Here is a 53,607-nt window from a genome sequence, read left to right as displayed (position 1 = left end):
GCTATTCTTTGGTGATTTGTGGTGTGTGGTCTGGGGTTATGGTGGCATGCGGACACACTTTTCTTTACTTAACCCGCCAAGAGGGCGCAGGGGCGGCGGCAGGAGGGCAGCGACTAGCCGCCGAAAATTGCCAGCGCGTCGGCAGCGAACGCTTCAATGATTGCGGAGTTGTCAACATCTCCCGCGCGGTTGATGTAGGCGGCCTCCGTAGTCGAGGCGGAGGCATGGCCCAGTTGCAAGGTGGCCAGCGCCGCGTTGCCCGTTGCAGCCATGGCGGTCGCTACCGTGTGACGGAGGTCGTGATAGGAAATCACCGCAGGCAGCAGCTCCCGGTCGGCCTGCGCCACATCGTCGCCGGCGAGGTGCGGCAAGCCTGCCCATGTTAGAGCCCGGCCAGAGTTTTGCCAGGGTGGGGGTATGTGCCGGATGGGTCGTCACGCATAGGCAGTACCCGCGTCGTCGGTGCCCCTGTCGTGCGTTGGCCGTGGAACAAGCTCGTAGGCTTATCGGCCAAGCGCTCGGCAATCCTTGAGTCTATTGGCCCGAGAAGCTGGTCTGGCAAAAACATGTAGGTGTGTGACGATCAGCTATAACTTTCCTCCTTGTAAGCAGGAAACCCGCTCGCCTCTCATGACAGCAATGTACTTGGATAACCACATCGCTACTTGACCGTAGATTGATGTAGCGATACGATTTGAACATGTTCAGTGAACAAGTTCAATCAAGTCGTGCTACTCAAAAGGAGGCGACGCGCAATAAAGTCTTGGATACCGCCTATGCCCTTTTTGTGTCAGTCGGGTACGCGGATACAAATGTGCGTGCCATCGCGCAGAAAGCTAACGTCAGCGTTGGAACCGTTATGAACGTCGGGAGCAAGCAGTCGCTGTTGATTCAGACCATCGGACATCGAATCACCGTCATGCACGATGAGCTCCGTGGACAATCAGACAACCTTCTCGACGTTCTCGCTCCTTTCCTGAAAATGTTTACTGGGCAGGAAGAATTATCGAAAGCGTATGGCGCTGCCCTAATCACACAGGGAGACAACGGAGAGATTCTCAACGAGCTTCGAACTCTCTTGGTAGATGAAATCGTGTTGCGCCTAGGCAATATGCTCCCTAAAGATGACGCTAAAGAGTTCGCGACAATCCTTTACAACATTTATCTTGGGTTGCTTCTTGGCTGGGCTGCCGGTGCATACGACACCGACGAACTATCCATTCACGCGAACAGTTCCATCTCCCGTCTTAAAATCGCGTACGGAGTAAAATAATGATTCTCGAATCTTCGCCTGCTTGGCCCTCCATCATTCTTGCAGCCATTTTGTTCGGAGACGCGGTACTCTCGCTCAAACCCGTAGCATTCATCGAGGCCTGCCTCAGAGGAGTACGACTTCCTACAGAGTGGTGGTGGGCTCTTATCGTTATCAAGTGCCTAGCAGCAAGTGGACTCATTATTGGGCTCTGGATACCAGGCATTGGAATAGCGACGATGGTTGGAGTCATTGCCTACTTCTGCACCGCAGCAATCGCACATATCCGAGCCAAGTTTCTAGGTAGCGAGTTTTGGGTCAATTGCTTAGGGATGCTCGCTATTTCACTAGGCGCTCTCATTGCGACACTATTGATAGCCTGAAACGACCAATTTACCAATTGTGTTCGCCCATTGAGGGGCGCCGTTGCCCGCGCCGGGCGGCTTGCCGCGGGTGCCTGGGACCCGCTAGCCGCCTACCGCCTCGCCGGCCTGTCGAAGGGTATGAGCGTCTGCCTCGGTGCAGAAGGCATGACAAAGCCCTAGCTGATGGGTCGGGGTTGTGGGATTTGCAGAGTGGCGGGCTGCTGCGGGACTGGTAGATAGGCGTCCAGCTCTTCGACGGGTATCTGCGGTACTGCATCCGAGATACCAGTGGCGAGCGCTGCGCGACTGGGCCCGCGCCGGGATGTCACACCCGACGACGTGGGGTGGCAGGAGCAGTAACCGGAATTGAGGGGTTGGGGGCAATCCCAGTCCATTTTTATGCGTGGGGGGGGTAGGGGTGCGACGGGCAGGGGTTGCTGGGGCAAGGGGTGTGTGGCCCCTAGTCGACACCGTGTAGCCACCGCCGGTTAAGTCTTGTACTCAGGCTGTGGCGTATGTCCAGCTGCGGGTCTACTTCGGAAAACTCCGCACTTCCCCAAAGACTTTCCTCAAAAACTAGTAGGGGAGGTGTCCCTGTGTGGCGCGAGAAACGGCTTTGACAGGCATAAATGGCATTATAGGTCAAACCTTTACAGGGTACCCTAACGGTAGGTTACGGGTTCGAGTCCCGTTTCCGGCTCCAAAACTCCAGGTCAGGAAGTTTTCCGGCCTGGGGTTCTTTGGTTTAAAGGGGAAAATGTAGGGGTTAAGTAGCGTGAGGGGTGAAATCGTCTAACAGAACGTCCGCATCCCCTCTGTCCCGTAAGTCGGCTTAGAAGCTGGAAGAACCGCCTGAACCGGAAAACCCTGAGCTAAACCCGCTGTTGACGCCACCGCTACTGGAAGAGCTGTCGCGGGCAGTGGTGGCATCGCTATCCCAGGTGCTCACGACATAGAAGGGCACGTAGCCGTGGTAGCCAGAGCCAGCGAAGAAATCAGAGTCGTAGATGCGCGTGCGCTCGGGGCGCTCGTCGGCCTCATTGCGCTTCTGCAGCTGGGACTGCACGTGCTCCGACAAGAGCGCGGAGCGATCCAAGAGTTCTAGGTAGCGCTCCATGAACTGCGGATGGTGTGGTTCCTTGGATAATTCAGTGGCGGCATCTTCCAACTCCTTCGCGTGGCGCTCAAGCGCCGAGTCGATGCTTGCGGCCAAGTAGCCTGCCTGTGCCAGATCCTTCTCCAGCTCGTAGAGTTCATAGCGGCGAGCATCCGCATCAGCGTTCTCAATGCGGTGCAGCTTTTCAATATTGGCCTCAGCGGTTTCCACGCGCTCGCACAGTTGGCGCGCGTTGGCGATGAGCTCGGAGTGTGAGCGGAATTGCTCATCTGGCGCATCCGCCGGAATCGACATGAGGAAACCAACCTGGCTATCGATTGCTAGGAAGTCATCGCGCAAACCCTCCCAGTCCTGGCGCAGGCGCTCATCCACCAGCCCTGATTGGAGCGAGTGCGCTCGAATATCAATCTCCCTTAGCCGTTGCGCCACATCGGTGTAGGTCTGCGACACGTAGTCCCAGTCCTCGCGTGCCTGCTGTGTCTTCTTCTGCCGGCTGCGGCGTACACCGCCGGCGAGGCCGACACCAGCGCCGCCAACGCTCAGGCCCGCCACCCCGAGGCCAACGGCCGCCGCCATCCGGTCCTCTTTTGCGCCCTCGTACTGAGTATCCGCAGCACGGTCTACGTCGATTGCAGCCGCTGCGCCAGCAAAGAGGCCAGCAGGAATGTTGTCATCCCGCACGCCCGGCTTAATTGCTTCGATGGACTGTTTCAGATGGCTGTCATTCTTGCGTAGCTTCATTTGAGCAGCCACGTCCTCACCCGCGAAGACGAAGGCTTGGCGCGGATCAAGGCCCACGCCGACGAAGACCTGGCCATCAGCAAACTTATCCTTGCCGATGAGCTCCTGGTGGTTATCGCGCAGGTACTCCTCTACGGAGTCATTAACGTTTTCCTTGTTCTCGGCAAAGACCATGTAGTGCAGCCCTTGGACCACGTCAGGGGCGGCGATCCGGGAGACATCGCGAAGCATGCGCTGTTCTTCCTCCGGGGTGAGCACATCGTCTGAGTCCATGATGTCAGCCTGCACCTCACGCTGCGCGGGCTGCATGACGTAGTCAGAGCGCTCGGGCGAATCAAAGACCGCCAAGCAGGTGCCCGCACCGACACCTCCGAGAAGCAGGCCGCCCACTGCTGCTGCGCCGATGATGGCACCGATGGAGGTCACTTTGGGGCCGCGGTTGGATGCAAAAGGTTTAATATCGCGAGAGTCGGTCACGGTGATTCTCCTATTCGCGAGCGATCGGCCCCGCCAATTTTATCCGGTTTAAGGAGGTCGGGCGGGGAACAAAGGGTGCGTTTGAAGACTGATTAAAGGGCAAATGCCTGTCGGGGGCTGGGGCGGGGGAATTTTCTTTCACTTATGCGCACGTTGTCGGAAGTCCCGGTCAACATATGGATGAGCTATTCACTTATGGCCACGCTGCTGCGTATCGATAGGTGAATATTGCATCGATAGGACAGCGCAACGCCGCCAGCAGGACAGCGCAACGCCGACAGCAGGACAGCGCAACGCCGACAGCCGGAAAATCACAGGCCACGGAGCTTTCACATCTGCAACTCTAGCCCCACGCTTCACAGGGGTTACATGCGCATGTAAAGTGGACTTTGTTCTTAAGTCATAAGCGTCGATAGGGCTGGTCTCGGGGAAGGGCCTGCGCTATGGGCGCTTTTGGCATTTTTCTGCAAAACCTTCCAGAAAACCCCACAAGCTGGGGTGATTTCTCCGAGAAAAATATTCTACGATAGAGCCATGTCAGAGGTGCTCTTTGTCAGTAGTTCAAACATGGGACTCTCACGCGTACTAGAAGGGCTGCTGCGGCAAGCTGCCCCAGGCCTGACAGTGTTGTCAGCAGGTATCAGCATCGATGATGATGACCGCGGTCTGGATGAAGACGCGCGGCGTGCGCTCTGTGAGGTGGGGGCACGGTGCGATGGCGATCCTCATCAACTCACGCCGTCTCTCGCAGACAGTGCGGATGTGGTCATTGTTGTGGGGAAAATCGACGTTTCGGACTACATCGCGCCAGATGTAGAGACTGAGCGCTGGGAATATGATGACCCAGCTGACCGCGGGATTTATGGTTATTCCCGCTACGCGGAATTGCGGGATTTCTTCACTCTGCGCGTCAATACGCTGGCGGAACGGTTTGCTGCCTAAATAGTCGCTGAAATAGTCGCTGTCTTAATAAAAGGTGGGGCGCGGGAACCGTCGTAAAGCATGTGCTGAAGCTGACACACTTTTGTTTTCTGACAATAATGCCCGCGTTCGCCCGGTCAACACCTAATGTAAGTAGTTATGTCTATTGGTCCATCGCTGCGACGCACCCTGTACAAACTTGCTGAGAAAGAGATGTCCCCGGCTAAGGCAAAGTTCTTGCTGAACATTTGGCCGCCGCTGTTTGGCACCGGCATCCGTATCACTGAGATTGCGGATGACTGGTCTGAGGGGCGATTGGAGCTGCGCCTAAACGCTCTGACTGCGAATATGCATGGCGCGGCATTTGGCGGTGCACTGTTTTCGATGACGGATGTGCTGTTTGGCACGCTGGTTATGCAGCGTCTGGATGTCAAGAAGTACGAGGCGTGGACGCGAACTGGGTCGTTTGAATTTATCCGGCCGGGTAAGAATGGTGCGTACCTTGAGGTAGAGGTGCCGGATGAGATGGTCGAAAAGCTTAAGGCCGAAACTGAAGGTGGCTATTCGACGGTCGTTCCATACACCTCTGTAATCCGAAACCGCGATGGCTCCCTGGTCGGTATTGGTCAGCAGGAGCTCTACGTGCGCCGTCGTGGTCGTAAGAAGCCGCCGGCCAATCCGAACCAGCAGGATTGTGTTGCCGGTGAGAACCTCATCTCTGCTGCTCGCACTCTTGCACGGCTGGGGATGCGCGGGGTGGAAAACCGTGATGTGCTCGTCCAGCAGGAACGCACCGCACGACGCTGCATTTCACCAGAGTCGCGTGCAGTCGCATGGCTCCACGGGGTCCTCGAGTACGGCGATGTCACTGTCGACGACTACCGCGCCGCAGGGCTTCCCGACGTCGTCATCGAGGCCCTCACCTCCGATAACCCCTCGCCAGCCGCGCAGCAGCTGCTTGCGGATGTCGTCACCGCGCGCGAGTCGCTGACCAAGTTCTAGGTCGAAGCTCTACGCCAATAGCCGAGTGATCAGTTCGATCACTTCGGGGTCTGTTTGCTGCTTCCAATGCGCAACAGACCTGCCCTCCAGCTCGGTTTCGAGCAAAACAGCTCGACTGTCCGGCAGGAAGCTCTGCGCGGTATCGGACCACGGAATGACCAGGTTGTCATGGTGGCTGATGACATTAATCCAGTCAGGTGTGGCTGCCTTGCGCCTTCGGAGGTGTGGGGCAGTGTTGGCTGCAGGAAGTTCATATTGTCCTGCCGCTACCGCAATTTGATCGGCTAAAGCCTGTCCCATTAGCCAGCGGGCAGGAGCCCCATTCCACCAGCCCAAAATGCGGGAGATCTCAGTCAGATTTACACCGCCGACAGAGCCCGACACACTGATGACACGTCGAAACGAAAAACGCTCGCATTCATGGTTTGCAAGACGCGTAAACAGCAGGAAAGCCAGTAGCCCACCCTGCGAGTGAGCCACAATATCGACCGTGTCCGAGTTCGTTTCAGTGCAGACTCCGTTGATATAGGCCTCGACTTCGGCGACAGAATCTACGAGGGCAGCAGTGCCACGGTCTCCGTAGGCCGGTACATAGACTCGGCGGCCGCGGGCACGGAGTCCGTCGGCAAGCGGTGCCCACGCGCCGGGACTATCGAGCGTGCCATGAAGTGCGATAACCGGAACGGGGTCTCTGAGGTCCCCCGACGCTGGACTTGGATTTGGCAGGGACGGATGTGCGGCTGTCGGTGGGAAAATCCGCGTTAGGAGCGGTCTATTCCGCATGCTCGATTGGGTCAAAATCCTCGCCTACCAGCTTGAATAGTGCCTCGCGAGTAAGCGCGCGGGGGCGCCAATCGTGCGCCATCTGCTCATGCAAAACGATGGCTTGAGGGAACGTGTCCTGCACATAGAGATTGGTGACCATGCCTGTGTCACCATCATCCAAGAAACAGGACTGTGGAGGGGAAATGAGCTGGTCATACTTGGTGGCAATGCAGGTGTAAGTAACACCGGGACCGAGGATATCGTGGGAATTGGAGTTCAAAACCATCTTTGAACCCGTGAGCTGTTCCAAACCGGAAACGCCCCAATAGCTCTGCACAAAGTTGCTCATCAGCGACTTTGTGCCGGGGATCTTAGTGATACTGGAAGCGATGCCGCCCAGATTGGTGCCGTGATTGGGCGCGGCAAGGCAGACAACATGCTTGATGTACTTGGAAATGCGCAGAGAAAGCAGGGTGGCAATTAAGCCGCCTTGCGAGTGCCCCACGATAACGGCGTGCTTTGCGTCAGTGGCGTGCAGGACAGCCTTGATGTAAGGCACGAGCATGTCGATGGACTGATTGATGGGGTCTGTTGCACGGTGCCCAAAATCTGGCGCGAAGACAGCCCAGCCATCCTCCCGTAACTGACCGCCGAGGGTCTCCCAAATGCCCTTGACCTGGCCTGTTCCATGCAGGAGGATGACCGGCCACGGCCGGGATTTGGACACTTTGGCTCCCCAGTTATCTTCGAAAACACCGCGCAGCGGACGGAAGATGGCATAGGGGAGCGATGCTGATCCTTCAGCTGCAGCCGGTTGTTGCGCCTCCGGTTCCTGCGCTTCAGGGGCAGGGACTACCGGAAGTTGTTCTTCCCGAAAATCCTCGTTTGAAGCGGCGATTAGCGCACCAACTTTCCGTCTTCGTCAGTCCCGAGGGCCTTCCGTAGCTTGGCGGCGGCCTCATCCATGGACTCTGCGGAAGGATTGCGATCTACCGACTGTAGGTTGTACCCGGACATATCGTGGGCAGGGAAGATATGAATGTGCGTGTGCGGAACCTCGAAGCCGGCGATGAGGTAGCCAGCACGCGGAGCGTCAAAAGCGGAGACAACAGCCTGACCAACCTTCTGGGCAACCTCATTGAGGTGGGCCCATAGCTCAGGCGAGGCGTCCGTCCACTTGTCCACCTCTTCAACAGGGACGACCAGCGTATGACCAGGCGCAATTGGCTCGATGGTCAAAAATGCGACGACCTTGTCATCGCGGTAGACAAAACGACCGGGGAGTTCACCGTTGATGATTTTGGTAAATACTGTGCTCATGTGCCAAGGGTAACCCGAATAGCGGATTGAGGGGTTGGGTGCGATGAGAGTTATCCGGGCTGATTAGTAAGATGATTGCTATGCGCATCCTCGTAATTGGCTCCGGTGCCCGTGAGCACGCCCTGTTGTACGCAATGAGTAAGGACCCGCAGGCTACTGATCTTCACGTAGCCCCTGGTAATGCGGGTATGAGTGAAATTGCAACCATGCATCCACTGGTCGTGGATGACCCCGCTGGCGCTGTTGCGCTGGCCAAGGAAATTGGGGCCGATTTGGTTGTTATTGGCCCTGAGGTTCCGCTGGTCGCGGGTGTGGCAGACGCGCTGCGCGACGCTGGTTTCGCAGTCTTCGGACCGAACGCTGACGCAGCTCGGATTGAGGGGTCCAAGGCTTTCGCTAAGGACGTCATGAAGGCAGCTGGGGTAAAGACCGCCTCGGCAGAGGCCATCCAGCCGGAGGCCTCCGACGAAGACATCGAGGCCGCCATTGACCGCTTTGGCCCGAACTGGGTCGTGAAGGATGACGGTCTGGCTGCTGGCAAGGGAGTCGTGGTCACTAAGGACCGCGCTGAAGCTCTCGAACACGCAAAGGCTGTTCTGGCCGCCGGTAACCCGGTGCTGCTGGAGTCCTTCCTGGACGGCCCGGAAGTTTCCCTGTTCTGCCTGGTCGACGGCGAAATCGTCGTCCCGCTGTTGCCGGCTCAGGACCACAAGCGCGTCGGTAATAACGACGAGGGGCCGAACACCGGTGGCATGGGTGCTTACAGCCCGCTGTCCTGGCTGCCGGAAGGCGCAACTGAGCGCATTGTCACCGAGGTCTGCGAGCCGGTCGCTCGTGAGATGGCCGCTCGCGGTTGCCCGTTCCAGGGTCTGCTGTACGCAGGTCTGGCCTGGGGCGAGGACGGCCCGGCTGTCATTGAGTTCAACTGCCGTTTCGGTGACCCGGAGACCCAGGCCGTGCTGGCGCTGCTGGAGTCCCCGGTGGCGCAGCTGCTCAACGCCGCTGCTACCGGAACATTGGCGGACTTCGGTCCGCTGTCTTGGCGTGATGGTTACGCTCTGACTGTTGTGCTGGCCGCTGAAGGCTACCCGGTGTCGACGCGCACGGGTGATGTCATTGAAGGTGCAGAGCCTGGCCGTGAGGCAGATGGCATTCTCCACGCAGGTACTGCCCGCAATGCTGCGGGTGAGCTGGTCTCCGCTGGTGGCCGTGTGCTCAACGTCATCGGCGTTGGTGACACGCTGGAAGAGGCCCGCGACAAGGCGTACGAGACCATCAAGACCATTAAGCTCGAGGGCTCGCACTACCGCACCGACATTGCACTACCTGCAGTTGAGGGCCGTATTTCCATCTAAATAATGCTTGAGGTGGTCCGGCTGCACTCGGATGCCTCACTGGTGCACCCACCCGGGATGAACTGGATTTCCCGGGTGGCCTCGGCGGCTGCAAAGATGAAGGTATGCACGCCGAATCTCCGCAGTCGCCAAAGTCGTCGCAGTCACCGCAGCCGTTAAACTCCTCGCAGTCACCGCAGGCATCCCAGCCCCAGCGCGACCTAGCATCCCGCCGTTGTGAGGTCGCACCCTTCCATGTGATGGATGTTCTCGCGCTCGCACAGGAGCGTCAGCGCACTCACGGTGACGCTCTATTCCTCTGCGTGGGACAGCCCGCGACCGCGGCCCCGGCTGCCGCGATTGCCCGTGCGCGTGCTGATTTAGAAAATCAGGTTCTGGGCTACACAGCGGCCGTCGGCACGCCTGAGCTGCGTGCAACCATCGCCGCCTGGCATCGTGAAAACTACGGCACGGCCACGGAAGCCGCTGATGTTGTCATCACTACCGGTTCTTCCGGCGGTTTCGTAGCGCTCTTCCTCGCAGCCCTCGATGTTGGCGACGACATCGTGCTCGCGCGCCCGGGCTATCCCGCATACCGCAATACGCTGCAGGCGCTCGGCGCCAACATTGTCGAGATTGACTGTGGTCCTGAGACTCGTTTCCAACTCACCGCCCAACACCTGGAGGCACTTCCGCGCGTGCCCAAGGCCGTGATTGTCACCAGCCCGGACAACCCCACTGGCACCATTATCGATGCCGACGAGCTGCGTGCCATTGCGAAGTGGTGTGAGCAGCACGATTGCCTGCTCATTTCCGACGAGATTTATCACGGCATTACTTATGGCCGACAGTGTGCGTCTGCACGCGAGTTCTCCGACGCGGCGGTCGTGGTCGGCAGTGTCAGTAAGTACTTCTCGATGACCGGCTGGCGCGTTGGCTGGCTAATCGTTCCCAAGTGGCTGCGTGCGCCGCTTGATCGCCTCGAAGCCAACCTCACTGTCTGTCCACCGGCAATTTCGCAGGCAGCGGCGGTGGAAGCGTTCAGCCCCGAGTCCATTGCCGAGCTCAATTCGCACGTGACGCGTTACGCACGCAACCGCGACGTTTTGCTCGAGGGGCTGCCCCGCGTCGGTCTCGGTAATATCGCCCCACCCGACGGCGGTTTCTATATCTACGCCAATATCGCAGGGCTTTACGACGACCCGAACTCCGTCGACTCCATGACTTGGGCTCGGGAACTGTTGGCCGCAACGGGCGTGGCCGTTGCCCCTGGAATCGACTTCGACACAGAGAACGGCCATCAGTGGGTTCGCCTCTGCTTCGCCGGTGAGACGTCCGAGATGGAAGAGGCTGTTCGGCGTATTGGGGTGTTCACTGATCGTCGTTAAAACGGCTTTTAGTGGCGCTCGCGGTGTGATTTACCTCACCCTTTTAGGGGTGTTTTTCAGTCGGGCGAGATAGGGTGCTCGACGGGCGAATCGCTGCTTTAAACCCTCTACCGACGGTCGCTGGTAGAGCCGATGTTGGGGGCATTCCTGGAAGGGGCCGTTGGGGCTCTGTTTTCTTGATCGCCGGTTTGCTGTAAAGGCGGAAAAACTGCCTCAGATTGAGGGTTCTGTGGCTGCGGTCACATCAAGTGAGGCTGGGGTTGGGTCGATAGTGGGGTGGGGTGGCCTTCGCGGCAGCATCTTTGACAGCCGGCAGCTCTGTCGGTGGTCTATTTCCGCTGGCAGGGGCCCCTTTTTCTTTAATTGTCGATGGGGTTGACCTCTGAGGAACTGGCGGCTATCCCTGCGTGGGGTGACGATTGAGCGCGGTGTGTAACCCACATTCAATGTTGGCTGCAAGCGCTTTTAGTGGGGATAGTTTATGTCTGACCAAAAGAGACTTCCGCGCCCTGTTTTTGGTTGTGTAAAAGCGTGATTTTTGAAGCCGTTATCAACGGCAGTAAAGCGAGGTATGGGGCGGCGTCGAGGGGCGCTGTTTGTGGCTCAGTGCCTGAGCTAAAAAGCGTCCAAAAGTTAACAAAAGGTTAACTAAAAATAAAGTTTAGCGCTTGCCAGGTCTTGTGTTGTCGTCTACGGTTGCAAGTCATAAGTTCCAAACGATTCGATGAAACGACGTTTCAACTGCGGAATCGCAAAGAATCGGTTGGAGAAGTCCAACAATAAAGATCAAAGAGATCTTAAGAGAGGTGACCTCTGATGAACGCATTCAACGAGATTATGGATACTGTGTCCCCGATTTTCCAGGACGGCAAGGAATCCAAGCAGGATGCGCTGGCATCGCTGCTTGCCGAAGCCATCGTGGAGGCGAACCCGAAGCAGGGCATCGCCGCCGACGATCGCCGTGCTGCCTAACAAGAATTAGCTTTGGTCCGATTCCTGCTAGGCAGCTAGTGGGGAAGCAATCCCTACTGGTTATTCCTACTGGTTCAGGAACTCCCGGACCTGCTCCATATCCTTATCACCGCGACCCGACAGGTTCACGAGCAACAGCAAAGGCTCATCGCCTTCGTGAACCGGCAGCCCGAGCTCGCTAACAGCGGCAGGGTCGGTTTCACGGAGTCGCGCAATCTTAATGGCCTGCGCCAGCGCATGCGAGGATTCCATCGCCGGAATAATGCCCTCCATGCGGCTGAGCAGCTGGAACGCTTCCAGCGCCTCCTCGTCGGTAATTCCGACATAGCTGGCGCGGCCATTCTCCTTCAGCATGCCGTGCTCCGGGCCAACAGACGGGTAATCCAAGCCCGCCGAGATGGAGTGCGATGGCAACACCTCGCCGTCGTCGGAAAGCATGACAAATGAGCGCATGCCGTGAAGGACACCAGTCTTGCCCGCATTGATGGGCGCGCCGTGACGGTCGGTGTCGAGACCCTCACCTGCGGGTTCGACGCCAATGAGGGCGACATCGGAGTCGTCGATGTAGTTAGCAAATGCGCCGATGGCGTTGGAGCCGCCACCGACGGCTGCGATGACAGCGTCGGGAAGCTTGCCGTAACGCTCGGCCATCTGACTGCGTGACTCCTCCGAGATGACCTGCTGGAATTCACGCACGATAGTGGGGAATGGGTGCGGTCCGGCGGCTGTGCCCAGCAGGTAGAAAGTGGAGTCGAGAGTCTTGCTCCACTCGACCAGTGCCTCGTCAATAGCATCCTTCAAACCGGCCTCGCCGGTGGTGACGGGAACGACCTTCGCGCCCATGAGCTCCATGCGCTCGACATTGGGGTGCTGGCGGGCGACATCGTGCGCGCCCATGTAAATCTCGCACTCAAGTCCCAGCAGCGCTGCGGCCATCGCGGTGGCCGTGCCGTGCTGGCCTGCGCCCGTCTCAGCAATGAGACGGGTTTTTCCCATGCGCTTTGCCAGCAGCGCCTGGCCGACCACGTTGTTGCCCTTGTGCGCGCCGCCGTGGTTCAAGTCCTCGCGCTTGAGCACAATCGTCGTGTTCGGCGTGGATAGACGTCGGCATTCGAACAGCGGGGTTGCGCGGCCGAGGAAATCGCGACGCAGTTCTTCCAGCTCGTGCTGGAACTCCGGATCGCTCATCGCCTCGATGTAAGCCGCTTCCAGCTCATCGAGTGCTGGCAGCAGGAACTCCGGCACTTCCTGTCCACCGAAGCGACCGAAAAATGCAGGCAAGAGGGTTTCGCGCACCTCGCCCGCGCCGTTAACGCTTGCCGACGGCACCCTGGTTGCAGTCGGTGCTGCAGCCTTGGCGATGGCATCCGCGCTGGGGTTGTAATCAGTCATTGAAGAGAGCCTTTCGTTGCTGTTGTTTATTTCAGCGGGCCCTGGTTCTCTTCGCCGAACCGATAAAAGAAAAGAGCCCGCCAGATTTATCTTCTTGCGAGCTCGTACTTGACGGGTTTGCCGTCGACATTAATGAGATGACGTGACGTTGCTCGCGGACTTAGGCGAGCCACCACCACTGTGCGCCGCACGGCGCGGGTGTGTTCATCAGGGGTGTCATCATGAATCTGACCATAACTCAAGGTTTCCGTAGTAGCCAAAGCGGGGTGGGGTGTGGGGGCGGGGATGGGGCACGAAATGTGTACGGGATATCGCAACTGTGCCTGGGGTGTAGGGCAGTTCCCCTCTAGGTCGGGCATATGCAGAGGCGGAATATCAGCATTCCCCTCGACATCGCTGGCCACGAGGACTAACGTTCCGATGGTGATTACGCTGTCGCGGCAGACCACTAAATCACGTCGGGGAGTTCGTCCCACGACGTTGGTGGTGTGGTGTTATGTCGCCCTCATAACCGTTGGCACGGTTTTGTTAATGCTGCCGATCTCGGCGGCCAATAGCCATCCCACGGGGCATTGTGCCCCGAGCCCTGGGGATATGTGCCTGCCCACCGCGCTATCTGATGCTCTGTTCACAGCCACCTCGGCAACAAGCCTGACCGGACTGATCACTGTAGATACGGCTACCCATTGGTCAACCTTCGGCAAGGTTGTCATCATGCTGTTGATTCAGCTGGGTGGCCTTGGGTTCATGACCTTGGCTTCACTTTTTGGCCTCTTCGTTGCGGGAAGACTCGGCCTTAACCGCCGTGCTGGTGCCCGCGTCGAAGGCCGCGGTATGGACATGGGCGAGATCTCATGGGTTGTCCGTGCTGCCGTTAGCTTCACGCTGTTGGTGGAGTTTGTTGTGGCAGTGGCACTTATGCTGCGGTTCCACCTAGGTTATGGGTACGGCTGGGGGAGAGCTGCGTGGGAGGGCTTGTTCCATGCCATCTCAAGCTTCAACAATGCCGGTTTTGCTCTGTATACGGACAACGTCATTGGGTTCCGCAGTGATGCCTGGATACTTTTGCCGTTGGCCTTCTCTCTTATCGTTGGTGGTCTGGGTTTTTCTGTTCTGCTCGAGGCCTGGCGACACCTGAAAGCGTGGCTTAGTGTCCGCACGCGAGGGCAGTTGCCTAAACGCTGGTCTCTGACTACTCGCTTCACTATCAAAGGCACCATCCTGCTGATTGCTTTGGGCACAATCATGGTGGCATTTGGTGAGCGGTCCAATGCCATGTCTGGATTCACTACAGGGGAGAAGATACTCAACTCATTCTTCGCTAGTGTGAGCCCGCGTACCGCGGGGTTCAACGCGCTCGATTACGCGGACTTCCACCCATCGACACTGCTGGGCACTGACTTCCTCATGTTCATTGGCGGCGGCACCGGTGGTACTGCAGGTGGCGTGAAAATCACGACGTCGGCAGTCATTCTCGCCGCCGTTCTCGCGGAGATTCGCGGTGACACCTCCGTGTCCGTGGCTCGGCGGCGCCTCAATCCAAAGGTGCTGCGTCAGGCCCTCGTCGTTCTTGCATTCGGTATTGGCCAGGTTTTTCTGGCAGTGATCGCCGTCAGTTTCCTAGCGCCACAGTTTTCTACTGATCAAATCCTTTTTGAAGTAGTCAGCGCCTTCGCCACGGTAGGCCTATCCACAGGCATAACCGCTAATCTGCCGGTGGCAGCACAGGCAATCTTCATCGTGCTGATGTTCACCGGACGTGTTGGCCCGATCGCCTTGGCGACGGCCTTGGCCGCCCGCCCACGCCAGCGCATCTACGAATATCCGGAAGAAAGGCCCTTCATTGGCTAACTCGAAATTCAACCCGTTTGCTGGTTTTGCAGAGCACTTCGCCAACCAAGTCAGCTCTTCTCCTGTTGTCATTCTCGGCATGGGGCGTTTCGGACAGGCGCTCGGCGAGGAGCTGGTCGCTGGCGGTATCGAGGTTCTCTGCGTAGACCACCGCGAAAAGGTGGTCCAGGAGCTGTCCTCGACCTTCGACCACGTGGTTACCGCCGACACCACCATGCCGGAAGTACTGAAGCAGCTCGGTGTCGATGAAGCCGAACGCGTGGTCATTGCAATCGGCAGTGATATCGAAGCGTCGTTACTGACCGCGTCCGCGCTGGTGGACATGGATGTACCGCTGATTTGGGCGAAAGCTGATAACCAGGCTCACGCCAAGATTCTGGGCCAGATCGGTGTGCACCATGTCATTCGCCCGGAGGCCGACACTGGCCGTCGTATTGCGCACCTAATCGGCGGCAAGGTCCAGGACTTCCTGGAGTTCGATCGCGACTACGCAGTCGGTAAGGTCGCGCCGCCGATCCATTGCCTGGATAAGACCGTGGCGGAGATTAACCAGAGCGCACCGATTACGGTTGTCGCCGTGCAAAAGCGCGGTCAGCGCTTCCGCCCCGCGCTTGCCGACGACCGCATTACCGCAGGTGACCTATTGATTGTCTCGGGCGCCATTCGGCAGTTGGAGACATTCGCCGGGGAGTAGGCGCTGATTGCTACTTGTCGCCGTGGCTGTCGATTCCGTCGACGCCTGTGACCGTGGTCAGCAAAAACACGGAATCTGTTAGAGCTTTCACGCCATGCTTGACGTGGGTGAGCACTTTGAGATTGCCCTCTGAAATCGTGGTTTCATCGGCACCGGTGATTTCAACTTCGCCAACAAGAACAAGCATCGAGGCTGCGGGCGGCGAGTTATGGGCGGAAAGCTCAGTTCCTTCAGTCAACGCGATGAGAGTCTGGCGCAGCGGACCGTCGTGGACAACAATTTCCGCAGCACGGCCATTACTGTTGCTTTTGGCCTGAGCGAGAAGTTCGTCCTTGTGGGAAAGAATCCTCATGGTCCTAGCTCCTTGGTGAAACCACAGCGCGCAGAGCACGCGCTGCCTCTTCCGGATTCTCCGCCTCGGTCAGTGCGCGAACCACCACAATGCGCTCCGCGCCAGCGGCGATAACTTCGCCGGCGGTCTCGGCATTGATACCGCCGATTGCCCACCATGGCTTGACCGGGTCACTTGCGCCGCGGTCGTGCGGGCGCACAATATCGGCCACGGAATCCTGGTGGGACTCCGCAGAACCCTGTGCACGCGCCCTCCGCACGAGTGCCGCAGCTTCACGGACCATCTCGACTCCGACGGGCTGACGGTCGGGCTTTGTCGGGGTGGCATACACCGGACCGATCACCGCGTAATCGATGCCATCGTCGGCAAGCGAGGCGGCGAACATGTCCAGATTTCGGTTGGAGCGGCCGATGAGAACCTCGGGGCCAACGATCTGGCGGGCCTGCTCGGTGGTGAGGTCTTCCTGACCCACATGCAGGATGTCTGCGCCGGTCAGTGCGGCAATGTCGGCGCGGTCATTGACGGCGAAGAGCTTGCCGTGTTCAGCGGCGACCTCGGCGAGGGTCTCCACAGCGGCAATCTCGTCGCGGGTGTCGACTTTCTTGTCGCGCAGCTGGATGATGTCAGTGCCGCCTTCGTAACAGGCGTGCAGGAATTCGCGCAGATCACCGCGGGATGCGCGCGAGTCGGTGCAGAGGTACAGGCGGGCGTCGGCAAGCAGGGCGCGTCGTGTTGTGCGAGTGGCGGCTGATGAGGCGTTCATGTCCCCATGTTAGGCGAGGTTGGGGATGCGGTGTCGTGGCGGTGAGTCCGAAGTCATATGATGGGGGAGTACCACGTTCCGCGGGAGCCGTACTCGGTATCGATGAGATGCCGCTGGCTGAGAGGGCGAGTAACGCCGACCGCTTTTACCTGATGCGGGTTATGCCGCCGGAGGGAGGAATGGCAGTGAATGCTGCCGCTATGGGTGCCGCCTCGACAAGTGAGGGCGGCACAGGGAATACGTCGTCAAGCGTTGTTATCGCAGGCGCGGGCATTATCGGCTTGGCGACGGCATGGAGACTACTCCGCCAGGGATTCGATGTGACCGTCCTCGATGCCGAGCCCGTTTCCGGCGCAACCTTCGCCGCGGCTGGCATGCTGGCGCCGGTTGCCGAAGTCGTGTGGGATCAGCCGACGCTGTATCCGCTGATGGTGGAATCGGGCAAGCTCTACCGCGACTTTGCCCAGGCCATCGCCGAGGAATCGGGCCACGATGTTGGCTATATCGAGAATTCCACGTTTGTTTGTGCGGGCGATGCCGCTGACCGGCAGACACTCAGCGAGCTCGTTGAGCTGCAGCATGACATGGGCATGGAGATCAACCGCATCACCGCCACCGAGGCGCGCCGGGCAGAACCGGCACTGGGGCCGGGCTGTGTTGGTGCGGTGGATATTCCGGGAGATCACCAGGTCAATCCGCGTCTGCTCGCCGAAGCGTTGCTGACCATTCTGGGAGACCGCGTCATCCGCACCCGCGCGGAAGAGGTTATTTACGCTTCCGATGCCGACCCCCGCCAAGCCATTGGGCTGCGCGGCACGGACGGAAATGACTACCTCGCCGATGAGGTCGTTCTGGCTGCGGGGCTGAACACCGCCGATATGGCCGGTCTGCCGGAGAATCTGAATCTGCCGCTGCGCCCGGTCTATGGAGATGTGCTGCGTCTGCGTGTACCGGAGCGCCTGCAGCCACTGGTCACTCGCACTATTCGCGGTGTGGTTCAGGGGCGTCCGGTTTATATCGTCCCGCGTGCCGACGGCACCGTCGTGCTCGGCGCAACCTCGCGTGAAGATGACCTGACCGGCGTCTCCGCCGAAGGAGTCCACCAGCTACTCCGCGACGCATACCGCCTGGTGCCCGGCATTCTCGACTGCGAAATCTACGAGATGACCGCCCGCGCCCGGCCTGGTTCCCCAGACGATGTCCCCATGATTGGTCGCGTGGCTCCAGGACTGACCGTGTCCACCGGCTACTTCCGTCACGGCATTCTGCTTACGGCCATCGGCTCCAAGCTCACGGCCGATGTCGTCGCAGGTCGGGAAACTGACAACGACCCGGCGCTTCTTTCCGCCGTCAATCCATTCCGCTTCAGCGATTAGAGGAGGCTCGCTTATGTCCACCACAACACTCAATGGCGAAGGCTACACACCGGCTGCGGGGGAGATGGTCGCAGACCTCGTCGCTAAGCACACGGGGCACGCGCTTAACGACGACGGCACTGTCGCGGACGGCACCCGCCTGGGAATCGCGGTAGCCGTGGATGGTGCGGTAATCCCGCGAGCCAAGTGGGCGAGCACGCCCGTGGCAGGCGCCATCGACATCGTGACAGCAGTTCAGGGAGGCTAGAGATGACCGAGAATTCCGCACAAGCAAACATGTCCGCGCAGGAAAATGAAACCGGGACGGCGAGCGAAGTTACACGTGAACCGCTGCGCATTGGCGGACTGGAGTTGAACTCCCGTCTGATTATGGGAACTGGCGGTGCGACCAGCATGGATACGCTGGAGCGGGCGCTGGTGGCTTCGGGCACTGAGCTGACTACGGTGGCGATGCGCCGCTTTACGCCCGGTACGAAGCAGAACGTTTTTGAGATTTTGCAGCGCAACAATATTGCGGCGCTGCCGAATACTGCGGGGTGCTATACCGCTCGTGACGCGGTGCTGACTGCGCAGTTGGCCCGCGAGGCGCTGGAAACCAACCTGCTGAAGCTCGAGGTCATCGCCGACGAGGACACGCTGCTGCCGGACCCGGTCGAGCTGGTCGCGGCAGCGGAGCAGCTGGTGGCTGACGACTTTGTCGTCTTCGCTTACACCAACGACGATCCGGCGCTGGCCAAGCGGCTGGAGGATTTGGGCTGTGCGGCGGTCATGCCGGCGGGTTCGCCTATTGGTACTGGCCTGGGAATTCTTAACCCACACAACATCGAGCTGATTGTGGACCGCGCGAATGTGCCCATCATCCTGGATGCGGGCATCGGTACCGCGTCTGAGGCAGCTCAGGCGATGGAGCTTGGCTGCGATGCAGTGCTGTTGGCATCCGCAGTGACCCGTGCACATGATCCGGTGGGCATGGCCACAGCGATGCGCTTCGGCGTTGAGGCAGGACTGACTGCTCGCGAGTCGGGTCGCATCCCACGGCGTCGACTGGCCCAGGCGAGCTCGTCGTTTGAGGGAATCATCACTGAGCGCGTCAGCGGCGCACGCGAGCAGGATTCTCTGTAATGGCTGAGCAGGGTGTCAATCTTTCGGACCGCGACCTGCGCCGGTACGCGCGGCACCTAACACTGCCGGGCTTTGGTGCCGAGGGGCAGCGAACTTTGCGAGCCTCCCGCGTCCTCGTCATCGGAGCTGGTGGCTTGGGATCGCCTGCGCTGTTATACCTGGCCGGGGCAGGGGTCGGGCGCATCACCATCATTGACGATGACGTGGTCGACGAGTCCAATCTTCAGCGCCAGGTCATTCACCGTGAGTCCGACATTGGTCGCCCGAAGGCCGAATCTGCCGCGGATGCCGTGCGGCGCCTTGACTCCGAGGCATCGGTGACCGCAATCGTCGGCAGGTTAAGCGTCGACAATGCTGAGGAGCTCTTCGCCACTCACGATGTAGTGCTCGACGGCGCGGACAACTTCGCCACGCGCTACCTGTCCTCCGATGCCGCGGAGCTGACCGGAACGCCACTGGTCTGGGCCACAATCCTGCAGTTCGCAGGACAACTGTCCGTCTTCTGGCCTGGCCACGGCCCCATGCTTCGCGATCTTTACCCCGACATCCCCGATCCCGGCTCCGTGCCGTCGTGCGCCGCAGGCGGTGTCCTCGGCGCAATGGTCGGACAGATCGGCTCCATGATGGTCGTCGAAGCTATCAAGGTGCTCACTGGTGTCGGCAAGGTCGCCGTCGGCAAACTCGTGCTTATCGACGCCCTGGAGGCAACCACCCGCACACTGTCCTTTGCAGCCGACCCGGAGCGCGAACCCGTTTCCGACTTGACCGAAATTGCGCAGGTGTGCGCAGCTTCGTGGACCGAGGATGAGGAGGCCCCGGCGCAGAGCATGCGCAGCATTGGCCCCAACACGGCGCACGAGCTTCTTGCCGAGGGTGTGCCTCTCATCGATGTACGCGAGCCTGAAGAACACGCGGAGGCTGCCATTGCCGGATCTGTGCTTGTGCCACTCGGCAACATTCGCAGCCGTGGGTGGGCTGCGATTCGCGAAGCGTGGGCTGAGCGGAACCTCCAGTCGAACTACCCACGAGTTCTGATTCACTGCCACTCGGGTGCCCGCTCGCAACAGGCAATTGAGCTGTTGGCCAGCGAGATTGAGGCTGATGGCGCCATACCGGAGCTCATCAATCTGGACGGGGGCATTGTGGCCTGGCAGGCTGCGGGGCAGGAGACCGTCGTAAAGCGTGGCGGAACGCACTAATTAGTGGCTACCGCCACGCGCTGTTGAACAGTGTGCCTACGCCTGCGGCTTCAGCGTTGTCGACCACAACTCGGTGCCACGAGTGGTGAGCAGACGGACGGTCATCTCGCGTGAGTCGCCGTCGATATCGACTTCGCCGAAGTGCTGGAAGTCCTGTGTGGGGTCGGCGTTGGCATTGTCTTTACCCGGTGCGTGGACGTACTCCACCTTCGGCCCGAAGGTCGAATCCATTTCGTTGGGGCCGAATGCGCCCGCGTGGAGAGGACCGGAGACGAATTCCCAGAAGGGTGCGAAGTCGGTGAACTGTGCGCGCTCTGGGCTGTAGTGGTGAGCCGCGGTGTAGTGCACATCGGCGGTGAGCCAGACGACATTTGAAACATCTTTAATGGCGCTGAGCAGGCGGGCGATTTCACGTTCACGTCCTGCAGGTGCACCGGCGGCACCATTGGATACGCTTTCTTGGTCACCATCGTCGCCGTCGGGGACGATGATTCCAAGCGGTAGGTCATTAGCAACAATCTTCCACGTCGCGCGGGAGTCCTTGAGGGAGTCGATTAACCAGTTGGTCTGCTTTTCGCCAAGGATTGGTTCTTCGGTTGTCGAGCGCGGATTATTGGAAGTGTTTTCTCCCTTGTAACTGCGCATATCCAGAATGAATATGTCTAGCAACGGGCCGTAGGAAACCTTGCGGTAGACGCGCCCATCTACAGCCATTTGCTGATCAATTGGCTGCCACTCATGGAAGGCCTGGTAGGCGCGCTTGGCCAGAGTGTTGACATCGCGCTCGGTATAGCGATCGTCGTCTAGGACTTCGTTGGGGTACCAGTTGTTGACTGTTTCGTGGTCATCCCACTGAACCAGCTGCGGAACCTGCGCATTGAAGGCCAAGTAGTTCTTGTCCATGAGGTTGTAGGAGTACTGGCCACGATACTCTTCGAGGGTTTCAGCAACCTTGGATTTGGCCGGAGTGACATGGTTGCGCCACACAGTGCCGTCGGAAAGCGTGACGGATTCATCCAGCGGACCGTCGGCATAGCAGGTGTCGCCTGAGTGAATGAATAGGTCTGGATTGCGCTCCATCATGGTGGAAAAGCCGGTGTAGCCACCGATTTCGTCGTTAATTCCCCAACCCTGACCTGCGACATCGCCGGACCAGTGCAGGCGGATGTTGGATGCGCGGTTTGGGGCAGTACGGAAGGTGCCGATAACGGGATCAGAGCAGATTCCAGTATCTGCCTCTTCGAGCGTGACGCGATAGAAGATTTCCTGCCCCGGTTCGAGACCGACGACACGTAGACGTCCGGTGCCGTCAGTGTCTGGAGTTAACAGAGAGTTACTGCGGAATACCTTGGCATTCTGGAAGCTCTCAGTTGCAGCAGTTTCAACCACCATGTGGGCGGGGCGGTCTGAGCGAGCCCAAATTAATGCGCCGTCGCCGCGGATATCGCCACTTGCAACGCCGTGGGTGAGCTGTGGCCGAGAACGCAGTAACCCTGGGGAGGCCAGTGACGGCGAACCCGGTGTAGCTGAAGCCGCAGCTCTAGAGGCATGAGCGAGCGTGACTGAAGTGGCAAGTGCGGTGGATGCGCCTAAACGTAGAGCGCTGCGACGGGAAAGCTGCATGGAGTCGAACGATAGGTTTTCCACTTTGACGTTCAGTTAAACCAGCGTGAACTCGAAGGAAAAAGTCGCAATTACAGAACAAAGGCTTAGTTATTGAGAATGACTGGGCTTCCTTTTGTAACGTAGATAACCGACTTGGGAGGAATGTGTCTTCCGAGCTGTCTTTTCTGAGACAAACAATCTAGAAGTGAAAGGCGCTGACCCCGATAATGGGATCTACACAAACGCCACAAGTAAAAACGCAAGAAAAGAAGTCGGGCGGTTTTCTTAAGAACCTGCCGACCGACCCGTTGATCTTCACGACGGCGATGGGTTTCATTGTCCTCTTTGTGGCAGTGACCATAGCGCTGGGGGATACCGCTCGGGATGCCTACTCGGCCGCTTCCGATTGGGTTACGTCTAACATGGGCTGGCTGTTCATCGGTGGTGTCTCGGCAAGCTTTATCTTCCTCATCGGCTTGTTTGTGTCCCGCTACGGACGCATCCAGCTTGGCGATGATGACGAAGAGCCCGAATACACCATCGCCGAGTGGTTCGGCATGCTCTTCGCCGGTGGTACTGGCTCCATGCTGATGTTCTGGGGCGTGGCTGAACCGCTCAACCACGCTTACAACCCGCCGTTCGGTCAAGAGCCGATGAGCCGCGAAGCTCAGAACACTGCGATGGCATTTACCATCTACCACCTGGGTATTCACATGTGGGTCATCATGGCGCTGCCGGGGCTCGCGCTGGGGTACTTCATTTACAAGCGTCACCTGCCGCCGCGCGTCTCCTCCATCTTCGCGCCGCTGCTCGGTACCCGCATCTACTCATGGCCGGGCAAGCTTATCGACGCCGTCGCCATCATCGGTACCGTCGTCGGTATCGCGGTATCGGTGGGCATGGGTGCGCTGCAGATTAACTCCGGTGCTGCACGTGTAATCGGTACCCCGGAAAGCTCGATGGTGCAGCTCATTCTGATTGCCATCATTATTGTGATTGCCTCGATTTCCGTGGCCCGCGGTCTGGACAAAGGTATTAAGGTGTTGTCCAATGCGAACATTTGGGCCGCCATGGCATTGATGGTCTTCGTGCTGCTCATGGGCCCGACATTGACGCTGCTGCGCCAGACCGTCGATACGACAGGTGTCTACTTGGATGCGCTGCCTCGCATCATGTTCTGGACTGACTCCTACGACGTCAACCCGAATTGGAAACAGGGCGCCTGGACGGTCTTCTACTGGGCCTGGACAATCTGCTGGTCGCCATTTGTGGGCATGTTCGTCGCCCGTATTTCCCGCGGCCGTACTGTGCGTCAGTTCATTGCCGGTGTGATTGCACTGCCGACAATCGTGTCAATCATGTGGTTCTCTATCTTCGGCCGCGCTGGCTTCGAACTGGAAAATGAGCAGCCGGGCATTCTGACGGAACCAGTCGTCGAAGGAGGGGATCCCTCGCCGGCTCTATTTATCCTGCTGGAGCAGTACCCACTGGCAACCCTTGTCAGTGTGTTTGCGCTCTTTGTGATTATGATCTTCTTCGTCACCTCCATTGACTCCGCTTCGATGGTGATGGACATGATGTCTACCGGTGAGGAAAACAAGGCTCCGACCTTCTACCGCGTGCTGTGGGGCGTCATGATTGGTGCTGTGGCAGCTTCTCTGCTGCTGATTTCTGGTGAAACCGCACTGGAAGCGCTGCAGTCTGCCGTGATTGTTATCGGTGTACCGTTCTTCTTCCTCCACTTTGTGATGATGTACTCCTTGGTCAAAGGCATGAGTGATGACCACATGGCAGTGCGCAAGCCGGTTACCCGCCAGTGGGAGAAGACCGATACTCCAGAGAAGTTGGAGAAGCACGAAGCCGCACCCGCGCCGGGCTACGACGAAGAGGGCAATGAGCTGCCGCGCTTTGAGTACACCCACGATGAAGAGGGACGTCTGGTTATTCAGTCCGATGTGGTCGTTGAAGGCGAGTTTGAGTCTGGCGAAAAGTCGGAATCAGAGAGCCCAGAGGAGTCGGGGACGAAGTCTGAGTCGTAGTAGAGCACGGTCGCAGTAGTGCCCGGCACTTGTGGCCACGCTATTCACCTATCGTTGCGCTGTAGCGTGGCCATCAGTGAGTAGCTCATCGATAGGAGCGAAGGCAAAGGCCGTAGCCAAACAAAAACGCCGCCCGGCGGAAACCATAAGCAGTTTCCGTGGGCGGCGTCGCTGTGTTCGTCGTAAAGCAAGTGTGGCGTTAAGCCGTGATTAGCTTTACTCGTAGGTGCCTCGGAGGTCCTTGTAGTCCTCATCGTGCCAATCCACGTTGGCCTGGTCCTTGGTGGTGACACCGACATCAGGCTGATGCGGGACCTTCGCAATGATGTTGCGGCGGGCGCGGCCGGCGCGGAGCTGGCTTTCGATGCGCTCAGCAAGGTTGGCAAGGCCGAAGTTGATGGCAATGAGAATGATTGCTACGACGACCAGCGATGGAATCATGGCGCCGTAGTACTCGCCAAGCTGGCGGCCAGAGCGGACAACCTCGACGTAGCCAATCATGTAACCCAGCGCGGAGTCCTTCAGCGCAATGACCATCTGCGAGATAATCGCCGGCAGCATGGCGGCGACTGCCTGCGGCAGCAAAATAGTGACCATCGTCTGGCGGTGGGAGAGACCCAGCGCAATCGCAGCCTCACGCTGGCCCTTCGGCAGCGACTCGATGCCGGAACGCAGTGTCTCGCCAATGACGGAGCCGTTGTACATGGTCAGGCCAAACACAACGGCGGCAAAGCCGAGGTAGTTCGACGGAAACAGCTGCCAAAGCGCGAACACCGAGTAGGCAAACAGCATGAGCACCAGCACCGGAATGGCGCGGAAGAACTCGACAATCACCGAGCACAGCCAGCGCACCGGTGCGACCGGGCTCAGCCTGCCGACGCCCAGGAGAGCGCCAATAACCAGTGCCAACACAATAGAGACCACAGCCGCGATAATGGTGCTGACCAAGCCGGGCAGAATGTACGTGGTCCAAGTGGTGGATTCGAGGAAGAACGACCACTTATTCGCCTCGAACTGGCCCTTGTCGGCCAGTTTCATTCCGACCCCGGCGAGGATCGCAACGGTGATTGCAGCCACGATCCAGGTGAGGGTTCGGTTGAAGCGCTGAGCCTTGGGGCCCGGCGCGTCGTAAAGAACTGTTGCGCGAGTAGCCATTAGCGCTTCACCGCCCATCGCTTGCCAGCCCAGCCGAAGAACAGGCCGGTCGGCAGAGTCAGAATAATAAAGCCGACAGCGATGATGCCGAAGATAATCAGGATATCGCTGGCGTAGTTTTCGGTCATGGTCTTCATCAGCAGCGACGCTTCAGCCACACCGATTACCGAGGCAATCGTGGTGTTCTTGGTCAGCGCGATCAGGGTGTTGCCGAGCGGCACGATAGCGCCACGGAACGCCTGCGGGAAGATGATGTAGCGGAAGCTTTGGCCGAAGCTAAGCCCCAGGGAGCGGGCGGCTTCGGCCTGCCCGAACGGCACAGTATTAATACCGGCGCGCAGGGACTCCGCAACGAAGCACGAGGTGTAGGCAACGAAGGCCAACACCGCGAGACGGAAGTTCTGCTTGACAATGAAGGAGTCATTCTCCGCAGCCAGCAGCAGCCCCAAGTTGTAGTAGAGACCCATCGAGGCCAGCAGCACAATCAACGTCAGCGGGGTATTGCGGACAATGTTGATGTACCAGGTCGACAGGGTACGCAGGATTCCCACGGGGCTCACACGCATAGCGGTGAGAAGCGTGCCAAAAATCAGGGAACCAATTGCCGAGGCAACCGTCAGCTTGATGGTCACCCAGAAAGCCGGAAGCAGTTCCGGTCCCATTTCACTCCATAGTTCTGGATTCATTGTTTGCTCGCACCCCTTCCTACTTCTTCTCTACGAACGACAGATCGCCGATTGCCGGCTTGTCGTCGAGCTCGAACTTGTCGCCCAAATGCTTCTTCAGGATCTTCTGAAGCTCACCGGTGTCGTACAGCGACTCCAGCGCCTCATTGATGGCCTCACGGCTGGCATCATCACCCTTGGGCAGGCCGATGCCGTAGTACTCATTGGTCCAGTAGGAACCATCGGGGTTGCGCAGCTCGACCACGCGGAAGTCGTCGCCGAAGCGCTCCTTGTAGCGCTGGGCGAAGCCCGCGAGAATAGTCGCATCGGTGGTCAGAGCATCGACGACACCCTGCTTCACACCTTCCGCGCACGCGGCGTAGGTATCGAACTCCTGCAGCTGCACCTCCGGTAGAGCGTCCTTGACTTTCTGCGCTGGGGTGGAGCCGGATACAGAACACAGGCGAGTGCCCGGGGCGACGTCGTCAAGCCCCTGGATGCCCTCGGAACCGCGCACCAACAGTGCCTGGTGCGTGACCAGGTACGGGCCGGCGAAGTCGACGGCAGCCAGGCGGCCAGCGTTGATGGAGTAGGTGGCGGCGATCATGTTGACCTCGCCGTTGTTAATCAGCGTCTCGCGCTGAGCGGACGGGGTCTCGCGCCACTCCATCTCGGGCACATCCCAACCGTTCTTGTTGGCGATGTACTCAATGACGTAGCGGGAAACATCGTTGTCGACGCCCGCGAACTCACGGTCCGGAGTGCGCTCACCGAGACCCGGCTGGTCAAACTTCGTACCCAGCGTCACGTGCCCGGCTTCGATATCGGCCAGCAGGTTTCGGGGTCCGCCGCTACCGCAGGCCGCGAGGCTCATTGTCGTGGCAACAGCTACGACAGCCGCCGCAACTCGCTTGCCGACGACACCTCGGCGGCCCTGGTTGCGACTGCGTCCCCGGCCTCCTCGTAATAGTGAAAGCTTCATGGTGACCAGCCCCGCCTAGTGTCCGACGATCTTGGCCAAGAAGTCCTTGGCACGATCGCTCTGCGGGTTGGTGAAGAAGGTCTCCGGGTCGGTGTCTTCGACAATCGCACCGTCGGCCATGAACAGGATGCGGTCGGCCACGCGGCGGGCGAAGCTCATCTCGTGGGTGACACAGACCATGGTCATGCCGCCCTTGGCCAGGTCGGTCATGACATCGAGGACCTCGTTAATCATTTCCGGGTCGAGCGCGGAGGTGGGCTCGTCGAAAAGCATGACCTTCGGGTCCATGGCCAGGGCGCGTGCGATGGCGACGCGCTGCTGCTGACCGCCGGAGAGCTGTGCCGGGTACTTGTCAGCCTGTTCCGCAATGCCGACACGGGCGAGTAGCCTGTCCGCACGCTCGCGGGCCTCGGCTTTGGAGATTTTGCGGACCTTCAGTGGGGCCAACGTGACATTGTCGCGAATGGTCATGTGGCTGAAGAGGTTGAACTGCTGGAAGACCATGCCGACCTCAGCACGCAGACGGGTGAGTTCCTTACCCTCTTCTGGGAGAAGTTTGCCGTTGATGCGGATCTCGCCGCTGTCGATGGTCTCGAGGCGGTTGATGGTTCGGCACAGTGTGGACTTACCAGAGCCGGAGGGGCCGAGGACAACTACGACCTGACCAGCTGGGATTTCCAGATTGATGTCGCGCAAAGCGTGGTAATCGCCGTAGTGCTTATTCACCCCGGCAATCGAAATCATGCTCTGTGGTGTGGATGATTCAGTCATGTGAAAAAGTATAGGTGACTCACGACACATCACTGCTATCGGTGTTCCTTGTCCGATATTCACCTGTAAAAAGTGACTGCACACCAATTAGTTCTAAAGATCCACGCGATGGCGCCTCGCAACAGGCTTGCGGCCATGCACGAACCAGTAGAAGACGGCCGCGAGAACCACCACGACCGCCAGGCCTGCGTACATCTTGTCGAAGCCCATAGTGGCGGCTACCGAACCAAGCACGATTGGGCCGAGGCCGATGCCCGCGTCGACAAGCAAGAGCAGCGTCGAGATGCCCGTGCCCAACTTGTGCGCCGGCGCCAGGTGCACAGAGATGGTCTGGCAGGCCGGCATCAGCGTGCCGTAGCCCAGGCCGCAGAGCGCACCGGCGGCGATAACGTGCCAGTCAGCGGTTGCGAAAGCCAGAACAAGCAGTGAGATGGTGAAGCACACCAGGCCGATGGCGATAACGGGGTTGTCGCCGCGGCGATCTTGTAGGCGTCCCAGTGAGAAACGTGCCACCATCATCGCCACCGCATAGGCGATGAAGAAGAAGCTGGCGCCTCTAGCCAGGCCGCTCAGCTGCGAGTATCGGTTCAGGAATGTAATCACGCCCGCATACGCCAGGCCGATGAGCAGCATGAACAGGCCAATCGGCACCACTCTCGGCGTCATGATGTCATCGAAGGAAAATGTGCGCTTCGTCTCGCTTGCCGACGAGTCTTCGGTGGCCTCGTCCTTGGTTGCCGCAGTGGTGGGCTCGTTGTGTTGTGGCAGAAAGAGTGCCAGCACCAGTCCGACAATGGACAGGCCGAGGGCTGTGGCAAAGAGGACGCCGTAGCCGACCGAACCAATAAGGGCAAGGCCGAGAGCTGGGCCAATCGCTGTGGCCAGGGTGGTGCCGAGCGAAATGTAGCCAGTTCCCTCTGCGCGCCGCGAAGCCGGAATAGCGGTTTGGGCGGCGGCCATCACGGCGGTGGAAGCGAATGCGTAGGTCAGGCCGTGGATGATGCGGATTGCAATCAGGATCGGCAGGGATGCGGCCCACAGGTAGGCGGCACAGGCTGCCACGATGACAGCGAGCGAGCCAAGCATGATTCTGCGACCACCGAAGGTGTCCACCAAGTAGCCGGAAAAGAGACGAGCGATGGTGGCGCCGACCACGAAAGAACTGGCGGCGAAGCCACCGGCGGCATCGGAGGCGGAGAAGCGCTGGACGGCGTAGAGCGCCATGACCGTGATTGAAAGGTAGAACACCAGGTACATGCTGAAGTTAATCAGCCAGCTGATGATGAACGCGGGGGAGAAGAGCTTGTCCTGCCCGTGCTGCTCGTCCTGCTCGTTCTGTTTGTGCCTGTTCTGTGTGGTCGTATGCGTTGTCATGCTGAAGATACGGTCTCTTTTCTCGTTTGAAAACGATCGTGGAATTAGTGCTTTGGCGAAACTGCTTTCCGGCATTTGTATCATGCAAAAATGCAGTTAGGGCTCGAATTATAACAATTGGTTTGTATGATGCAAATGTGCTTTTTCGGCCTTAACCGCATCCGTGGCGCGCTAGAATAGGGGCTGTTCAGCAAACAGATACATCCCGCAGGCCCATTAAAGGGCCGACATAAAGGCGACAAGAGGATTGACTGCCACCGTGCGAAACGACGACCTGGCCGCGCTCGTTTACGAGAACATGCTGCTATCCCGGGTGAGCTCCAGCGGCTACCGACCACATCGTAAGGACATCCTGTTGGATCGCTCCGCCGCAGCACTGCTGGCTAGGCTGGAAGCACAGCCGGATATGACAGTCGCCGAGCTCTCCGATGCACTAGGGCTGGACATTTCTACAGTGCATCGCCAGCTGGCCGCCGCCATGCGGCAGGGGTATATCGCGAAGAGGTCCGCGCCGTCGTCAAGCGCGAAGGTGCATAGCGCGACCGACAAGGGGCTAGAGCTGCTGCACCGGGAGATTGAGGCGCGTAAGAATACCGTCGATGACATTACGCATGGCTGGGAAGACTCGGAGCTCGCGGAGTTCGTGCGATTGATGCGCAAATTCAACGAGGGCGTGGAAGAAATGCGTGGTCATCCATGGCCTAGATAACCGCGGATGCAGTGGTCATGGAATACTTGAGGGCGTGGCTGAGAAAAAGAAGATCGCAAACGTCCTTGCTAACCGATACGCCTCTGCGACTCTGGCTGAGTTGTGGAGCCCTGAGTACAAGATCATCCTCGAGCGCAAGCTCTGGATTGCCGTTCTGAAGGCTCAGGTCGCTCGCGGAATTGAGGTGCCGGAGGGCACTATCGAGGCGTATGAGAAGGTCATCGACCAGGTTGACCTCGACTCCATTGCCGCCCGTGAGCGTATTACTCGCCACGATGTGAAGGCTCGCATTGAAGAGTTCTGCGACCTGGCTGGCACCGAGCACATTCACAAGGGTATGACCTCGCGTGACCTGACCGAAAACGTTGAGCAGCTGCAGGTTCTGCAGTCGCTGAAGGTCGTGCGCGACAAGGCCGTTGCCGTTGCCGCCCGCACTGCGGAAAAGGCCTCCGAGTACCAGTCGCTGGTGATGGCAGGTCGCTCCCACAACGTCGCCGCACAGGCAACAACCCTGGGTAAGCGCTTCGCCTCTGCTGCGGACGAGATGCTGCTGGGCATCGAGCGCGTAGAAGACCTGATTTCCCGCTACCCACTGCGTGGCATCAAGGGCCCGATGGGTACCGCCCAGGACATGCTGGATCTGCTTGACGGTGATGAGTCCGCACTGGCCTCCCTCGAAAACGAAATCGCTGAAGGCCTCGGCTTCGACCGCGTCTTTGACTCCGTTGGTCAGGTCTACCCGCGCACCCTCGACTTCGACGCTCTGTCCGCACTGGTCGAGCTGGGCGCAGGCCCGGCGTCGCTGGCCACCACCATCCGCCTGATGGCCGGTAATGAGACCGTCACCGAGGGCTTCAAGGAAGGCCAGGTCGGCTCTTCCGCCATGCCGCACAAGATGAACGCCCGCTCCTGTGAGCGCGTCCACGGTTTCCAGGTCATCCTGCGTGGTTACATGACCATGCTCTCCGAATACGCCGGTACTCAGTGGAACGAAGGCGACGTTTCCTGCTCCGTGGTTCGCCGCGTTGCACTGCCGGATGCTTTCTTCGCCATGGACGGCATGTTCGAAACCTTCCTCACCGTCCTGTCCGAGTTCGGTGCATTCCCGGCCATGATCGACCGTGAGCTGGAGCGCTACCTGCCGTTCCTGGCTTCCACCAAGATCCTCATGGCAGCCGTTCGCGCTGGTATGGGCCGCGAGGAAGCCCACGAGATCATCAAGGAGCACGCCGTCGCCACCGCACTGGATATGCGCGAAAAGGGTGCTGAGCAGAATCTCACTGAACGTCTCGCTGCAGATGAGCGTTTCCCGCTGGATGCCGCAGGGCTTGCCGACGCTCTGGCGAACCGCCATGCGTTCATCGGTGCCGCGGAATCCCAGGTTGACCGCGTAGTTGCACGTGTGCAGGCTGTCGTGGACAAGTACCCAGAGGCCGCGGCCTACAAGCCGGGCGAGATTCTGTAGCTTCGCGAGCGTCACGCGCGAAACACGTAAACGAAAAAACGTAAAGACGTAAGGTCCCTTGAAAAACTCTGTCACGTTGGTGGCAGAGTTTTTCTTTGTTTGTTGACGAAAGCACCAGTGAGCAGCCAAGTTCCTCGGTACGATGAGCGATAAGCATCGAAACCTCTACTCGAAAGGTGCCCGACGTGACATCGGCTGTTAGGACTTCGCTTTCTCGCCCAGGTGCCACATTGAATGTGCTGCGCTGGGTTCCAGAAAATGACAAGGGCGCGCCCATTACTCCTAAGGGAGTGGTGCAGATTGTCCACGGCATGGTCGAGTACGCCAACCGCTACGCCAAGTTCGCCGAGTACCTCGTATCCCAGGGTTATGCCGTCGTCGCGCACGACCATCGCGGCCACGGTATGACCAAGACGGATGCTGGCATCCCGGGCTTCTTCGCTGACTACGGTGGCTGGAACCTGATTCTCGAAGACCTCCACGCGGTGCGCCAGTACGTTGATGCAGAATTCCCAGGTAGCAAGCACTATATTCTCGGCCACTCCATGGGGTCGCTTCTGACTCGTAACTACATCGCCAAGTACGGCGAGGGGCTCACCGGTGTCATTATCATGGGCACTGTGTCGTGGCCAGGGGCTAAGGGCGACGCGGGAATGAAGGTGGCAAACCTGCTGGCTAAGATTCGTCCTACCGCGCCGGGCAAGCTGCTCAACACTCTCACCTTTGCTGATTACAACAAGGACTTTGAGCGCCGCACTAAGTTTGATTGGCTCACCCGCGACCACAAGATTGTCGATGCTTATATTGCGGACGACAAGTGTGGTTTCGTTCCCACCAATGCCTTTTTCCGCGACCTTCTCGTCGGCACGCACTACGCGAACTCGCCTGAAGCCTATGAGAAAGCGCCTGATGAGCTGCCGCTTTTCGTGGTTTCCGGTGCCGTTGATCCGGCGGGTGGCGCTGCCTGTGTGACTGAGGTCGTGGGCAAATACCTGAACGCGGGCAAGAAGGACGTGCGCTTTAAGGTCTATCCGGATGGTCGCCATGAGATTCTCAACGAGTTGAATAAGGAAGAGGTCTACTCCGACATTGTGGCGTGGTTGGAGTCCCGCTAGGGGGAGCTGGTTAATAGACAAAAAGTATGCCCGTTCGGCGGGTCGACCGGTGGGCATCTTTTGCTACTTATCCCAATGCGAGTTACTGACTGCGTTTATGTCAGCGGCGGCAGGGCGATGCAAGTTACTGACTGCGTTTATGACAAAAATGGCCTGAAAAATTGCCTGAAAGTGTCATAAACTCATACAGTTTCACATTTGCAGCCCGTAATCATATTTGGCGCCCGTAATTTTTGGGGTCTGCCCAGTCATTATCTTGAGAATCAGACATACTTTTGTCATGTAACGTTCTTTTTACGCTTGAAGATTTACGCTTGAAGAAAAGGAACCGACCACATGATCAGAAGAAGACAACTCTCAGCGGTCGTGCTCACCATCTCCATGCTGCTGGTGCTCGTAGGCTCTTTTGCGGGAATCACAACAGGGCGTGCACAGGCGCAAGAGGCCGCGAGTACTATCTCGCCAACCATGGTGATCCTGGATGCTTCAGGGTCAATGCTTGCCGACGACGCGGGCGGCCAGACCCGAATGGAGGCAGCGAAGACTGCCACGAGTAAGTTCGCGGGATCGGTGTCAGAGGACTCCGAAATTGGGTTCATGGTCTACGGCACGGAAGTTGGCAATTCGCCGGAGGAGCGGGAAGCTGGCTGTCAGGACATCACCACGCTGCTGCCCGTGCAGGCGGGTAACTCGGCGAAGATTCCTGCTGAAGTAGGAAAGGTCCAAGCCTCCGGCCACACCCCGATGGGGCCTGCGCTGCGTCAGGCTGCCGATGAGTTGCCGAAAGAAGGGCAACGTTCGATTGTGTTGGTCTCCGATGGTGAGGACACCTGTGCTCCGCCACCGGTGTGCGAGGTAGCCAAGGAACTCAAGCAGCAGGGCATTGACCTGGTCATCAACACAGTTGGTTTCCTTGTTGATGCAGGTGCACGTGCTGAACTGGAGTGCATTGCTGAGGCCACTGGCGGTGAGTACCTGGACGCCCAGGACTCCGATTCGCTGGCTGAGTCCATGAAGACGCTGGCGACCCGCACCGCACGCACCGCGCAGTCCAGCGCGCAAGAGATACAGGGCGGCGACGCTCCTACGAGCGCTACCAAGGTGCCTGCCGACGTGGAAACGTTCTCGACCAAGCTGCGGGAAAAGACTCCTGAGTCCGAGCGCAGCATCGGTAATCAGGAAGGCGACGGTGCTGAGTACTTCTCCGTCCCGGTTGCTGAGGGAGAGCGGCTTGCAATTAGTGCGGCTACCGTGCCGGGAGCGTCGTCAGGCGCGACGTTGATGGACCTAGATGTTCGTAACTTCGCGCTCACTATGCATTTGGATGACAGCAGTTGCTTCCTGGCCAATGATTTCGGCAATGGCATCATCGACTCCAATGGCCCCTTTTTCGCATCGATAACAACCAAGCAGTCCGGGGGAGCTGAGGGGGACTGTAAGCCGGGCAATGTGGTGTTCTCCGTGGCTCGGAAAGGCGGCTCCTTCGAGGGCCAGGACATTCCTGCAGAAGTAACCATCAAGCGTTTCGCCAACGAAAACCTGATTGATGTGCCGGAGGCGTTCCCGTCCGACAAGGAGAGCTTGAACCCTCCGCCCGCGACACCGGAAGCAGATCAGGCTAAGAAGGTCACCCCAGGTTCGTGGTTCGATGACGCCACGGAACTTACTGCCGACAACATCAGCAGCGTCACGGCCGACATTGTTCCTGGTGAGACGCACGTGTACAAGATCAAGTCCGAGTATGGGCAGCAGCTCCGCGGCGCCGTCAAACTCATTGACGCCCCAGAAGCGGACAAGCTTGCACAGATCTCCGGCCTGGATATCAAGACGCTGAACTCGGCACGCCAGCTCGCCGGCAGCGAGGAAAACCGTCCGGCCAATGAACACCAGATCGGTGAAGAGACTACATTTGGTAACTCGGCCCGGATTAACTATCGCAATCGGATCGGCGAAGATAGTGAAAAGTCGGGCGATTACGAGGCTGAAAGAGCCTGGTTGGATGGCGACCAGTACATCGTTGTCTTCTTCAACAACAGCTGGGGTGCCGGTCAATCCCACGATGTCGCGGGTGTTCAAAACGTCCCGGTGACTTACCAGCTGACCACGGAGTTGGTCGGCGAGAAGATTCCGGGCCCAGCTTTTGAACAGGTCGCGCACAAGTCGCCAAGTAGCGAGGCCCCGACTAGTAGCCAGCAGAATCCGAAGGGCACCGAAGAAAACGAGGATGACGGCTCTTCCAACATGATGTGGTTCTCTATTGGTGCAGTTCTGTTAGCCGTCGTCGGCGCGGCAATCGCGTTGACCCGTAAGTAACGCTAGAGCGTCCAGTACACGCCGAATCGGTCAGGCTTGACGACGGCTTCCGTGCCCTCGGCAACCTCAGCGCCTGTTAGGCCAAGCGCTTGGCAGGCGCTTTCGACCTCTTCGGCCGAATCGCTGGAGAGGCGCATCGCCACACCGTCGCCGAAGGTGAAATTGTGCATGCCCGGCGAGTCGAGCGTCATGAAATTCCCTGACCCGAAAAGCCGGTTGTATACCTCGGTGGCGGCGGCAGCCTGTGGTTCGTCGCCTGTCCACATGAAGTAGGGAATAACGGCGGGATTCGCTGTCTTTGCGGCAGCGTCCGTGCTTGCAGCCCCGCTGGTTAAGGAATCAATCATCAGTTGCCAGTTGACCCCATTGCCGTCGACCAACCAGCCAAAGAGCGGCGAGAAATCGTAGCTGGTCAGGGGCATGAGCGTAGCACCACCGCTGATGGTTTCATCACCCGCCATCAGATGCTCCCACAGTCTGCGCAGCTGGTTTTCCTGACCAGGGGCAAATCGCACCATAAAAGACACAGCGGGGGTTAATCGGCGGTTCCCGTTCTCAATGAGTTCAAAGTCCATCCCGCCGATGGTGAGCGTGGTGGAGTTGGGCTTGATGTTGGAGTGAAAACCTTCGGCGTAAAACCGCGCAGCGGCGCGGGGGTCGTCGTTAAGCGCGATCACGGCCGAGATAGAAACAGTCATGAAAATGAGCCTAACGACGAGCGCCTAACCGCGCAGAGAACGCAGCGTTTGATCCTAGTCAGTGAAGAATCTTCATACGGCGATATCCCCAGTAACGCTGCGCTGATTAGGGGATTTCAGTTAGTGGCGTGGGCTCTGCTCGCGAACTAGGTCTGCAAATCTGTTGATGTAGTCGCGAACAAAGTCCTCAGTGCTTGACGACGTGAATTCTCCTTGTTCGTCAATGAGTGTTGGCGATTGTCCCAGGAAGACCTCTGGCTGACCGAGCATCGGCATGTCGAAGTACGACAGCGCGAGTCGCAAGTTCTTCTGAGAGCTATAACCGCCCATACGGCCGACGGAGTGGCTGATAATTCCCGCGGGCAGGTTCTTCCATGCCACATCACCGTTGGGCTTAGATCCGATGTCAACGGCATTCTTCAGAGCTGCAGGAATTGTGCGGTTGTTTTCTGGGGTGACAAATAGGATGCCATCGCTGGCTTTAATGGTTTCCCGGAAACTGGTGTATTCCGCGGGAGTCGCAATATCGGACACTGCGGGGTCGTCGTAGTCGAAGTTGTAGAGAGGGAGGTCACGAATCTCGACGATGTCGACTTTGAAGTCATCGGGGAAGTACGTGGCTGCCTTGAGTGCAATCTTTCGTGCATAGGAGGCTCGACGCAAGCTTCCTACCAGGATAGAAATCTGTGCAGTCATGCGAATGTTCCTTTCTTAGGATGTATGGGGAAAGACGTGGATTTAGAAATCCCAGTCTTCATCTGCGGTGTCTTCGGCTTTTCCGATGACATATGCGGAGCCGGAACCGGAGAAAAAGTCGTGGTTTTCATCTGACCCCGGGGTGAGGGCGGCGAGAATTTCGGGCTTGAAGGCGGTCTCTTCATGGTTAAACCGCTGCGGGTATCCCAAGTTCATGAGCGCTTTGTTGGCGTTGTATCGAATGAAGTTGGCAACGTCGTCGTAGAGCCCGAGTGGTTGGTATAGGGCTTCGGAGTACCTCAGTTCGAGCTGGTATAGATCATCGAGAAGTTCGAAGACGAAAGCCTTCATCTGCGTTTGCGTGGCGGTGTCGTAGGTTTCTACGCCTCGCTGGAATTTGTAGCCGGAGTAATAGCCGTGAACAGCTTTGTCACGCAGAATCAGGCGCACCATGTCGGCGGTATTGGTCAGGATGCCACGTGATGCGAAGTGCAGCGGGAGGTAGAAGCCGGCGTAGAGCGAGAAGGACGAAAGAAGCGTTGCTGCCGCCTTTCGCTTGAGTGGAACGTCGCCGTAATAGTGTTTGAGCACAGCTTTTGACCGAGCCTGCAGGATGTCATTGGCGACTGCCCATTGGTAGGCAGCGTCGATGTCAGGGGTATTGGATAGCGTAGAAAATACTGAAGAATAAGACTTTGCATGCACTGCTTGCATGAAAGCGATATTCGTGTAGACGGCCTCTTCATGTTCGGTGCGGGCATCTTGAATTTGGGAAATCTCCCCGACAGACGCCTGGACTGTGTCGAGCATGGTCAGTCCGGTGAAGACCTTCATGGTCAGCTCGCGTTCTAGATCGGTGAGACGTCGCCAGTCTGCAAGGTCATTGGACAGCGGAACTTTTTCGGGCAGCCAAAAATTTGCTGTTAGGCGATTCCACACTTCGAGATCTTTGTCATCTTGCACTCGGTTCCAGTTGATTGGCCGAAGGCGGGCAGCTGGGTCCTTTCGAAAAGACGGTGGCGTAGTTGAATAGCTGTAGATGTTCAAGAAGTAGCGCTCCTCCAGAATTTTTCCAGGCCCTCTTTGACGTTCTCCACATCGTGGTCTGTCCCCAGTAGCTCATAGTGGTATAGCTCCGGAACCTGGCATTTTGCAGAAATGATGGCTCCGGCTATGCAAAAGTCGGTGCCGAAATTTGTGTTGCCCGAGGTGATGACACCGCGGATGAAACTCCTGTTGGTTTCGTCGTTGAGAAAAGCGATGACTTGCTTAGGTACCGCGCGGCGCCGACATCCGCCACCATAAGTCGGTGTGATCAGGACAAATGGGCTGCAAACGCGAATCATTCCGTCTTTTCGCGGATGTAACGGGATGCGTGCTGCTGGTTGAGCCAGCTTTTGGACGAACCGGTGAGTGTTTTCAGAAGCACTGGAGAAGTACACGATTCGGGGTGACTCCTCCGGTGGGAGTTCCGTGAAAGTCAGCGGCGTCTTCGATGATGAAGACACTCGATTACCTCCTATGTTCAATGGATTGAACATAAAATAGAGGAGTGAATGGGGTGTCAACAAGGCGTTGCCTACATGCGGTTGAAAAGTGCTTAGTCACGCAATTGCGAAGTAAAGCCGCGACTCTTCATTAACGGCGGAAAAACCCAGCAGCTGATCTTCAAGGCGGGAAAGTGGCGGGGTTGCCGGCCGGGGGGAGAGGGAGGAGGTGGTGTCTCTCGGAGGGGGCTCCAGTCGTGCCCCGGGCAAAAGCACAACAGGGAAACAAAACCGCCGCGCTTTGGAAAGGCCCAGTCGATGAGGAGACTGGTTTTCCAAAGCGCGGCGTTTTCTACAGCGCTTTCGCATCAACTACTTCAGCGGACGAACACTTCCGGTGAAGTGCGGACGCTTCTTCTTGCGATCCCACGCGACAATGTTGACTGCGCGGCCGATGTTGGAGCTGCCCTCAGTCAGGTTGTGAGCAGCACCTGCACCGTCACCGGTGTGGGTGAGTGCGACATTGATGGTGGTCGGCAGAACGACCGGCGCACCGAAGGAAATCTGGAACTCGTACGACTGACCCGGCAGAACCTGTGCCTCAGCCAGCGCGCGGGAGGCGGTGTACATGCCGTGTGCAATCGCTGCTGGCATGCCCAGAGCCTTCGCGGAGACAGAGGTGATGTGAATCGGGTTCCAGTCACCGGAAACCTTGGCCCACTTGCGGCCGGTGTTGCCAGCCAGCTTCCACTGAGCGGTGGGGAAGGGAACCTTGAACTGCTCGCGTTTGATGGTCTCGGCGCCGGACTTGATGGCCTCACGCTGTGCCTGGACCTCTTCGAAGCCCTCGGCATCCTTCAGGCGAACGCCCTTGGCCAGATACACCGACTGCTCCTCGACCAAGGTGGCGCCGGATGTGGACGATGTAACAGTTGACTCCAGAACAACCTCAGTGCCCGAGCGGTGAGCGCGGAATGCGGCAACCTTCACCGCGATATCAACTTTGCCACCGAGTGTGACAGGCGAGATTTCGCGGTAGGTGTTCTCGGTGTGGACCAGGCCCATCATCGGCAGCGGGAAATCATCCGCAGCCATTAGCTCCATCTGGATGGGCATGATTAGGGCGTGGATGTGGCCGAAGAAAGCCTGTTCAGACTTCGGGGCGCCAACGACGTCGCGGAAGTCCTGGTCACGGTCGGCATCGACAGTGACGCCCTTGACCACTAGTTCATCGACCTTGATTTCGGTGGAGTTCGGGCGTTTCTTCGCCGAACCAGCAGCTGCCTTGGCGTAGAGCGGAACCAGATTGGGAATGGCATCCAGGGTCTTAGCCATAAGTTTTCCTCTTTCCTCCTTATCGGGAGCCTATGCGGAAGCCGCGACTTCGCTTAGGCGCCGACGATGTTCTGACCGCAGACGCGCAGGACGTGACCATTGACGCCGAGAGCGCGGTCGGAGACCAGGAAGGCGATTGCCTGGGCGACATCGCCCGGCTGGCCACCCTGCTGCAGCGAGTTCACGCGTCGAGCAACCTGGCGGTTGACGAACGGAATAGCAGCGGTCATGTCGGTCTCGATGAAGCCCGGAGCAACAGCGTTGATGTTGCCGCCGCGCTTAGCAAACTCCTCAGCGTAAGCCTCGACCATTGCGATAACGCCGGCCTTGGAGGTGGCGTAGTTGGTCTGGCCGCGGTTACCTGCGATACCGGAGGTGGAAGCCATGGTGGCAATACGCGGAGCCTTCTCGAAGGCCTTGTGGTTCAGCAGCTGCTCGTTCATCTTCAGCTGAGACTCGATGTTGACGGCGATGACCGAGCCCCACTTGGCGTCGTCCATGTTGGCGAACATCTTGTCGCGGGTGATGCCTGCGTTGTGGATGACGATGTCCAGGCGACCGTAGCGGGCCACAGCGGCATCGGCAATGGCGTTGCCGGCGTCGTCGGCAGTGATGTCCTGCTGCAGAGCCAGGCCACCGAGCTCGTTGGCAACCTTGGACAGAGCCTCGCCCGCCTGTGGAACGTCGATGACGATGACCTCTGCGCCGTCAGCCTTGAGCTGGCGAGCGATAGCGGCACCGATACCACGGGCGGAACCGGTGACAGCGGCAACCTTGCCAGCCAGCGGCTTATCCCAGTCGGACGGGATCTCGCCCGCGTCGGAGGTGACGCGGAGGAACTGGCCGTCGATGAAGGCCGAGCGGCCGGAGAGGAAGAAGTGCAGGGAGGAAATCACGGATGGCGCGGTGACCGAGACCCCCGGAGCAACGAGGATGCCGTTGGCGGTGGAGCCGCCACGAACCTCGTGGCCGAGGGAGCGAATCAGGCCCTCGATACCACCGGCGACAGCGTTCTCAGCGATCTCGGCCGGGGTTGCGTTGTGGTGAGCATCCTTGGCGCGGGAGACGGTGACGATGCGACCACCCTTGTCCAGCTTGCGCATGTGCTTTGCAGCAGCGAGCACTGGGCCCTGCAGCTCTGCCGGACGCTTGGCCTCAGTGGCGACGAGGACAATGGCACCAATCTTGTCGTCAGCGGCGTTGCCACGACGGACCTGCAGACCCCACTCAGCCAGCTGAGCTGCAACTGCGTCTGCATCTGCACCCTCGCCGGTGACGAGCACCTTGTCGTTGTTCAGCAGCGGACCGCCCGGCTTGTGGCGGCGCAGGAACGGTGGCTGCGGCAGGCCAGCGGCCTTAGCCAGTCCAGTGAGCGGACCACCGTTGACGAGTTCCTGGTACTTATCGGTCATGGAAAATTCTCCTTGAAAGTAAAAGTGTCTTTATCGGTGGTGCGCTTTTAGACGCGAGCCTCGAGAACTGCGACAACACCCTGGCCGCCCGCAGCACAAACGGAGATCAGGCCGCGAGTGGTCTTGCCGGTCTCGTCTGCCTTCTGGCGCAGCATCTTGGCGAGGGCTGCCACAATGCGGCCGCCGGTAGCGGCGAATGGGTGGCCGGCTGCCAGAGAAGAGCCCTTGACGTTGAGCTTCTCGCGCGGGATGGAGCCCAGCGGGCCTTCCAGTCCGAGCTTGGTGCGGCAGAACTCCTCGTCCTCCCATGCCTTCATGGTGGACAGGACAGTGCCGGCGAAGGCCTCGTGGATCTCGAAGAAGTCGAAGTCGTCGAAGGTCCAGCCGTTGCGGGCCAGCAGGCGCGGGGTGGCGTAAGCCGGAGCCATCAGCAGGCCCTCGTCGCCGTGGACGAAGTCAACTGCGGCCGCCTCGGAATCGACGACGTCGGCAAGCACCGGCAGACCGCGCTCAGCGGCCCACTCCGGGGTGGAGACGAGGACGGCGGAGGCGCCGTCGGTAAGCGGAGTGGAGTTACCGGCGGTCATGGTCGGCTCTGCTTCCAGGCCGCGGCCGAAGACTGGCTTGAGCTTGGCCAGCTTCTCCGGGGTGGAGTCCGGGCGCATGTTGGTGTCGCGGGAAACGCCCTTGTACGGGGTGACGAGGTCAGTGAAGAAGCCCTCGTCGTAAGCGTTTGCCATGTTCTGGTGGGAAGCGGCGGCGAGCTCGTCCTGCTCGGCGCGGGTAACGCCCCACTTGGCGGTGGTGATTGCCTGGTGCTCACCCATGGACAGGCCAGTGCGTGGCTCGCCGGTCGACGGAGTGTCTGGAGCCAGGTCGGACGGACGAGCCTTCAGGAAGACCTTTGCCATGTCCAGAGTGGACTTCTGGCGGCTGGCCTCCAGCAGGATCTTGCGCAGACGGTCGTTGACAGCAATCGGAGCGTCGGAGGTGGTGTCCACGCCGCCGGCGATGGCGGAGTCAATCTGGCCCAGCTTGATCATGTTGGAGACAGAGTTGAGGGCTTCCATGCCGGTGGCACATGCCATCTGAATGTCGAAAGCCGGGGTGTCCGGCGCCAGTGCGGAGCCGAGGACACACTCACGGGTGAGGTTAAAGTCACGGGAGTGCTTCAGTACAGCGCCGGCGGAGACTGCGCCGAGGCGCTCGCCGCCGATACCGAAGCGAGCGACGAGACCGTCGATTGCGGCGGTCAGCATGTCCTGGTTCGACTCGTTAGCGTATTCCTTGTTAGAACGAGCGAACGGAATGCGGTTACCACCGACGACGACTGCGCGGCGCAGAGAGTTATTGTTGGCCTGAGCTGCCATGTGATTGTTCCCTTCAAAATCCTTGAAGTGTGACGTGAATTACTAAATTTAGACAATACTGGTATCGGTGTTTTCTGTCACGTTTTTAGAAATATTTTTGTCCAGTCATCTACCGAGCGGGGGAGGTGAGGGGCAAACACCGTCGTCCACCTGTGAAAAATTCGATGGGCAGCACTCCGGAATCTCAAAAGTTTTCCCGCTTGACGACGGTAATTGCGTCAATCCCCACTAGTTGGGGTGGCGGCCGGAGGTATCAATAGAGTGCAAAGGCGTATAGGGGTTTAGACTTTATCGCCATGCGACCTGAACTTTCCTCGTATAACCATCTTTCCGCGGGCAAGGTCCGGGAAATCTACGAGATTGACCCTGAGACTCTGCTGCTTGTGGTCAGTGACCGTATTTCTGCCTTCGACCACATTCTGGAGACCCCGATTCCTGACAAGGGTCGAGTGCTCACCGCGATGAGCGTGTTCTTCTTCGATGAGATTGACTTCCCGAACCACATGGCTGGCCCGGCTGACGATGAGCGCATTCCGGAGGAGTGCCTAGGTCGTGCGCTGGTGTGCAAGAAGCTGGACATGCTGCCATTCGAGTGCGTCGCACGTGGCTACCTGACAGGCTCTGGCCTGGTCGAGTACAAGGAAAACGGCACTGTCTGTGGCATTGAGCTGCCAGAGGGCCTCGTCGAGGGCTCCAAGTTGCCAGAACCGATTTTTACCCCGGCCACCAAGGCTGAGCTGGGCGAGCACGACGAGAATGTCTCCTTCGACGCCGTTGTGGAGTCCCTGGGGCAGAAGCGCGCCGAAGAGCTTCGCGATGCCACCCTGCGCATCTACTCCCAGGCTGCTGAACTGGCTGCTAAGCGCGGCATCATCCTGGCCGACACCAAGTTTGAGTTCGGCCTCGACTCCGACGGCAACCTGGTGCTGGCCGACGAGGTTCTCACCCCGGACTCCTCCCGCTACTGGCCAGCCGACTCCTACCAGGAGGGTTCGGTTAACCCGAGCTTCGACAAGCAGTACGTCCGAAACTGGCTGACCTGCTCCAAGTCCGGCTGGAAGAAGGACGAGGGCACTCCGCCGCCGGCGCTGCCGGGTAGTGTTGTGGAAGCAACTCGCGAGCGGTACGTCGAGGCCTACGAACGACTGTCGGGCCGCCGCTTCTCGGACTGGATTGGAGAACCTGCGTGAGCGAAGTGACCTTGGACTCGGCATCCGTCGGCAAGCCTGCAAAAAAGGATTTGCCCGCACCCCGTGCACAACGGAAGCCGGTGACTCGGTCCTTCCACGGAAGGGACTTCACCGATAACTTCGAGTGGCTCCGCGATAAGGAAAACTCCGAGGTTATCGACTACCTAGAGGCTGAAAATGCCTATACGGAGGCTTTTACCTCCGATCTTGACGGCACCGCGGACGCGATTTTTAAGGAGATCAAGTCGCGCGTGCAGGAGACCGACATGTCGGTCCCAACTCGCCTTAACGGCTGGTGGTACTACTCGCGCACGCAGGAGGGCAAGTCCTACGGGATGAGCTGTCGCGTGCGTGCGGAGGCCGGTGACGGTCTTGCCGCGTGGACGCCGCCGACCATCGCCGACGATGCCCCAGCACCAGGAGAACAGGTCATCCTGGATGCCAACGAGCTGGCCGAAGGCCATGATTTCTTCGCCCTCGGCGCAGCGAGCGTCTCCGCGGACGGCAATCTGCTGGCCTATTCCACCGACGTCACAGGCGACGAACGCTACACGCTGCGCGTAAAGGATCTGCGCACGGGTGAACTGCTTGATGACGAAATTGCGGGCATCGCCGCAGGTGCTACCTGGGTCGGCTCCGAGTGGATCTTCTACCAGAAGGTCGACGAAGCCTGGCGGCCGGATTCCGTGTGGCGTCACCGCGTGGGCACCTCCACCGAGGATGATGTCTGTGTCTTCCATGAGCCCGATGAGGCCTACTGGGTTGGAGTCGGCACGGTACGCAGCGAAAAGTACCTGATTATTGAGAGCTCCTCGAAGATTACTTCCGAGGTTTGGTACCTGGACGCCAGTGACCCGACCGGTGAGTTCACCTGCGTGCGCCCGCGTGAGGCCGGTGTTGAATACGACATCGATCACGCCGTCATTAGCGGCCGGGATATGTGGCTGATTACACACAATATGACTGGTTCGAACTTCGCACTGGCCATGGTGCCGGCGGGGTCTTTCGACAGCATTTCGGATCTCACTGAGCTGGTTGCCCACCGCGATGACGTCCGCGTTGAGGGCGTCGACTGCTTCGCTGGGCACATCGCGTTTGGTTACCGTCGTGGCGGTATTGGCCGTGTGGCGCTGGCGGTATTGGGTCAGGATGAGGATGGTGCTGGCTCCGCTGGTGATGCCTCTGATACAAGCCATGCTGCTGCTCCAGTGCCAGCGTCCGCTGTGAACTTCGTCGAGCTCGACTTCGACGAAGAGCTCTACTCTGCAGGCACTACCGGCAATGCTGAATGGGACACCCCGGTGTTGCGCTACGCTTACGGCTCCTTCACCACGCCGTCGCAGCTTTGGCAGATTGATATTGCCTCGGGCAAGCGGGTGCTGCTCAAGGAGCAGAAGATTCGCGGGAAGTTTAATCGCGGTGATTACGTCGCCAAGCGTGAATGGGTGAGTGCAGCCGACGGTGCCCAGATTCCGGTATCGATTATCCACCGCGCGGACCTGGACCTGAGCAAGCCGAATCCGACGCTGCTCTACGGCTACGGTTCCTATGAAGCCTCGATGGATCCTGGCTTTTCCATCGCGCGACTGTCGCTGCTGGATCGTGGGATGATTTTTGTCATTGCACACGTCCGCGGTGGTGGCGAAATGGGCCGCGGCTGGTGGGAGAACGGTCGCGCAACCACGAAGAAGAACACATTCACTGACTTCGTCGCCGTCGCTGACTACCTGCTGGATTCTGGGTGGACCACACGCGAGCAGCTGGTAGCACTCGGCGGTTCGGCGGGCGGCATGCTGATGGGCGTGGTCGCGAACATTGCTGGCGATAGGTTCGCGGGCATTCAGGCCGTGGTCCCGTTTGTCGACTGCCTGACATCCATGCTGATGCCAGAGCTGCCGCTGACCGTGGTGGAGTGGGATGAGTGGGGCGATCCCTACCACGACCCGGAGGTCTACGACTACATGGCCTCCTACGCGCCGTACGAGAACATCTCGGCCGATGCGAAGTACCCGAAGATTCTCGCGATTACTAGTTTGAACGACACCCGCGTGCTCTACGTGGAGCCGGCAAAGTGGATCGCCAAGCTGCGCGAGGTTGTCGGAGGTCAGCCGGGGCAGTTCCTGCTCAAGACCGAGATGTCCGCAGGTCATGGTGGTGTTTCCGGTCGTTACGAACGCTGGCGTCAGACTGCCTTCGAGTACGCCTGGATTGTCCACACTGCTGGTGCGGTGGAGTAACGGCATGGATATGCGCACGCTGCTGTCCGCGCAGGGTTTTGACACCGATTCGCTTTCCGACGATCAGTTGGCCGTCTACCACACCCTTTTTCGGCGGCGGGATGTGCGCCGCGAATTCGCCGGAGAAGTGGTGGACAGGGAGCGATTGATGCGCGTGTTGGCGGCGGCCCATGCAGCCCCGTCGGTGGGGCTGTCCCAACCGTGGGACTTTCATATCATTCAGAATCCGGACCGCCTGCAGCAGTTTGCCGACCACGTAGCCGGACGTCGCGCTGAATTCGCGGCCAAGCTCGAAGGCGAGCGGCGTGAGACCTTCAATCCGATTCAGATTGAAGGAATCGTGGACTCGGGAACGGGCATCGTCGTCACCTATGACCCGACCCGTGGCGGCAAGAACATTCTCGGCCGCGACACCGTCGATGACACCGGCCTCATGTCAGTCGCGCTGGCTATTCAGAATCTGTGGCTGGCTGCTACGGCAGAGGGGCTCGGCGTCGGCTGGGTCAGTTTCTACCATGAGGATTTCCTGGCTGACTTTGTCGGTGTCGAGGCACCCGTGCGCCCGGTGGCCTGGCTGTGCATTGGTCCAGTAACGCACCTGGCCGAGGAGCGTGACTTGGAGAAGTTCGGTTGGCGCAAGGGACTGGCTCTCGATGAGGTTGTGCATTGGGGATAATCCGCGCTGCAGACGCACATTGATGTGCTGCGATGGCGCTTTTTGAACTCTTATTTGAAAGGCTTCTGAGTATTCTCCAAGCCTTGTCCTCTCCGTTACCAAAAATTTACATACGCCTGTTTTTGTTGAATCCATGGCAGGCAGTGGGGTGCAAGAACAGATTCGGACGACCGACCAGGTCATTCGTCCAGCGGGCAAAGAGCTCGTAACTGTTGACGGTGGTGTGGTCGGTTCGCCGCTTTTGGTGTCGGTGTCGGGTTTGCGCGATGGCACATTGCTCGACGTCGCTCGTTTCGTGGCAGCGATGGAACAGCGCGGTATTACACCGTCTCTGCTGGTAGCGCCGCATGCGGGTAAAAACTGGTCGTTGCGGGAAGCTCCGGCGGTGCTGGATTGGCTCCGCCGTCGTAGCGATGACGGCATCGAGATTGTTCTCGCGGGGTTCGATCAGTCAGTTCGAGGCCGAGGCGCGGAATTTGCGTCGTTAAGCGAACATGAAGCGCGTTTGCGCCTGACCGCCGCAACGCGCCAGATGCGTGCGATGGGTTTTGAGACGGACGTCTTTGCACCACCGAAGTGGACCATGTCGCCCGAGACCATGAACGTGCTGCCGGAGCTGGGCTTCCGAGTGGCAGCGGACCGAAATGGTGTCCGCGACCTGACCACTGGTGCTGTTGATCCGACTCGCGTGCTGGCTATCGGCGAGGGCTTCGGCGGCGCCGGTTGGTGGCGCCGTGCGGTGCGCTCCTCGGTGCAGCGCTCGCTGGAGAAGGGCCGCGCGGTGCGCATCTCCGTTAACGCTTCGAAACTGCGGGAGCACAAGCTGCGCCAGGATGTTGTCGGCATCATTGACCAGGCGGTCGATGGGGGTGCGCAGCCGGTCAACCACTCTTCGGTGCCGCTGGGCCGCGAGCTCTTTGAAGGCATGGAGCAGGTCGGCTAGTCGCTACCTCTGACGGCTATCGGGGGACTGCCCTAGTGTGGGGTTTATGAGCAATCTCTTCGACATCCCAGTGACCACCATCGACGGCAACGAAGCAACGATGAATGACTGGGCAGGCCACGTTCTGCTTATCGTCAACACCGCCTCGGAGTGCGGTTTCACGGATCAGTACGACGATCTGCAAGGACTTTTCGACGAATTCGCACCCCGTGGCTTCTTCGTCCTCGGCTTCCCCTGCAATCAGTTCGGTGGGCAAGAGCCCGGCAACGCCGAGGAAATCAAGCAGTTCTGCCAGCGCGAATTCGGCGTTACCTTCCCGCTCTTCCAAAAGACGAAGGTCAACGGCCATGGCGCGCACCCACTGTACAAGCTGTTGAAGGAAACCCCGGACGCCGACGGCGAGGCTGGGGATGTGAAGTGGAACTTCGAAAAGTTCGTTGTCTCGCCCGAGGGTGAGGTCATCGGCCGTTTCCGCTCCAAGGTCTCGCCTGACGACGATGCTCTGCGCGACCTCATCGAGGAAAACTTGCCTATTTAAACTTGGCTATTTGGTGGCGTCCAGCGGTGCCTGCTCGAAGTAGCCCGTGGCACCGTAGCCCACGATGCCACCTCGGTTGCGCAGGGTCATGCTAGCTAGACCGACCTTGCCAAGCTCATCGCCACCGATGGTGACCCAGTCACCCTGAACCGCGACAACCATGTTGGCGTGCACCCCAAGGCCTGCGGGGTAGCGGTAGAAAATGATGTCACCCACCTGAGGAGAGAAGTCCTTGTCGGTGACGAAAGCATCATGTGCCTTGTAGGCATCCATGAGCTGTTCGACATCCGTAACCAGCCATGGGTTCTCGGCTGCGGCAGCCGAATCCTCGGGCGTATCAAAGACCGGAACACCCGCGGACGCGAGCAGGAATGACAAGAATGGCGCAGTCCAGGAACCGGAGCAGTCGACCGTGTTGCCGAATGCGTCAAGGTTTGGATTCAGCTTCGCGGTCTGGTTCGCAGCTGTGGGTGCAGAACCCGGCCTGGTGGCAGCAGCGGCGGCGACGGCATCTGCATCAGCAGTTGGGTCTGCGTCTGAATTCGGGTGCTCGCCGACCTTGGGGATAACGCTGCGGATGTCGTCATCAGTAGCGCCACACGCCAGGCCGAAGTAAACCTCAGGGGAGGGCTGCTCCTCGTACTGATAGCGCGCAACATCCTTCAGAGCCTGCTGATAGTAAGGGCGGTCTGCCTCGGTGCGGGGGAACGTGCCACCACGCCACGCCAGAACATTGATAGGACCGAAGAGCGTGAACCACCCGGCGAAGAGGAATACCGCCGTCAGTACCAGGATGGAAACAGGCGGGATAGCGGCGCGAACACGTTGCAGCATGCTCGGTGAGGATGCGTTCTCCTGGCCGTCGTCAAGCGATGGTGAGGAAGACTCAGACCGTGCTGCGTGAGGCTGCTGTGCGGGCACAGGCGCGGGTGAATCGGTGGTCATATCTTCTCAGGATAGTAGGCGGCGCTGCGCTCGTCCTTGGCGAGTGCGTCTGAGCCGTACGTAATGGCCTAGTCTGCGGCTCCTGCTGCAGAAGAGGGCGTGCAGTTAAACTGTGGTTCATGACTTCACCCGACATGCGTAACGAGGCCGAGCACGACCCTCGTGAGGATCTGCCGAGCTTCCTGCGTGAGCCGGACAAAATAGACAAGCTTCTCTATGCATCGCTGATGCTGGTTGCCGTGTACGGCTTTGCAATCATCCCGTTCCGTGCGGTTTTGCTGCTCAAGTACACGTTCTTGCACACATGGCTGACAGGATCGAATCTGTCGGTGCTGATTCTCGCGTCGGAAAACGAGGACCGGCCGCTCTTCCTCTTCGCTGTTGTAGTGATTGCGGCGCTTTCGACAATCAAGTTCATGCCGTTCTTCTACTGGATGGGCAAGAAGTGGGGCACGGAATTCATAACGATGAGTTTCGGCGGACACCCACCGCGATGGTTTAAGAAGATGGAGAACTTCATCTATGAACGCATCGGGCTGAGTGTGCTGGCATCGTTTGTGCCATTCTCGCCGATTCCGGCCACGATTGTCGTGGCCATCGGTGGTATTGCGAAGGTGCGCGGCTGGGTAGTAGGCGTGTACCTCTTCTTCTGTGCCGCAATGCTCAAGTGCTTCTACCTGTACTTGGGCCTGAAGTTTGGCCCAAGCATCCAGGGCTCCCTGCAGACGATTGACCGGTACGTCACCTACATCACCTTCGCGCTGATTGGCTGGATGTTCCTATCCATCTGGTGGAAAAACAGGAAGCCGGGTAGCCAGGCGGCTTAATCCTGTTCGCGCTCAATCAGCGGCAGCGGGCTGTACTTGTCACGCAATGCCTTCAGTGACAGATCGTGAGCGTGCAGGCGCTTGTCCTCATCCGTCGTCGGCTGGAAGTGCGGTACCGGCTGCGGGTTGAAATCGTCATCAATTGCGACATACGTCATGGTCGAATGCAGTGCCTTGCGCAGGCCGCCGACACCCTTGCGGGGCTCACAGCAGTAGACCTGCACCGACAGGTGCATCGAGGTCGTGCCTGTACGCAGGATGCGTGCGCGCACCTCAACCAGGTCGCCAATGTGGATTGGGCTGTAGAAGCGAATACCACCTGCGTAGACAGAAATGGTCTGGCGCCCTGCCCAGTTGGTGGTAACTGCCGTCGCAGCCTCGTCGATCCACTCCATGGCGGTGCCGCCGTGGACGTTTCCGCCCCAGTTGACATCGGTCGGCTTTGCCAGGAAACGTGTGGTCAGTTCGGGTGCGGAAGAGTCCGCGGAGTAGGTCTGCGCGCGCATGCTGGCTTCGATGTCGCGGCGGAGCTCAAAACGGGAAAGAGCGGCTTTCTCAACGCGCTCTTCTTCCTCTGTTTGCGGCACCCACTTCGGCACCGGAGTCGACTTACCGTTTTCATCCATGGCTACGAAGATCACCAGGCAGTCAGCTGCGCGGGTGAACTTGCCCTCGCGCGGATCAGCCGAGAGCACCTCATTGACGATGTGCATGGAACTGCGGCCGGTATGCGCAATCTTGGAGCGCACCTCAACAATGTGGCCGCTGGGAATCGGGCGAGTGAAGTGAATGTGACCGAAGTACGCAGTCACGCAGTAGCGTCCCGACCAGCCGGTCGCGCAGGCGTAAGCGGCCTTGTCAATCCACTGCAACACACGGCCGCCGTGGACGGAATTGGTTCCGGCCATAATGACATCGGTCGGCGACGCCATAAAACGGAGTACAAGAGATGGTGACGCTGGAGCATGCACCTGTTCAGCTTTTTCAGTTGACTGCGTATCCATATATGAAAGCATAACTCTAGGATGAGGTTATGGTATCCAAAATCTCGCCTTTCGACGTTCGCAGCGCTCTTTCCACCGCCGCACCCTGGGCGGCGCAACGGCTTCTCGGCCGCGAGTTGCTGTCTGACCAAGAGGCTGTCCCCTTCATCGGGGCGGATGGGGCGCAGGGGTCGTCGTTAAGGCGTGCGAGCCTTGCCAAAGCGGTGCGTCTGTCCGTGCGGATGCTCGCCCAAGAGGCGCCGGGGCATAGCGTCGAGGTGCGTGTGCCGCCCTTCGTCGCGGTCCAGTGTATTGAGGGGCCCAGGCACACACGCGGTACGCCGCCCAATGTCGTGGAGATGTCGCCGGAGATTTGGCTGGGACTCGCGTGCGGAATGATCACGTTAGAGCAGGTGCAGGCGCACATCGATATGTCGGGCACGCGCGCGGCGGAAATTGGGAATCATCTGCCGGTGGCGCGCATTTCTTAAAGCCCGTGGGGGGGGGATGCTGAATTGGTGCCTAGGCGGGTGGGGCTATTAGTGTGAATGTCGTGGCCGATACCAACATTTCAGGTGCACCAAAGTCCAAACTTTTGCCAATTTCGCCTTACGACGATCTGGGGGAGACATCCCCGCGCGAAGAATGTGGCGTTTTTGGCGTTTGGGCACCTGGCGAAGACGTGTCCAAACTCACCTACTATGGCCTGTTTGCCCTGCAGCATCGCGGCCAGGAAGCCGCCGGTATCGCAGTCGGCGACGGCGACCAAATTCTCGTATTCAAGGATCTCGGGCTTGTTTCCCAGGTTTTTGATGAGCAGACGCTCGACGCCCTGAAGGGGCACGTAGCGGTGGGGCACACGCGCTACACCACCGCTGGCGCTCCTGCGTGGGAGAATGCACAGCCGATGTTCCAGATGGCCTCTGACGGCACGGACATCGCGCTGGGGCACAACGGCAACCTGACCAACCACCTCACGCTGTTCCATGAGGCGGTCGACAAGGGCCTGCTGCGTGAAGAGGGCGAGCTGCCCAGTGACTCCGCAATCATGACCACTTTGCTTGCCGACGAAACCGGCAAGATTGACCACCCCGAAGATTACGGCTGCAGCACCAATGTAGAAGCGGCCGCGATGGCACTGCTGCCGCGTTTGAAGGGTGCTTTCTGTCTTACTTTCACCGATGGCGAGACGCTGTACGCCGCGCGTGACCCATACGGTGTGCGCCCGCTGTGCCTGGGGCGCCTGTCCGGTGGCTGGGTAGTCGCATCCGAGACTTGCGCGCTGGATATCGTCGGTGCATCGTTCGTCCGCGAGATCGAGCCAGGCGAGATGGTGACCATTGATGCTTCCGGTGTGCGTTCGCAGCGTTTTGCCGAGACCGCCCACGCTGGATGCATTTTTGAGTACGTCTACCTGGCGCGCCCGGACTCCAACATCCGTGGTCGCTCCGTCAACGCGGTGCGTCTTGAGCTGGGCCGCCAGTTGGCACGTGAGTTCCCGGCTGACGGTGACCTGGTGATGCCGGTGCCGGAATCCGGTACCCCGGCCGCTGTTGGCTACGCCCAGGAATCGGGCATCCCGTTTGGACAGGGGCTGACCAAAAACGGCTACGTGGGGCGTACCTTCATTCAGCCTTCGCAGACGATTCGTCAGCTGGGCATCCGACTGAAGCTGAACCCGCTGAAGGAAGTTATCGCCGGTAAGCGCTTGGTCGTGGTCGATGATTCCATTGTCCGCGGCAACACCCAGCGTGCCCTGATTCGCATGCTGCGTGAGGCCGGTGCAAAGGAAGTGCACGTGCGCATCGCCGCACCGCCGGTGAAATGGCCGTGCTTCTACGGCATTGACTTCGCCTCTCCGGGCGAGCTGCTGGCCAACGGTGTCGATGAGAATGACATTGTCTCCGGTATCGCAACCGCGATTGGTGCCGACAGCCTGGGATTTGTCTCCATCGATGGCATGGTCGCCGCTTCCGAACAGGCAAAGAGCGAAGTGTGCTGTGCCTGCTTCGATGGCAAGTACCCGCTGGGTCTGCCGGAGGGCAATCCGAATGCGGCAGCGGTTGAGAGGATGCAGGCAGCCCAGGCTGCCAAAGCCGCAACGAGCAATTAGCCTCGAAACCTCCTTAGAATGAACTACGAGAACTGAACCGAGAACGAAGCGCAAGCGGTGCTGTAGATTGCAGCCGTTGCTTTGTTCCCGGTCCGCCAATACTCCCGGATACGGCAGTAACGCCGCCCGGGGGAGAAAGTTTAAAGCGAGAGCCTCTAATGACCGAGAACGTTTCTGGTGCTTCCTACGCTGCAGCCGGTGTCGACATCGAAGCCGGCGACCGCGCCGTTGAACTATTCGCCCCGATTGCCAAGAAGGCCACTCGCCCAGAGGTCCGTGGCGGGCTCGGTGGTTTTGCCGGCCTGTTTGCACTGGGCAACTACGAAAAGCCGCTGCTGGCCGCATCCTCCGATGGTGTGGGAACCAAGTTGGCCGTGGCGCAGGCCGTCGGCAAGCACGACACCATTGGCCTGGACCTGGTCGCCATGGTCGTCGATGATCTGGTCGTGTGCGGTGCCGAGCCGCTGTTCCTGCAGGACTACATTGCAATTGGCAAGGTCGTGCCGGAGCACGTCGCCGAGATCGTTTCCGGCATCGCCGAGGGTTGTGTCCAGGCGGGTTGCGCGCTCCTGGGTGGCGAGACTGCAGAGCACCCGGGTGTGATGGAACCGGGTGAGTACGATGTCTCAGCTACCGGCGTCGGTGTCGTGGAAGAGGACAAGCTTCTCGGCCCGGACCGCGTGCGTGAGGGCGATGTCATTATCGCCATGGAGTCCTCTGGACTTCACTCCAATGGCTACTCGCTGGCTCGCTACGTTCTCCTGGAGAAGGCCGGTCTGGAGCTCGACGGTTATGTCGAGGATTTCGGGCGCACCCTCGGTGAGGAGCTGCTGGAGCCAACCAAGATTTATGCGAAGGATTGCCTGGCTCTCATGAACGAGGCCGAGGTCCGCACTTTCTGCCACGTCACCGGTGGTGGATTGGCTGGCAACATGGTTCGCATCATGCCGGAAGGCCTGACCGCCGACATGAGCCGCGCAACTTGGACCCCGGGTCCGATTTTCAAGACCATTGCTGAGCTCGGCAACGTCTCCCGCGAGGAGATGGAGAAGACCTTCAACATGGGTGTTGGCATGGTTGCGATTGTTTCCGCAGAGGACCGCGATCGTGCCCTGGCTCTGCTGACTGCCCGCCACATCAACGCTTGGGAGCTGGGTACTGTCCGCAAGAGCGAGGCTGGCGAGGACGGGGCTGTTTTGCGCGGCAGCCACCCGCGCTTCTAAGCGTCGGCCGGCCGTCGGTTTACTGCGACGGGCGGCCGGGGACTGGGCCGGCTGGTCTGCCGTGGAGGGCGGCCTACTGATGCGACGGGGCGGTCTAGATTCTGGGTTGCACAACGGAGATCCCAGAAAACCACGGGCTGCAAATGTGAAACTGTATGAGTTTATGACACTTTCGAGCCGTTTTTCGGGCGATTTTTGTCATAAACGCAGTCAGTAACTCGGATTGATCCGCCACCGCCGAACATAATCGGCGGAACATAAAGGGTTAAGTAGCAAAAAGTGTGTCTGACTTTCAGCATTACTGCTGATTAGGCTGGGTAAATCGGGCGGATATAAGC

At 59.1% G+C, this 53,607-nt stretch carries 50 protein-coding genes and 1 riboswitch; of the genes, 27 read left to right on the top strand and 23 right to left on the bottom strand.

Features of this window, described 5'->3' with window-relative positions:
- Positions 1-113 precede the first annotated feature (113 nt).
- Positions 114-371 carry a tyrosine-type recombinase/integrase gene (locus tag QP978_RS09220; RefSeq protein WP_016421438.1) on the bottom strand — a complete coding sequence of 86 codons (258 nt, stop codon included), beginning with the start codon at positions 369-371 and terminating at the stop codon, positions 114-116.
- A gap of 329 nt (positions 372-700) precedes the next feature.
- On the opposite strand from QP978_RS09220, the gene QP978_RS09215 reads away from it, so the two are divergent.
- Positions 701-1,273 (top strand): TetR/AcrR family transcriptional regulator, encoded by a 573-nt coding sequence (locus tag QP978_RS09215; RefSeq protein ID WP_016421437.1) that lies wholly within the window; start codon positions 701-703, stop codon positions 1,271-1,273.
- A complete protein-coding gene (locus tag QP978_RS09210) occupies positions 1,273-1,635 on the top strand; it encodes a DoxX family protein (protein ID WP_016421436.1) in 363 nt (120 codons plus the stop codon). Before QP978_RS09215 ends, QP978_RS09210 begins: the two co-directional genes overlap by 1 nt.
- A gap of 814 nt (positions 1,636-2,449) precedes the next feature.
- On the opposite strand, the gene QP978_RS09205 is transcribed toward QP978_RS09210, so the two are convergent.
- Positions 2,450-3,952 (bottom strand): hypothetical protein, encoded by a 1,503-nt coding sequence (locus QP978_RS09205; protein ID WP_016421435.1) that lies wholly within the window; start codon positions 3,950-3,952, stop codon positions 2,450-2,452.
- A gap of 567 nt (positions 3,953-4,519) precedes the next feature.
- On the opposite strand from QP978_RS09205, the gene QP978_RS09200 reads away from it, so the two are divergent.
- Entirely contained in the window at positions 4,520-4,894 is a 375-nt protein-coding gene (locus QP978_RS09200) for a hypothetical protein (RefSeq protein WP_016421434.1), read from the top strand.
- A gap of 138 nt (positions 4,895-5,032) precedes the next feature.
- Positions 5,033-5,875 carry a PaaI family thioesterase gene (locus tag QP978_RS09195; protein WP_016421433.1) on the top strand — a complete coding sequence of 281 codons (843 nt, stop codon included), beginning with the start codon at positions 5,033-5,035 and terminating at the stop codon, positions 5,873-5,875.
- Positions 5,876-5,884: 9 nt separating this feature from the next.
- On the opposite strand, the gene QP978_RS09190 is transcribed toward QP978_RS09195, so the two are convergent.
- The 3 genes from QP978_RS09190 to QP978_RS09180 all read right to left on the bottom strand — a co-directional run bounded on the left by QP978_RS09190 (position 5,885) and on the right by QP978_RS09180 (position 7,960).
- Complete coding sequence (locus tag QP978_RS09190) at positions 5,885-6,658, bottom strand: alpha/beta fold hydrolase (RefSeq protein ID WP_016421432.1); 774 nt, start codon at positions 6,656-6,658, stop codon at positions 5,885-5,887.
- Positions 6,648-7,367, bottom strand: coding sequence for an esterase/lipase family protein (locus QP978_RS09185; protein ID WP_049172143.1), 720 nt, complete (start codon positions 7,365-7,367; stop codon positions 6,648-6,650). The genes QP978_RS09190 and QP978_RS09185 overlap by 11 nt, the downstream gene beginning before the upstream one ends.
- A 170-nt stretch (positions 7,368-7,537) precedes the next feature.
- Entirely contained in the window at positions 7,538-7,960 is a 423-nt protein-coding gene (locus tag QP978_RS09180; RefSeq protein WP_049172147.1) for an HIT family protein, read from the bottom strand.
- Positions 7,961-8,040: 80 nt separating this feature from the next.
- Between QP978_RS09180 and purD the strand changes: the two genes are divergently transcribed.
- From purD to QP978_RS09165, 3 genes are all read left to right on the top strand, one after another.
- Entirely contained in the window at positions 8,041-9,315 is a 1,275-nt protein-coding gene (gene purD, locus QP978_RS09175) for a phosphoribosylamine--glycine ligase (protein ID WP_049172166.1), read from the top strand.
- Between the two features lie 239 nt (positions 9,316-9,554).
- Positions 9,555-10,682, top strand: a complete 1,128-nt coding sequence (locus QP978_RS09170; RefSeq protein WP_049172167.1) for an aminotransferase class I/II-fold pyridoxal phosphate-dependent enzyme — start codon at positions 9,555-9,557, stop codon at positions 10,680-10,682.
- A gap of 816 nt (positions 10,683-11,498) precedes the next feature.
- Positions 11,499-11,654, top strand: coding sequence for a hypothetical protein (locus tag QP978_RS09165; RefSeq protein ID WP_162837147.1), 156 nt, complete (start codon positions 11,499-11,501; stop codon positions 11,652-11,654).
- Between the two features lie 66 nt (positions 11,655-11,720).
- On the opposite strand, the gene trpB is transcribed toward QP978_RS09165, so the two are convergent.
- On the bottom strand, positions 11,721-13,046 hold the full coding sequence (gene trpB / locus QP978_RS09160) for a tryptophan synthase subunit beta (protein ID WP_065421660.1): 1,326 nt from the start codon (positions 13,044-13,046) through the stop codon (positions 11,721-11,723).
- Between the two features lie 420 nt (positions 13,047-13,466).
- Between trpB and QP978_RS09155 the strand changes: the two genes are divergently transcribed.
- Both QP978_RS09155 and QP978_RS09150 read left to right on the top strand, forming a co-directional pair.
- Positions 13,467-14,897, top strand: coding sequence for a TrkH family potassium uptake protein (locus tag QP978_RS09155; RefSeq protein WP_284857097.1), 1,431 nt, complete (start codon positions 13,467-13,469; stop codon positions 14,895-14,897).
- Positions 14,890-15,591, top strand: coding sequence for a potassium channel family protein (locus QP978_RS09150; protein ID WP_284857096.1), 702 nt, complete (start codon positions 14,890-14,892; stop codon positions 15,589-15,591). The genes QP978_RS09155 and QP978_RS09150 overlap by 8 nt, the downstream gene beginning before the upstream one ends.
- A gap of 10 nt (positions 15,592-15,601) precedes the next feature.
- Here the strand turns inward: QP978_RS09150 and QP978_RS09145 are convergent, their stop codons facing one another.
- Together QP978_RS09145 and QP978_RS09140 are read right to left on the bottom strand one after the other, a co-directional pair.
- On the bottom strand, positions 15,602-15,943 hold the full coding sequence (locus tag QP978_RS09145) for a cupin domain-containing protein (protein ID WP_070603954.1): 342 nt from the start codon (positions 15,941-15,943) through the stop codon (positions 15,602-15,604).
- A 4-nt stretch (positions 15,944-15,947) separates the two neighbouring features.
- Positions 15,948-16,706, bottom strand: a complete 759-nt coding sequence (locus tag QP978_RS09140; RefSeq protein WP_284857095.1) for a thiamine phosphate synthase — start codon at positions 16,704-16,706, stop codon at positions 15,948-15,950.
- A gap of 70 nt (positions 16,707-16,776) precedes the next feature.
- Positions 16,777-16,899, top strand: a riboswitch (TPP riboswitch).
- On the opposite strand from QP978_RS09140, the gene thiO reads away from it, so the two are divergent.
- From thiO to QP978_RS09120, 4 genes are all read left to right on the top strand, one after another.
- On the top strand, positions 16,886-18,082 hold the full coding sequence (thiO, locus tag QP978_RS09135; RefSeq protein ID WP_425394741.1) for a glycine oxidase ThiO: 1,197 nt from the start codon (positions 16,886-16,888) through the stop codon (positions 18,080-18,082). It overlaps the preceding riboswitch by 14 nt.
- Before the next feature lie 13 nt (positions 18,083-18,095).
- Positions 18,096-18,329 (top strand): sulfur carrier protein ThiS, encoded by a 234-nt coding sequence (gene thiS, locus QP978_RS09130; protein WP_069359124.1) that lies wholly within the window; start codon positions 18,096-18,098, stop codon positions 18,327-18,329.
- Positions 18,330-18,358: 29 nt separating this feature from the next.
- Entirely contained in the window at positions 18,359-19,204 is an 846-nt protein-coding gene (locus QP978_RS09125; protein WP_069359135.1) for a thiazole synthase, read from the top strand.
- Positions 19,204-20,403: a ThiF family adenylyltransferase gene (locus QP978_RS09120; RefSeq protein WP_284857094.1), complete on the top strand. Its 1,200-nt coding sequence runs from the start codon at positions 19,204-19,206 to the stop codon at positions 20,401-20,403. The genes QP978_RS09125 and QP978_RS09120 overlap by 1 nt, the downstream gene beginning before the upstream one ends.
- A 36-nt stretch (positions 20,404-20,439) precedes the next feature.
- On the opposite strand, the gene QP978_RS09115 is transcribed toward QP978_RS09120, so the two are convergent.
- Positions 20,440-22,026, bottom strand: coding sequence for an alkaline phosphatase D family protein (locus QP978_RS09115; RefSeq protein WP_016421418.1), 1,587 nt, complete (start codon positions 22,024-22,026; stop codon positions 20,440-20,442).
- Positions 22,027-22,235: 209 nt separating this feature from the next.
- On the opposite strand from QP978_RS09115, the gene QP978_RS09110 reads away from it, so the two are divergent.
- Complete coding sequence (locus tag QP978_RS09110; RefSeq protein WP_049189683.1) at positions 22,236-24,047, top strand: BCCT family transporter; 1,812 nt, start codon at positions 22,236-22,238, stop codon at positions 24,045-24,047.
- 216 nt (positions 24,048-24,263) lie between these two features.
- Here QP978_RS09110 and QP978_RS09105 read toward each other — a convergent pair whose 3' ends face one another.
- From QP978_RS09105 to QP978_RS09085, 5 genes are all read right to left on the bottom strand, one after another.
- The gene (locus QP978_RS09105) at positions 24,264-25,202 is read right to left on the bottom strand and encodes an amino acid ABC transporter permease (RefSeq protein ID WP_070438833.1); all 939 of its coding nucleotides are present in this window, start codon (positions 25,200-25,202) and stop codon (positions 24,264-24,266) included.
- A complete protein-coding gene (locus tag QP978_RS09100; RefSeq protein ID WP_070546871.1) occupies positions 25,202-25,888 on the bottom strand; it encodes an amino acid ABC transporter permease in 687 nt (228 codons plus the stop codon). The genes QP978_RS09105 and QP978_RS09100 overlap by 1 nt, the downstream gene beginning before the upstream one ends.
- Before the next feature lie 19 nt (positions 25,889-25,907).
- Entirely contained in the window at positions 25,908-26,849 is a 942-nt protein-coding gene (locus QP978_RS09095; RefSeq protein ID WP_016421414.1) for a glutamate ABC transporter substrate-binding protein, read from the bottom strand.
- A 15-nt stretch (positions 26,850-26,864) separates the two neighbouring features.
- Positions 26,865-27,593 carry an amino acid ABC transporter ATP-binding protein gene (locus tag QP978_RS09090; RefSeq protein WP_049172162.1) on the bottom strand — a complete coding sequence of 243 codons (729 nt, stop codon included), beginning with the start codon at positions 27,591-27,593 and terminating at the stop codon, positions 26,865-26,867.
- A 120-nt stretch (positions 27,594-27,713) separates the two neighbouring features.
- Positions 27,714-28,994 carry an MFS transporter gene (locus QP978_RS09085; RefSeq protein ID WP_049172163.1) on the bottom strand — a complete coding sequence of 427 codons (1,281 nt, stop codon included), beginning with the start codon at positions 28,992-28,994 and terminating at the stop codon, positions 27,714-27,716.
- Between the two features lie 259 nt (positions 28,995-29,253).
- Between QP978_RS09085 and QP978_RS09080 the strand changes: the two genes are divergently transcribed.
- From QP978_RS09080 to QP978_RS09065, 4 genes are all read left to right on the top strand, one after another.
- Positions 29,254-29,703 carry a MarR family winged helix-turn-helix transcriptional regulator gene (locus QP978_RS09080; RefSeq protein WP_049172172.1) on the top strand — a complete coding sequence of 150 codons (450 nt, stop codon included), beginning with the start codon at positions 29,254-29,256 and terminating at the stop codon, positions 29,701-29,703.
- Between the two features lie 34 nt (positions 29,704-29,737).
- Positions 29,738-31,168, top strand: coding sequence for an adenylosuccinate lyase (gene purB / locus QP978_RS09075; protein ID WP_069359129.1), 1,431 nt, complete (start codon positions 29,738-29,740; stop codon positions 31,166-31,168).
- A gap of 185 nt (positions 31,169-31,353) precedes the next feature.
- Positions 31,354-32,283, top strand: a complete 930-nt coding sequence (locus QP978_RS09070; RefSeq protein WP_049193820.1) for an alpha/beta fold hydrolase — start codon at positions 31,354-31,356, stop codon at positions 32,281-32,283.
- Between the two features lie 366 nt (positions 32,284-32,649).
- A complete protein-coding gene (locus QP978_RS09065; RefSeq protein ID WP_224783812.1) occupies positions 32,650-34,596 on the top strand; it encodes a vWA domain-containing protein in 1,947 nt (648 codons plus the stop codon).
- A 2-nt stretch (positions 34,597-34,598) separates the two neighbouring features.
- On the opposite strand, the gene QP978_RS09060 is transcribed toward QP978_RS09065, so the two are convergent.
- The 7 genes from QP978_RS09060 to QP978_RS09030 form a co-directional block, all read right to left on the bottom strand.
- Positions 34,599-35,294: a VOC family protein gene (locus tag QP978_RS09060; protein ID WP_049173075.1), complete on the bottom strand. Its 696-nt coding sequence runs from the start codon at positions 35,292-35,294 to the stop codon at positions 34,599-34,601.
- Positions 35,295-35,414: 120 nt separating this feature from the next.
- Complete coding sequence (locus QP978_RS09055; protein ID WP_016421405.1) at positions 35,415-35,990, bottom strand: NADPH-dependent FMN reductase; 576 nt, start codon at positions 35,988-35,990, stop codon at positions 35,415-35,417.
- Positions 35,991-36,032: 42 nt separating this feature from the next.
- The gene (gene nrdF / locus QP978_RS09050) at positions 36,033-37,037 is read right to left on the bottom strand and encodes a class 1b ribonucleoside-diphosphate reductase subunit beta (RefSeq protein ID WP_080971523.1); all 1,005 of its coding nucleotides are present in this window, start codon (positions 37,035-37,037) and stop codon (positions 36,033-36,035) included.
- Positions 37,034-37,498 carry a class Ib ribonucleoside-diphosphate reductase assembly flavoprotein NrdI gene (gene nrdI / locus QP978_RS09045; protein WP_080971522.1) on the bottom strand — a complete coding sequence of 155 codons (465 nt, stop codon included), beginning with the start codon at positions 37,496-37,498 and terminating at the stop codon, positions 37,034-37,036. Before nrdI ends, nrdF begins: the two co-directional genes overlap by 4 nt.
- Positions 37,499-37,849: 351 nt before the next feature.
- Complete coding sequence (locus QP978_RS09040; protein ID WP_016421402.1) at positions 37,850-38,812, bottom strand: MaoC/PaaZ C-terminal domain-containing protein; 963 nt, start codon at positions 38,810-38,812, stop codon at positions 37,850-37,852.
- Positions 38,813-38,865: 53 nt separating this feature from the next.
- Positions 38,866-40,224, bottom strand: a complete 1,359-nt coding sequence (locus tag QP978_RS09035) for a 3-oxoacyl-ACP reductase (RefSeq protein WP_049173074.1) — start codon at positions 40,222-40,224, stop codon at positions 38,866-38,868.
- Between the two features lie 47 nt (positions 40,225-40,271).
- A complete protein-coding gene (locus QP978_RS09030) occupies positions 40,272-41,594 on the bottom strand; it encodes an acetyl-CoA C-acetyltransferase (RefSeq protein WP_016421400.1) in 1,323 nt (440 codons plus the stop codon).
- Between the two features lie 296 nt (positions 41,595-41,890).
- On the opposite strand from QP978_RS09030, the gene QP978_RS09025 reads away from it, so the two are divergent.
- The 5 genes from QP978_RS09025 (at position 41,891) to QP978_RS09005 (ending at position 47,178) form a co-directional block, all read left to right on the top strand.
- Entirely contained in the window at positions 41,891-42,784 is an 894-nt protein-coding gene (locus QP978_RS09025; RefSeq protein WP_049173073.1) for a phosphoribosylaminoimidazolesuccinocarboxamide synthase, read from the top strand.
- A gap of 5 nt (positions 42,785-42,789) precedes the next feature.
- The gene (locus QP978_RS09020; RefSeq protein WP_502870681.1) at positions 42,790-45,021 is read left to right on the top strand and encodes a S9 family peptidase; all 2,232 of its coding nucleotides are present in this window, start codon (positions 42,790-42,792) and stop codon (positions 45,019-45,021) included.
- A 4-nt stretch (positions 45,022-45,025) separates the two neighbouring features.
- On the top strand, positions 45,026-45,697 hold the full coding sequence (gene bluB, locus QP978_RS09015) for a 5,6-dimethylbenzimidazole synthase (protein WP_049173072.1): 672 nt from the start codon (positions 45,026-45,028) through the stop codon (positions 45,695-45,697).
- 133 nt (positions 45,698-45,830) lie between these two features.
- Positions 45,831-46,640, top strand: coding sequence for a polysaccharide deacetylase family protein (locus QP978_RS09010; protein ID WP_222865562.1), 810 nt, complete (start codon positions 45,831-45,833; stop codon positions 46,638-46,640).
- A 46-nt stretch (positions 46,641-46,686) separates the two neighbouring features.
- Positions 46,687-47,178: a glutathione peroxidase gene (locus tag QP978_RS09005; protein WP_049173070.1), complete on the top strand. Its 492-nt coding sequence runs from the start codon at positions 46,687-46,689 to the stop codon at positions 47,176-47,178.
- Between the two features lie 6 nt (positions 47,179-47,184).
- On the opposite strand, the gene QP978_RS09000 is transcribed toward QP978_RS09005, so the two are convergent.
- Entirely contained in the window at positions 47,185-48,123 is a 939-nt protein-coding gene (locus QP978_RS09000) for a hypothetical protein (RefSeq protein WP_224783816.1), read from the bottom strand.
- A 119-nt stretch (positions 48,124-48,242) separates the two neighbouring features.
- Between QP978_RS09000 and QP978_RS08995 the strand changes: the two genes are divergently transcribed.
- Entirely contained in the window at positions 48,243-48,950 is a 708-nt protein-coding gene (locus tag QP978_RS08995) for a hypothetical protein (protein WP_049193818.1), read from the top strand.
- Here QP978_RS08995 and QP978_RS08990 read toward each other — a convergent pair.
- The gene (locus QP978_RS08990) at positions 48,947-49,954 is read right to left on the bottom strand and encodes an acyl-CoA thioesterase (protein ID WP_016421392.1); all 1,008 of its coding nucleotides are present in this window, start codon (positions 49,952-49,954) and stop codon (positions 48,947-48,949) included. The genes QP978_RS08995 and QP978_RS08990 overlap by 4 nt on opposite strands.
- A 29-nt stretch (positions 49,955-49,983) precedes the next feature.
- Here QP978_RS08990 and QP978_RS08985 point away from each other — a divergent pair, with 29 nt between their 5' ends.
- From QP978_RS08985 to purM, 3 genes are all read left to right on the top strand, one after another.
- Entirely contained in the window at positions 49,984-50,424 is a 441-nt protein-coding gene (locus tag QP978_RS08985; protein WP_049190234.1) for a sterol carrier family protein, read from the top strand.
- A gap of 53 nt (positions 50,425-50,477) precedes the next feature.
- Positions 50,478-52,046, top strand: a complete 1,569-nt coding sequence (gene purF / locus QP978_RS08980) for an amidophosphoribosyltransferase (protein WP_049190235.1) — start codon at positions 50,478-50,480, stop codon at positions 52,044-52,046.
- 158 nt (positions 52,047-52,204) lie between these two features.
- Complete coding sequence (gene purM, locus QP978_RS08975; RefSeq protein WP_016421389.1) at positions 52,205-53,269, top strand: phosphoribosylformylglycinamidine cyclo-ligase; 1,065 nt, start codon at positions 52,205-52,207, stop codon at positions 53,267-53,269.
- Positions 53,270-53,607 lie beyond the last annotated feature (338 nt).

It is taken from the genome of Corynebacterium sp. MSK035 (assembly GCF_030232615.1).
Taxonomy (GTDB): Bacteria; Actinomycetota; Actinomycetes; order Mycobacteriales; family Mycobacteriaceae; genus Corynebacterium; species Corynebacterium jeikeium_D.
This window is presented reverse-complemented; position numbering and strand designations above follow the sequence as displayed.

Bases quoted from the DNA above. Each gene is read 5' to 3' on its own strand.
- QP978_RS09035 (WP_049173074.1), bottom strand. From the start codon at position 40,224: ATGACCGATAAGTACCAGGAACTCGTCAACGGTGGTCCGCTCACTGGA.
- QP978_RS09115 (WP_016421418.1), bottom strand. From the start codon at position 22,026: ATGCAGCTTTCCCGTCGCAGCGCTCTACGTTTAGGCGCATCCACCGCA.
- QP978_RS09190 (WP_016421432.1), bottom strand. From the start codon at position 6,658: ATGCGGAATAGACCGCTCCTAACGCGGATTTTCCCACCGACAGCCGCA.
- QP978_RS09200 (WP_016421434.1), top strand. From the start codon at position 4,520: ATGGGACTCTCACGCGTACTAGAAGGGCTGCTGCGGCAAGCTGCCCCA.
- QP978_RS09215 (WP_016421437.1), top strand. From the start codon at position 701: ATGTTCAGTGAACAAGTTCAATCAAGTCGTGCTACTCAAAAGGAGGCG.
- QP978_RS09165 (WP_162837147.1), top strand. From the start codon at position 11,499: ATGAACGCATTCAACGAGATTATGGATACTGTGTCCCCGATTTTCCAG.
- purD (WP_049172166.1), top strand. From the start codon at position 8,041: ATGCGCATCCTCGTAATTGGCTCCGGTGCCCGTGAGCACGCCCTGTTG.
- QP978_RS09060 (WP_049173075.1), bottom strand. From the start codon at position 35,294: ATGACTGTTTCTATCTCGGCCGTGATCGCGCTTAACGACGACCCCCGC.
- QP978_RS09140 (WP_284857095.1), bottom strand. From the start codon at position 16,706: ATGAACGCCTCATCAGCCGCCACTCGCACAACACGACGCGCCCTGCTT.
- QP978_RS09210 (WP_016421436.1), top strand. From the start codon at position 1,273: ATGATTCTCGAATCTTCGCCTGCTTGGCCCTCCATCATTCTTGCAGCC.
- QP978_RS09095 (WP_016421414.1), bottom strand. From the start codon at position 26,849: ATGAAGCTTTCACTATTACGAGGAGGCCGGGGACGCAGTCGCAACCAG.
- QP978_RS09000 (WP_224783816.1), bottom strand. From the start codon at position 48,123: ATGACCACCGATTCACCCGCGCCTGTGCCCGCACAGCAGCCTCACGCA.
- trpB (WP_065421660.1), bottom strand. From the start codon at position 13,046: ATGACTGATTACAACCCCAGCGCGGATGCCATCGCCAAGGCTGCAGCA.
- QP978_RS09180 (WP_049172147.1), bottom strand. From the start codon at position 7,960: ATGAGCACAGTATTTACCAAAATCATCAACGGTGAACTCCCCGGTCGT.
- QP978_RS09145 (WP_070603954.1), bottom strand. From the start codon at position 15,943: ATGAGGATTCTTTCCCACAAGGACGAACTTCTCGCTCAGGCCAAAAGC.
- thiO (WP_425394741.1), top strand. From the start codon at position 16,886: ATGGCAGTGAATGCTGCCGCTATGGGTGCCGCCTCGACAAGTGAGGGC.
- bluB (WP_049173072.1), top strand. From the start codon at position 45,026: ATGGATATGCGCACGCTGCTGTCCGCGCAGGGTTTTGACACCGATTCG.
- QP978_RS09125 (WP_069359135.1), top strand. From the start codon at position 18,359: ATGTCCGCGCAGGAAAATGAAACCGGGACGGCGAGCGAAGTTACACGT.
- QP978_RS08985 (WP_049190234.1), top strand. From the start codon at position 49,984: ATGGTATCCAAAATCTCGCCTTTCGACGTTCGCAGCGCTCTTTCCACC.
- QP978_RS09055 (WP_016421405.1), bottom strand. From the start codon at position 35,990: ATGACTGCACAGATTTCTATCCTGGTAGGAAGCTTGCGTCGAGCCTCC.
- thiS (WP_069359124.1), top strand. From the start codon at position 18,096: ATGTCCACCACAACACTCAATGGCGAAGGCTACACACCGGCTGCGGGG.
- QP978_RS09025 (WP_049173073.1), top strand. From the start codon at position 41,891: ATGCGACCTGAACTTTCCTCGTATAACCATCTTTCCGCGGGCAAGGTC.
- QP978_RS09030 (WP_016421400.1), bottom strand. From the start codon at position 41,594: ATGGCAGCTCAGGCCAACAATAACTCTCTGCGCCGCGCAGTCGTCGTC.
- purM (WP_016421389.1), top strand. From the start codon at position 52,205: ATGACCGAGAACGTTTCTGGTGCTTCCTACGCTGCAGCCGGTGTCGAC.
- QP978_RS09120 (WP_284857094.1), top strand. From the start codon at position 19,204: ATGGCTGAGCAGGGTGTCAATCTTTCGGACCGCGACCTGCGCCGGTAC.
- QP978_RS09010 (WP_222865562.1), top strand. From the start codon at position 45,831: ATGGCAGGCAGTGGGGTGCAAGAACAGATTCGGACGACCGACCAGGTC.
- QP978_RS09005 (WP_049173070.1), top strand. From the start codon at position 46,687: ATGAGCAATCTCTTCGACATCCCAGTGACCACCATCGACGGCAACGAA.
- QP978_RS09100 (WP_070546871.1), bottom strand. From the start codon at position 25,888: ATGAATCCAGAACTATGGAGTGAAATGGGACCGGAACTGCTTCCGGCT.
- QP978_RS08995 (WP_049193818.1), top strand. From the start codon at position 48,243: ATGACTTCACCCGACATGCGTAACGAGGCCGAGCACGACCCTCGTGAG.
- QP978_RS08990 (WP_016421392.1), bottom strand. From the start codon at position 49,954: ATGGATACGCAGTCAACTGAAAAAGCTGAACAGGTGCATGCTCCAGCG.
- QP978_RS09170 (WP_049172167.1), top strand. From the start codon at position 9,555: ATGGATGTTCTCGCGCTCGCACAGGAGCGTCAGCGCACTCACGGTGAC.
- QP978_RS09090 (WP_049172162.1), bottom strand. From the start codon at position 27,593: ATGATTTCGATTGCCGGGGTGAATAAGCACTACGGCGATTACCACGCT.
- QP978_RS09195 (WP_016421433.1), top strand. From the start codon at position 5,033: ATGTCTATTGGTCCATCGCTGCGACGCACCCTGTACAAACTTGCTGAG.
- QP978_RS09040 (WP_016421402.1), bottom strand. From the start codon at position 38,812: ATGGCTAAGACCCTGGATGCCATTCCCAATCTGGTTCCGCTCTACGCC.
- QP978_RS09105 (WP_070438833.1), bottom strand. From the start codon at position 25,202: ATGGCTACTCGCGCAACAGTTCTTTACGACGCGCCGGGCCCCAAGGCT.
- QP978_RS09155 (WP_284857097.1), top strand. From the start codon at position 13,467: ATGGTGATTACGCTGTCGCGGCAGACCACTAAATCACGTCGGGGAGTT.
- QP978_RS09110 (WP_049189683.1), top strand. From the start codon at position 22,236: ATGGGATCTACACAAACGCCACAAGTAAAAACGCAAGAAAAGAAGTCG.
- QP978_RS09085 (WP_049172163.1), bottom strand. From the start codon at position 28,994: ATGACAACGCATACGACCACACAGAACAGGCACAAACAGAACGAGCAG.